Below are 57,249 nucleotides of genomic sequence, written 5' to 3'. Positions count from 1 at the left end.
TCCTCATAGTAGTTCGCCGGAATATGCAGGAACTCCATTCCCTGCGCCACCGCGTTGCCGGCCAGGGTGATGATATCGCCGGTACGCACCGCAATATGTTCGGGGTATTCGTGGTTCCGGTCGATTGCCTCTTCCAGGCCGTGAGGCACGATGTTCAGCGCCAGCCGCACCGCATGATCCTCGGTGGCCAAAACCTGGGAGCGCACCAGCCCCATGGGGCTGGGAACCTCGGTTCCGGGCAACGCCGTCAGGTTCAGCACGCTGGTGTAAAAGAGTACCGATTCGTCGAAAGACTGCCAGGGTTGGGCCAGGTTGAGGTGATCGATTCCCTCGATCAGTGCGGACCGGGCTGCCGACTCCCCCAGGTTCTCCGCCCCGAACTCGGCTTCCCAGTGGCTGGTGTTTTCGGCGGAGCTGAAAAACACCTCGGTGTTATCCGGTGCGTTGAACCCGGGAAGATCCTGCTCGTTGCGCAGGTGCTGGCGCGGTACCGGTCGTGCCAGCAGCTGCACGGCACGCTCGCCGGCCTCGGCCGGGTCGGGAACCTGCACCCCGAAACCGGACACGGCCGCGGTGACACCGCGGCTGCGCTGCGAGTTGATGATGATGCGCGCACAGCCGGCACTGAACAGTTGCACCGGTTTGCGGCGGTGCTGGCCGCAGAATTCAAAACCCAGTTGGGTCAGCAGCCGGGCTACGGGTTCCGGGTCCTCGGTGCGGATTTCGGTGAAGTCGAACCCGGTGGCTTTTTGGCTGCCGGGCAGGGTATGCAGTTCAAGCTCGGAACCGATGCCCTGCGAGGCCAACAAGGTGGCGGTTTGGGACTGCAACAGGTTCAGCGAACGCAGCCCGTCCACGGCGGTGCGTTCAACGTTGGATTGGCGGAACACATCGTTGAAGATTTCCAGGGAGATGATGCCGCTGTATCCCGAGCGGGCAATGGCGCCGAGGAATTGGTCAAGCTTGAAGCCGCCCTGTCCGGGGAACACCCGGTAGTGGCGGGACCAGGAGAGGATATCCATGGAGAGCACCGGGGCGTCGGCAAGCTGGACAAAAAAGATCTTTTCGCCCGGGATCTGCGCAATCGCCGCCGGGTCGTCCCCGCGTGAAAGGATGTGGAAGCTGTCCAGGCAGATCCCCACGTTGTCGCGGTCTACCCGGCGGGCAATCTCCCAGGAGTGCTGGTAGGTGTTCACGTATTTGCCCCAGGCCAGCGCCTCGTAGGCAATCCGCACCCCGTACTTGTCCGCGAGGTCTGCCAGCTGGCGGATCTGGGAGACAAACACGTCGTCGTCGTTGATGGTCGCGGTGCCGACGTTGGAGCACAGCAGCATCACGTCCATTCCCAGGCGCTGCATCAGCTTGAACTTTTCTTCGGCGCGGTGCAGGTTGCCCTGCAGCACCTGATCCTCAACCCCCTCGAAGTCCCGGAAGGGCTGGAACAGGTCCAGGGTCAGCCCGAGCCGGGAGGCCAGTGCGCGCACTTCCTCCGGAGACATGGGGCTGACCAAAAGGTCCTGCTCAAAGATTTCAATGCCGTCGAATCCTGCCTTGGCGCAGGCGAGCATCTTTTCTTCCAGCGTGCCCGAGAGGCACACGGTGGCAATGGAGGTGCGCATTACAGTCCCTTCTCCAGCATTTCCAGCAGGTGCGCGCGCATCCGTGCCGCGTCGGGTTTGATTCCGGTGAAAATTTCAAAGGCGTCCACGGCCTGCCCCACGGCCATGTGGCCGCCGTCCAGCACCTGGCACCCGCGAGCCCGGGCGGCGAGGATCAGTTCGGTATCCACCGGGCGGTAGATGCAGTCAGCCACCCAGTGCCTGGATTCAAGCCCGGTAACATCCAGCGGAAGCCCGGGATGGTGGTGCATGCCAATGGGGGTGGCGTTCAGCAGTCCGTCGACCTGAGGCAAGAGCTCGGGCACCTGTTCCGGGGTGGCCGCGGTGACGGTGGCCTTAGGGAACAGCCGGTTCAGCTCCTCGGCACGCTGGGCCGCCCGCTGCGCGTCGGGGTCAACCAGATACAGCTCTCTGGTTCCCGAATCCAACAGGGCATAGGCCACGGCCGAACCCGCTCCGCCGGCGCCGAGCTGCAGAACTTTGTCCTGGTTGGCGCCCGGCAGCCCTTCGGCGAATCCGCGGCCGAATCCCGAGGCGTCGGTGTTGTAGCCGTGGAACTTCCCGTCGCGAATCACCACGGTGTTCACCGCGCCGATTTGCGCCGCGTTCTCCGAGATCTCATCAAGATGTTCAAGCACCAGCTGTTTGCAGGGATGAGTGATGTTGAAAGCATTGAAACCGAGCTGCGCTCCGGCTTTTAATAGAGCTCCCACGTCGCTGCCCGGACGGCCGAGTACGGCGAGGTCAATTGGACGGTACAGGTAACGCAGGCCCTGTGCGTCGGCCTCGCGCTCATGCATGCCGGGAGTCAAAGACGGTATCACCTCGTCACCGATCAAACCAACCAAATAGGATTCGGCAGTTGTACTCATCGGAGGTCCTCGCATTCAGTCATCGACGCAACAGGTATTGCTTCGTTTGTGATTTACATCTACTCTAAACCAATGAACACATTCCGAACAAGTGGTCGCATAGCGAACATTTGAAGGAATTCGGTCACACATCGCCACACAACAAGGGAGTAACCCGATGACCACGACACCGAAGCCGTCGGCATCTGAAACGGATGGAGCCGGGAAGCGCACACCGGTCAAGGCCGCTCTGGCCAGTTTCATGGGCAGCGCCGTCGAATACTACGACTTTTTCATTTTCGGCTCCGCAGCAGCCCTGATCTTCCCGCACATCTTCTTCCCCGACGCCGGCACCAACGCCGCCGTCATGTCCCTAGCGACCTTTGGTTTTGCCTACATCGCCCGGCCCATCGGCGCGGTCATCCTGGGCCACTTCGGCGACCGCATCGGGCGTCAAAAGGTTTTGATGTTCACACTGGTCCTGATGGGTGCGGCAACCTTCGCCATCGGCTGCCTTCCGACCTTCGACCAAGTCGGCTGGCTTGCCCCGATCCTGCTGGTGGTCGCTCGCCTGATGCAGGGGCTTTCCGCGGCCGGCGAGCAGGCCGGCGCCTCCTCGATGTCCTTGGAGCACGCTCCGGATAACCGCCGCAGCTTCTTCACCTCCTGGACCCTGACCGGCACCCAGGGCGGCCAGATCCTGGCGGCCATGATCTTTATTCCTGTGGTGGCGATGCCCGATGAGTTCAAGTTCAGCATCGGCTGGCGTATCCCGTTCTGGCTTTCGGCCGTGGTGGTTGTGGTGACCTTCTTCATCCGCCGTTCCTTGCATGAGACTCCGGAATTCGAAAAGGCCAAAAAGAACAACGAAATCGCCAAGCTGCCACTTGCAGTCCTGCTGCGGGTTCACTGGCGTGATGTGTTGCGTGTGGTGCTGTGCGCATTCATCGCCGCGGTCTCCACTGTGTACGGAACCCTGGCCATTTCCTATGGCAAAACCATTGGCAACATGGATGAGTCCATCACCCTGTGGCTGGTGGTCGCCGGCAACATCGGTGCACTGATCAGCCAGCCGCTGTTCGGCATGCTGGCGGACAAGATTGGCCGCAAGCCGGTCTTCATCTACGGCGCACTGGCCTCCGCGGTTGTCATGCCGTTCTACCTGCGCTCCATGGAAACCAGCAACACCCTGTTGCAGTTCGGGCTCTCGCTGCTGGTCTTCTCCTGCGCCTACGCCGCGGCCAACGCCGTGTGGCCGAGCTTCTACGCTGAGATGTTCTCCTCCCAGGTGCGCTTCTCGGGCCTGGCCATCGGCACCCAGCTGGGCTTCCTGATGGCAGGTTTCGCCCCGTCCATCGTGGCCGCCCTGGGTGGTCTGGAGCCGGGTGGCTGGGTGCAGATCAGCCTGTTCACTGCGGTGATTGCGGTAATCTCCGCTGGCTCCGCCATGACTGCACGGGAAACCTACCGGGTGCCAACCAGCCAGCTGGGACACACCGTGGAAAAGGTTGCCTAACCCTTAACACCGAACTGCGGCTCAACTTCCGAGATTCTTTCGTGGCGTTGGGCCGCAGTTTTTTGTCGTGTTTTTCTTCGGTGTCGCTCATTGGGTACCTCTCGGTGCCGGGCGAAGGAGCTTTTATGCAAGCTGCTCAGGTTACAAGAAAGCCAACTGCCACGCGCGCTAGTAATCTGGCATATTTGTGCGAAGTCCCGGAGGCATTGGAGGATGAATATCCGGAGGGTACCCCAAAATCGGTCGACCCGCTGCGCGCATGCTTTGAGCAATCGCATTCGCCTGGACCCAGGATATTTTGCCTTTGATCGCAAGGGCGGCAAGCAGGTCTTTCGTACCTGTAGTCGGTATCTTTCGACGTGCACACTCTCCAAGGACATTGCGGTCCTCGGTAACGAAAACTACCTTGGCAGCTCCATACCGACTGAGTATTACCGCCATGGTCTCAGCCTCGCCGAGATGTTTTCTCCGGCCGTCGCCCGGAGCTGTGAACGCAAGACGAATCTGTTCTGCGCTATTCATCTCCAATCCAGACGGCCGATGGGGATCATCTGGCATGAACTCAAATACCTCTGCGAGAATCGGAACCTGCCGAACTAAGTAGCTCGTTTCCGCATATATGGTCTCGGTCCACAGTCCGTTCAAACCGATCGCGAGGCGCAATGTGTCCAGTTGTTCGACCACGGCAAAGTTCATGAACAAATTAGTATCAGGAAAAATGAATATCGGTTCGCCGTGCGTCGGAGTCATAGAAGTTCAGCCAGCTCCTGCGCAGTAAGCGAATGGGTGGCAGGAGCAGAAGTAGACACTTCAGACTCATTCACACCAAGCATCCATGCAAGGCTGGAAGGTGCAAGTTTTCCCTGCGCTACTGCAGCTTGATGAGCGGCAATAAGTCGAGCAGGGAAACGCTGCGCCCGATAGTGACGCTCCAGTTCATGAGACCAGAATGGGCTACGCCCTTCTTTGAGCAACGCAGGCGTAGAACTTGCCAGCACGTTCAATATCTCTTCATTGGGACGTAGATTGAGACTCTGAACTCTCACAGCCAAGGCCTTTGTTGAGACACCTAGATTTCCAACAAAGGAGATAAAATCCGCTCGGCTGGCTTCGCGCCAGTCAAAACTTAGAATTTCATCCTCGGGCATCAGCCACTCCGCGGCAAACGCATTCGCCCAGGCTTCGTCCGCGCGGACTGCACGTGGTTCATCAGGGTAACCAAGATCCCCGTGAAGAATATGCCCCAGCTCGTGGATGATATTGAATCTGGCCCGCCAACCGTTACCGGTCGTAGATTGAACGATGAATTTATTGCCACCACTGTCACCTGAGTAGGCATCAAAAATCTTTGGTGGGTCAATGACTAAAACATCGATTCCGAATGTCATCTCGATTAGTTCGCTGAGCACTTCTCCGTCCGCATCCAATACTCGCTGTTGAGCGGACATCCGACTGCGTGCCCAGCGGGCTGTCTCAACTGGTGAATTCTCTGGAACACTGACTTTCGATTTTTCTGCAGCCTCTATCTCGACTTGGCCATAGAGATTCGCGACGACATTTGTAATGCTACTGGCTGATGACCAGTCGAGAGGCTTGTCCTGCTTTTGCTCCGAGTTCCATTCGTGCCTGGCGGATAGTTTAACTTCGAAACGATCCCGTTCGCCTGTAAGCAGCCATTTGATCGAAACGTGCAAAAATTCACTCAACGCCGAGATTTCCACGAGGGAAAACTGGCGTGACCCACTGAGCGCTCTCGAGAAAGAGTCTTCAGTCATACCGACCTGATGTGCGACGTCCTTCTGAAGTAGGCCCAACAGCTTTACACGTGCCCGAACACGTTGCCCGGTCTCAACTTTCCAGTTTTCGCTCATGGCCCGCCACCTTAACTACTGCCACAGCGCGAGCAAACCACTCTGCGCTTAGCTAGTCAATTGTAGATCAGAATTGGGATTTTCCCAAGTGTTCTAAATGGCTACACACCTGAACATTTACTAACGGTGGCGCCCAACTCACCGCTACAGCGACTTTGCAATCGCTTATCCTTTCCGCAGAATCTACGACAACGACATCCAGGCCGTCGCAACATTAGCCTTTTCTTCCGCACACACATGAACCTGAGATTCCACCGCAGAATACCTAAAGCCCAGACTCGGCCGCGATCTGCAACAACGCCTGCTCCGCGGTCCCCGGGACATGGTCCACCGACCAAATTGCTCGCAGCTCACGGACCAGCGCCGGTCCGTCAAACGGAATTTCCACCAACGTTCCGAGCTTCAGCTGGCTTTCGACTGCCAACTGGCTAAGCACCGCCGGCCCCATTCCCGCGGCCGCGCATTGGCAAATGGTGGCGTTGCTGTTGAATTCTGCCAAGGGTTTTGGACGTTCGGCGTGAGAAATGTAGTCGAGGAAGGCCCGAGTACCGGAGCCCGGCTCTCGTTCAATCAGTGCGGTGCTCTGCAGCTCGTGAAGCGACAGCGCACCGCCGCGCACCGCCCACGGATGATCCGGAGCCGTGACGATCAGCATTTCATCGCTGTACACCTGCTGGCTTTTGAGCCCCAGGGGGATGTGCGGGGTTTCAACAAAACCGAATTCCAGCTCACCGGACCGCACACTGTTGATCACGTCTTGAGAATTCATAATCCGCATGCGGGGTTTCACCAATGGCATCTTGCGGTGCAGCGCACCGATCCAGCCAGGTGCCAAGTACTCAGCCACCGTCATGCTGGCCCCAAATTCCACTTCCGTCTGTCCGGGGTCCGCCAGCGAGCGCGCACCGGCGGCAAACGTTTGCAGGCTTTCAAGCACCTCTCGGGCCCATTGGACCGTCAACACCCCTTCGGCGGTCAGTGTGGATCCCGTGGTTTTGCGATTGACCAGCTGATAACCCAGGCGCCGTTCGAGGGTCTTGAGCGCTCGTGAAGCATTCGGCTGGGCGATGCCCGCGGCCCTGGCTCCTGCACTGAGACTGCCGTGGTCGGCGATGCCCACCAGCAAGGCAAGGGACGAGAACTGGATCCAATGCGCAATGCCATTCAGTGAAGACGAGTCCTGATCCATATCATGAGCATATGCCCAACGGCGCCCGCGACGGAAACCAGCAGCATGCCAACAGACGGGAGCACTCCGGCTCCCGCTTTTGGGGCTGCGGCTACCAACGTATCCCAAGGGCAACGACAAGTCTTATGGCCATTTAACACTTTCCCTCGGGTTAGCCCGGTTCACCGTGCAAAGGACATACTGGAAGCTATGACAACGAAGTCCTCTTTTGATCCAGCCAGCAACGTTCCTATTCGGCGGGCAGCCAGCGTACTGCTGGTACGCGAAGCGGACACCGGCTTTGAGGTGTTCATCCAGCACCGGGTGAGCACCATGGACTTTGCCGCCGGAATGGTGGTTTACCCCGGTGGACGAGTGGATGCCCAAGACGCAGATCTGGTCCGCAGCGGGGCCTTTGACGATCAGCTCCTCGCAGCTCTTGCCCAGCGCTGGAGCCACGCAAGTGTGTGGGATGACGGAGTCGAACAGGCCGCTTTCCACGCTGGAGAAATGCTCGCCGCGGCCCGCCGTGAAGTATTTGAGGAAACAGGCCTGCTACTGGAACCGAACCAGCTGCAGCCCTGGGCCAACTGGGTCACGCCAGCCGGTTACCCCAAACGTTTTGACACCTACTTTTTTGTCGCCGTCCTGGCGCCCGGGCAAGAACCCCGGCACCAGACGACCGAAGCGGCGGTCTCGAACTGGATTCATCCCGAGGCGCTGTTTGCTGCTTTGCACCGCGGAGAAATCAAGATGATGCGCCCTACCCAGCGCACGCTGCTGGATGCCATGGAACTTGGCGGTATTGAGGCACTGAAAAACATCAACCGTGAGATCATCCCGGTGCATCCCACCGGAATGGATGTCGGTTCGGCCTCCCCGGTCTCCAAGGCCGAGTTGCGCCCACGGAACGACTGAACCGCAGGCGCAAAACCGGCTACTTCTCGACCAGTCCGCGCCCCACAATCAAGGACATGATTTCATTGGTGCCTTCCAAGATCTGGTGCACTCGCAAGTCGCGAACGATCTTCTCCAGCCCGTAGTCGCTGAGGTAACCGTAGCCTCCGTGAAGCTGGATGGCGCTGTTGGCCGCTTCAAATCCGGCATCGGTGGCAACCTTTTTCGCCATGGCACACAGTTTGACCATGTCCGGAGCCTTGGCATCCAAGGCTGCGGCGGCCCGACGGAGCAAGGACCTGGCAGCTTCCAAGCCCATGTCCATCTCCGCCAGTTTGAATACCAGTGCTTCCTGGCGGGTCAACGGCCCCCCGAAGGCCTGACGTTCCTTGAGATAGGCGGCTGATTTCTCCAGGGCGAATTGCCCGCCGCCCAATGAGCAGGCCGCGATGTTCAGCCGTCCGCCATTCAGCGCCTGCATGGCCATGGAGAATCCCTGGCCTTCGGATCCCAGCAGGTTTCCGGCGGGGATACGCACCCCGTCCATGATGACCTGCCGGGTGGGCTGCGCCCGCCAACCCATTTTCTTTTCGTTCGGGCCAAAACTCAGCCCGGGACTGTCTCCGGGAACCAGGAATGCGCTGATGCCACGCGACCCGGTGTCCTGGGTGCGAGCCATGACGATGTACAGCGCGGAGGCTCCGGCCCCGGAAATAAATTGTTTAACCCCGCTGAGCACGTATTCATCCCCGTCGCGGCGAGCCCTGGTCGTCAGGGCCGCGGCATCCGATCCAATCCCGGGTTCGGTCAGGCAGTAGGAACCAAGATTTTGCATGGTGGTCATTTCCGGAAGCCATGCGGTGCGCTGCTCGGTGGTGCCAAACCGGTCGATCATCCACACCACCATGTTGTGGATGGAAATATAGGCCGAAATGGTGGGGCAGGCCTTGGCCAACTCCTCGAAAACCAGAATTGCATCACTGCGGGTGAGTGCCGACCCGCCATATTCCTCGCTGACGTAAATGCCACCCATCCCCAGTGCCCCGGCTTCGGCCAGCACGTCAACGGGGAAGTGTTTTTGTTCATCCCAGTCCAGGGCGTTGGGGGCAATACGTGTGGTTGCGAAATCACGAACCATTTCCACAAGTGCCATCTGGTCTTCGGTAAGTTCGAGCATGTTTGGCTCCTGACTCAAACAGGTATCGCTGGTGGGACACCTGACCTCAATACATGTGACCCACGATACACGGAGCCGTGGTGTTTGCATCGCTAGCCAGCTCACGGTCCACCAGCAGCGAAATCGCCGTGGATACGGCAGCGCACAGCATCCCGATAACTTGTCGCAAACATGACCTCGGTAGGCATTTCGACGTAGTCTTGAAGGTATCAGTGAACCGCGCAGCCTCGCTTTGCCGCGGGCCTCACGCCGATGATTTTTTGTACTCGCCTCCGGCATCAGCCGCGGGCGGGCGCACCGTGTGCAAGGACGCCAATGGATCAGAACAACCGCAGCAAACTAGCTAGGACCCTACTGCCCGAGGGCACGGAGCCCGATCCGCGATTCACCCTGGCCAATGAGCGTACGTTCCTCGCCTGGATCCGCACCTCGCTCGCGTTCCTCGCCGGCGGTATCGCACTGGAAGCATTCACCGCCGGGACTTTTACTTCTCCGGTGCGTACCGTGCTGGCATTTTTTGTGATCGGCGTTGGCATGCTGATCGCGTTGGGGGCCGGGGTGCGCTGGATTCGTGTCGAGCGCAGCATGCGCACCGGCAGTCCGCTGCCCTTGCCAGCGATTATCCCGTTGTTGAGCCTCGGCGCAGTGGCCGGTGCGGCGGCGGCCATTGTGATGGTTTTGGTCGGAAAGTAAACACATGAAACAAGAGGTCTCGGTCTCCGATCCAGGGTTGCAACCCGAGAGAACCGTCATGGCGTGGGGACGAACCCTGATCTCATTTCTTGTGGTCGCCGGCGTGTTTTTACGTTGGCAGCCGCACTACGGATCCGGCATCTTGATCATGATAGGTATCGCCCTGTGCACCGCAGCCGGGATCTACCTTTCGCAGCGTCGCCGCTATGCGCGGATGGCCCACGGGGTCAAGAACGAGCGGATTCAGGCTGATGTGGTGGCGGTACTGGTGATGACCTGCGCCATGCTCGCGCTGGGAGCAGGGGCCATCGTGCTCGTGGCGCTGGGCGTCTAGGATGATCAACTACACCTTGCGCCAGCTGCAGTACTTCGTCGCGGTCGCGGAAGCAGGCTCACTGTCTGCGGCCGCCGGTACCTGCCATATCTCCCAGGCGGCGATGTCTCAATCCATGGCAGATTTGGAACGTGCGGTCGGCAGCCAGCTGCTCATCCGCAGCCGGGCCCGGGGTGTGGTGCTCACCGCGATCGGCACCGAATTCCTCCACGATGCCCGGGCCTTGGTCCGGCACGCCGAGGAGATCCAGGGACAGGTTATGGAACGGCAGTCGGCGCTCGCTGGACCGCTGGTGATCGGTTGCTACTCGTCACTGGCGGCCTTTTGGGTTCCGGTGATCTGTGAAAAATTCACTGCCCCCAATCCTGGTTTGCAGGTCAAAATCGTTGAAGGGGATGCCGCCGAGCTTCAACAACGGATGCTGCAAGGCCACCTCGACGTGGTGTTAACCCACACCAGGCACCTCGTTGAACATGTTGAACACCGCATCGTGATGTCGGGACATCCCTATGTACTGGTAGCCGCCTCGCACCGTTTCGCCGGCCGTGGGTCGGTTAAGCTTTCGGAGCTTGCCGAGGACGACTTTGTATCGCTAGACCTTCCCACGGTGCGCGACAATCAGCTGGTAAATCTCAGGCTGTCGGGTTTGGATCCCAAAATTCGTTGGAGTTCACAAAGTTTTGAAGCGGTGCGCGGCATGGTCGCCCGCGGGCTGGGCTACACCGTGCTGGTTCAGCGTCCACCGGTTAACCTCAGTTACGATGGCTTGCCACTGGCAGTACTTGAGATCGACGGGCCAGTGGGTTTCAGCGATATTTGTGTCGCATACACCCCGACCACCCGCCCCAGCCAACGTTTACGGGCATTCCTCGACTTCTGCGAAGAGACTGGCGCCGAACGCGAAAACCGGGCTGCCCAGGAAAAATCCTGAACAACCCGGTCCAATCAGGGAAAAACTACAGGTCCTGCGCTTTCAGGTCTGCGTCTTTGCCTTCCTTCATCCCGCGTAGCGCCAGCGCCGCGATGACAAAGGTTATCGCCCACACCACTCCGACCAGCCACAACCTGCCGCCGGCGGCTAGAACCAGCCCAGCAACAATCATCGGGGTGAACCCGGCGCCTACCGTGGAAGAGAGCTGATACACCAGCGAGGCTCCGGTGTAGCGGATACGAGTGGGGAACAGCTCCGCGGTAAATGCCCCGAACGGACCAAAGATCCCGGCCTGAATGATGCCATTGGCAACAAACAGGGCAATGGCGAACAACCAGAGCTGCCCAAGTTCCAGCAGGAACATGATCGGCAGGGCCAACACCGCTCCAACCAAAATTCCCACCATCATCACCGGACGTCGACCGTACTTATCCGAATACCGGGCAGCACACCAGATGCCCACGACGGTCAATGCAGCGCCAATGGCCTTGATGTTCAGCACTGCGGTGCGATCCATCCCCAGATCGTCAACGACAAAGGAGATCGCCCACACGGTCATCAGGCCCTGCACGGTGTATGAGCTCATGCCCACGAGGGTGCCGCGGATCACCGCTTTCGGGTAACGGGTCAGGACCTCGGAAATAGGGGTTTTTCGCTCTTCGGCCTTCTGCTCCAGGGACAAGAACAGCGGAGATTCGGTGACCTTCAGCCTGATGATCAAACCGATGGCAACCAGCGCAATGCTGAACAAGAAAGGCAGGCGCCAGCCCCAAGCCAAGAACTGTTCATCGGGAAGCAGCGACACGGCGGAGACCGCCAGGGTGGCCAGCACCGCTCCTGCAGGTCCACCCATGTTCGCAAAGCTGGCGGCAAAACCGCGACGTTCCTTGGGAGCATGCTCCAGAGCCATGAGCATCGCCCCGCCCCATTCGCCGCCAACCGCAAGCCCCTGGATCACACGCAGCACAATCAGCGCCAGCGGAGCCAGCATGCCGATCTGTTCAGTCGGAGGCAACAGTCCAATCAGGGTTGAGGCACCACCCATCATTGCCATCGACGTGACCAGCACCCCCTTGCGTCCGAGTTTGTCGCCATAGTGTCCGAAAATGATTCCGCCCAGCGGGCGTGCCAGGTAACCGACAGCCAGGGTCGCGAACGACGCAAAAATCGCTACGCCAGGCGTCAGATTGGTGAAAAAGATCTTGTTGAAGACCAAGGACGCGGCCGTCGCGTAGAGGATGAAATCATAAAATTCGATGGCGCTGCCCAAGAAGCTCGAGGCCAGGATGCGTCGCATCTGAGGCGAGGCAAGGCTGGGCACTGACAGGTTGGGGTCTTGCTCATGCTTCACGGTGTTACTCATGCTACTGCCATTTCAGAGGTGGTGCGGGCGAAGGAGATGACATCCAGATCATTGGGGATCAGGAATCTGCCGGAGAACTGCTCGGCATGCGAATGCCACACAGCATCTGGTGTTGTTCCGGGAACCAAGTGGTGAAGGGCCAAGGTGGCCGCCCCGGCACGTTCGGCGAGTTCGATCGCCTGTAATGCCGAGGTGTGGGAGCGCCGATGGTGATCCATTGAGGCCTGGGCCTCTTCCGTTCCCAATGAGCCATAGGCCTGCTGGACCCAGTCGAAGTCGATCGCTTCATGCAGCAGCAAGTCCGTACCTCGGGCCAGCCGAACCAGGTTTTCGCAGGGTGCGGTGTCCCCGGAAATCGTGACCGACCCTTCGGCCGTGTCGAATCGGAAAGCGAAGGCCGGTGCGATTGGCGGATGCTCAACCAGAGTGGCACTGACGGTCACCAGTTCGTCGCGGTAGATCACAAATGGTTCAAAATTTTCCGGGGTCGGGTTCTGGTTCGGATGGTAGTCCCCGCCAGGTATCTGGATGTCGCTGGCGTGGAAGTACTCAAGCGGCGAGGGCCGCAGCGCATCGATCACACGGTCGTTGAGGTCGGTGGCGTAGGCCTGCATCAGCGAGCTGAACATCGAGGCCGTTCCCGGGGTGGGGTTTGACGGGAACAATGGGCGCGGTGCCACCACGGCGCGTGGTGAGACCGGAGGCAGCTCGCCGCGGTCACCGGGGCCGATAATCTGCACCGGCTCTTTCTCGCGTTTCATGGTGAACAACCCGAAAATTGCCAGCGAAGCCAGATCGATGGTGTGATCCGAATGCAGGTGGGTGAGGAAAATGCCGCGCAGATCCCCCGGGGTGAATCCGGCCTTCATGAGCTGGTTTCCCACCCCGCTACCCGCGTCGACAAGGTAAACCGCGGAGCCTACAACGACCGCGGTGGAGATACCCGAGCGCCGCCCGGCATTCTGGCCGGTCCACCACCGGGGGCCGCCGGCGGTCCCCAGGGTAATGACGTGGGGAGTGAGATTCTGTGGCACGGATTCGCCTTTCACGATGCTGACTGCTGACTCTTCAATCATCGTGAGCATCGTTACATTCGTAAAACTGTTTTTATCTACGATTCAACATAGTTTTACTTATGAAAGGTTTTGCGCCCCGGCTTCTCGCGCCGGCCCCGCCTAGAGCGCGGCTTCTTCCCGGGTGTTGTCGAACTCGGTGCGCGCCCGCAGCACGCTGGGAACGTGTTCCTCCGACCAGAGGCGGATGGTCTCCATGGGACCCAGCAGGCTTCGACCCAGCTCGCTGAGCTCATAGTCCACACGCACCGGAACCTGGGCGGTCACGGTGCGCCGCAACAGTCCGTCGCGCTCCAAGGTCCGCAGGGTGCTGGTGAGCACCTTGGGGGTCACCGATCCGATACTCTGGCGTAACGCGGAGAAACGTTGCGGGCCGTCCGCCAGTGTCAGCAGCACCAACGGAGTCCACTTATCGCCGAGTCGTTGCATGATTTCACGGGAGGGGCAGCCCTGCACCAGCACGTTGAAATCGCCGTCGCTTTCCATGAGGAAACCTAGTTTCGTTGTAGTAGCCAGTATCAAAAGGATACCATTGGGTTGAGTTCACCACTACGAAGGGAAATTTATGAAAATCGCAGTCTACGGAGCCACCGGCATGGTTGGCAGCCAGATCATCGCCGAGGCGGCCGCTCGCGGCCACGAGCTCACCGCAGTCTCCCGCTCGGGCAAAGAGGTTGAAGGCACCACCGCCTTCACCGCCGAGCTGAGCGACACCGCGGCCTACCGCCAGCTGGGCAAGGACAATGACGTCATCGTCATCTCCGTCCCGCCATCACGCACCGGCGGGGATCACCAGGAGTACCTGGACGCATTCGAGGAAATCACCGAAACCCTCACCGACGCCCGCCTGATCGTCATCGGCGGCGCCGGCGCCACCGAGGTCAACGGAGTCCGCCTGCTCGACACCCCGGGGTTCCCCGAGGAGTACAAGGCCGAGGCAACCACCTGCGCCGCGGTGTACGACATGTTCACCTCGGTCTCCGGCATCACCTGGACCGTAGTGGCCCCGGCTCCGGTCATCGCGCCGGGTACCCGCACCGGCAGCTACACCCTGGGAACCGACTCGCCGGCCGGCGATTTTGTCTCCACCCAGGATTTCGCGGTCGCCATCCTGGACGAGATCGAGACTCCCGCCCACGCAAACCGCCGCATGAGCGTGGCCAGCGAAAAGTAGGACACCGCAGTTACCTGCAGCCACCCGGGGTGTGAACTGGATCGCATTAGGCGGTTCTCCCGTCACAATATATGCCATCAACCCGCTCCGGGTGGCTAGGGTGGTAGATGGTCATCTCCCATCCACTCAACGAGGTAAGTTTCAGCTCATGCAAAGAAACCAGCGCGCCCGCCGCCTGCTCTCCAGCGCCGCAGTCCTAGGCTTGGCATCCGCCGTTTTGGCCGGATGCTCCTCCCCGTCGGAAACCGAGTCCGCCACGGACGCAACCCCGGTAGTTGGCGGGACCTTGGTGTACGCCTCCGGCGACGCCGAACCGAGCTGCCTGGATCCGCATGTCGGCGGAAACTACCCGCAGGCACTGGTCTCCAGCCAGTACCTGGAATCCTTGTTCACCAAGGATGCCGAGGGGACGATCATCCCGTGGCTGGCCGAAAAAACCGAGGTCTCCGAGGACGGGCTCACCCGCACCATCACCCTGCGCGATGGCATCACCTTCACGGACGGCAGCAAACTCACCGCAGAGGCCGTCAAGGCAAACATCGAGCACCTGCAGGATCCGAACACCGCCTCCTCCACCGGCTATCTGGCCGTGGGCAAGGTGGACCAGGTGAAGGTCATCGACGAGCTCACCGCCGAACTCAAGCTCTCGGCACCGGATAACGCGCTGCTTGAATCGTTGTCCATGCCGTGGACCGCGATCGAATCCCCCACCGCGCTCAAGCGCGACCAAGCCACCAACTGCGCGGCCCCGGTAGGCACCGGACCGTTCAAAGTCGAGTCCTGGGATCACCAGCAGGCGGTGAACCTGGTCCGCAACGAGGACTACGTCCCGCCGGTGGCCGATGACTCGCGCACGCAGCAAACCGCGTACCTGGACGGCATCACGTGGCGTTTCATCCCCGAGGCCGCCACCCGCTACGCCGCGCTGACCTCCGGCGAGGTCGACGTGATCGACAACGCCCAGCCTGACACCATTGCCTCCGCCATCACGGACGGCACCCTGGGCCACCTGGATGCACCGCGCCCGGGCGCGTCCAACCGCATCGAGCTGAACAGCTCCAAGGCACCGTTCAACGACATCTTGGTGCGCGAGGCATTCATGCGTTCGCTGGATGTCAACGCCGGCATCAGCTCGCTGTATTTTGATACCGCCAGCCGCAGCTACTCCCTGCTCTCCAGCGTCGAGCCGTTGGGCATCTCCCAAGAGTCCACCTTCACCTCGGACCCGGAACGCGCCAATACCCTGCTTGATGAAGCCGGGTGGACCGAACGCGATGAGCAGGGTTACCGCGTGAAGGACGGCAAACGCCTGTCGGTCACCTTCCCTGTCTCCACCAACCAGTCGGTACCCGCCGAGCAGTCGCTGTTTGAGCAGTTCCAGGCCTCGGCCAAGGCCGTCGGTTTTGAGGTCAAGATCGAACTGCTGGATCTGTCCAGCTGGTACGGCGCCCTGGCAAGCCACGAATACAACCTCGTCTCCGCGCCATACACCAAGGTCGGCCCCAGCGTCTTGCGGATCCTGTACCACTCCGACTCCACCGTTCCTGCGCCCTCTGGCTACTTCGCCAATAACGCACAGATCAAGAACGACACCTTGGATCAGCTGCTGACCGACGCCGAGCAGACTTCAGACGAAGCCGAACGCGCAGACCTCTACGCCCAGGCCCAGAAGCTCGTTTTGGATGGCTACTACGTGCTGCCGCTGTACGACCAGCAGAACCACTTCCTCTACGGCACCCAGGTCCAGGGCATGGGAGCTACCACCGCGGTATCTTCCCCGCTCTACACCAGCGTCTTCCTGAACAAATAATTCGTTCATGAATACCCTGCGCTGGGTCGCTCAAAAGATCGGCGGAGCCGTGGTGGTGCTGTGGCTGGTAGCCACCGCCATCTTTGCCGGCATCCGCTTGATTCCGGGCGACCCGGCCGAAGCCATCATGGGCGGCCCCGGCTCGCAGGCTTCAGCCGAAGCCTTGGCCACCGCGCGCGCCGAGTTCGGCCTGGATCAGCCGGTGCTTGTGCAGTACCTGATGTTTCTGGGCAAGTTGCTGCAGCTGGATTTCGGCACCTCCTATTCTCTCAAGCGCCCGGTTTTCGAGGTGATGGCGGAAGTCCTGCCCAAAACCATCACCCTGGCCCTGCTGGCGCTGCTGGTGGCATGGCTGCTGGCGTTGTGTTTCTGCGCCGTGGCCATGCGCGTCAACCGGCTGGGCAGCTGGTTTGGCAGCGTGCTGGAGATTGTGGCGGCCGCGGTTCCCCATTTTTGGCTTGGCGCGGTACTGATCATGCTGTTCTCCTCCGCCCTGGGCTGGCTTCCCGCGGTGGATAACGGCACCGGCGCCGGGCTGGTTTTGCCGGTGCTGACGCTGGCCCTGCCGTTGGCCGGTTTCCTCACCCAGCTCATGCGCGATTCGCTGAGCGCGGCCATGTCCAGCCAATTCGCGCTCGCGGCCCGCGCCCGGGGCGAAAGCCGGCTCACGGTATTCTGGCGTCACGGGCTGCGCCACGCCTGCCTGCCGGCCTTGAACCTGACCGGGTGGGCGTTCTCTTCCCTGCTTTCCGGTGCCGTGGTGGTTGAGGTAATTTTTGCCCGCCCGGGGCTGGGCCGGTCCTTGCTCTCTGCCGTGCTGGCCCGGGATATCCCCATGGTCACCGGCCTGGCGCTGTTTTCCGCGCTGGTCTACATCGTGGTGATGGCGATTACCGAAGGCATTGAACGTGCTATCGACCCGGCGGGAGTCGCCTCATGAGCCGGTTGGCCAAGATCTGCAGTGTGCTGTTTGTTGCCTTCTGGGTGCTCACCGCGTTGGCCCCGCAATGGCTGGCCCCGGGCGACCCATTGGCCATCAATCCCGCGCAGGCTTTCCAAAGCCCCGGTGCCGGACACCTGTTCGGCACCGATGAGTCCGGGCGCGATATTTATACCCGGGTAATCCACGGTGCCAGGGATTCGTTGGTGATCGGCCTGGCCGCGACCGCGGTGGGTATGGGCCTGGCGATCATCCTGGGAACATTCTCCGCCTTGGCCCCGCGCTGGCTTGATGAAATCATCTTGCGCATCCTTGAGGCGCTGTATTCCATCCCTTCCCTGCTGCTGGCCTTGCTGATCATGGCGTTCACCGGTCCCGGGGTAGGGCCGGCCATCATTGCGGTGGGCCTTTCCACCGCGCCGGGGTATGCCAGGCTGGTCCGCGGCCAGATCCGCACCCTGAAGAACTCGGAAATGCTGGAAGCCGCCACCGTGTTGGGCCGCGGCACCTGGCTGAAGGTACGCAACCACCTGATACCCAATGCACTGAAACCGTTGCTCGCACTGGTCACCCTGGGGATCGGCCAGGCTGTCATCTGGGCCGCCGCGCTGTCCTTCCTCGGATTGGGGACTCCCCCGCCGGCCCCGGAGTGGGGTGCCATGCTGTCGGCCGGACGCACCTACCTGCACCTGGCCTGGTGGATGAGCCTGTTCCCGGGAATGGCGATCGTGGTGGTTGCCGCCGGGGCAACACTCATCGGCCGCAGTCTTGGCGGAAAGGTCAAAAGTTTATGAGTTCTCCAGCTGCACCGCAGATCATCGTTTCCGAGCTGTCGGTGCGTTTTGGCCCCGCCACCGCGGTAGATAACGTCTCCTTCACCCTGTCCCCGGGGCGCTGCCTGGCACTGGTGGGTGAATCCGGTTCCGGGAAGTCGGTGACCGCCCGTAGCCTGCTGGGCCTGTCTGGCGGCCAGGTCAGCGCTAAGACTCTGGAGATCTGCGGGCGGGACGCATTGGAGCTTGGCGAGCGCGACTGGCAGGGCATCCGCGGCAGCCAGGTCGCCATGATCCTGCAGGATGCGCTCATGGCGCTGGATCCGTTGCGCCCGGTGGGCCGGGAGATCTCGGATGCGCTCAAGGAACATACCTCGCTGTCCCGCTCCGAGCGCACCGCCGCCGTCATCAACATCCTGGAGCGGGTGCACATGCCCCAGGCGCAGCTGCGTGCCACGCAGCGTTCCACCGAATTATCCGGCGGCATGCGCCAGCGCGCGCTGATTGCCCAGGCATTGATCATTGATCCGCAGGTGGTCATCGCCGATGAGGCGACCACCGCCTTGGACTCGCGGCTGACCGCGCTGGTTCTTGACCAACTGCGCGAGTTGAAGGAACAGGGCCGCGCGGTGCTGATGATCAGCCACGACCTGGCCCAGGTGGCGCATCTGGCCGATGAGATTGCGGTGATGCGACGCGGCAAGATTGTGGAGCAGGGCCCGACGGCCCAGGTGCTGGAAGAACCGCAGCATGACTACACCCGGATGTTGTTGCGCGCGGTGCCCTCCGGGGTTCCGCGCTGCACGCCTCTGGCTGCAGCCACTACCCCGGTTTCCGCCAATGCCGGCCCGCATCCAACGGCGAGCGCAGCCGCCGCTGATGATAGGATTCCGGCGTTGCGGGCCGAAAACCTCTGCAAGTCCTTCGGCAACCACCAGGCGGTGGACTCGGTGTCCTTCGACCTTCCGCGTGGCACCACGTTGGGTATTGTCGGGGAGTCCGGGTCCGGGAAAACCACCACCGCGCGCCTCGTACTGGGCTTGACGGCTCCTGACTCCGGCCGGGTTCAGCTCATGGGACAGGACTTCACCCCCCGCAAGGAATCCCAACGCCGGGAATTGCGCCGCCACATGGGCGCGATTTACCAGAACCCGCTGGGCTCCTTCGACCCCCGGTATACGGCAGGCCAACTGCTGGCCGATGCCCTGAGCCAGGGTAAATCCAAACGCGCCGCCGGGTACCGGGACGAGGTGGCGCAGCTGCTTGGGCAGGTTGAGCTGGATCCCGCACTGGCCGCACGTAATCCTCGCGAGCTTTCCGGGGGCCAGCGTCAACGGTTGGCCATTGCCCGGGCGCTGGCGCCCAAGCCGGCGGTGCTGGTCCTCGACGAGCCGGTGTCGGCATTGGATGTTTCGATTCAGGCGACGGTGTTGGATCTGCTGGACCGGATCCAGCAAGACACCGGGACCAGCTACCTTTTCATCTCCCATGACCTATCGGTCATTGAGCACATGAGTGACCAGGTCGCGGTAATGAGCCAAGGACGGATCGTGGAACAGGATGCCACCGCGCAGATTTTTGGCGATCCGCAGCATGAGTACACCAGGTCCCTGCTCTCTGCCATGCCGCGGCTCCGTTAGAGGCGAAAAAGCTGTCTTTCTGAGCCTAAGAGGCCCGAACCAGGTATTCGTCCAATGCACGTCGGATAATTTCGCTGGGTTTCACGTTGCGCTGTTTAGCAATTTCAATCAGCCGTGCGTCCATCTCTTGCGGCAATCTCACAGAACGAGCCGGTGACTGCCCTCCACCGCTCAACGACGGTTTGCCAACAGCTCGGCGTACCGCACTATCCGATCCCAAGGCAGCAGACAGCAACTTCATACCGGCCTCAGGTTCCGAAGAGCTGGTAATTTGTGCTCCAGGTGAGATTTCAGCGTTCTCAGCCCAATCGGCCAAATGATTCAGCTCCGCGTCCACTTCGGGATCGTTTACTGTATTCGAAAGGTCTTGGCCATTCATTGCGGTTGACGTCTTTCTTGAGCAATTTTTAGTATTTTGGCTCGGACTTCCATGACATGAAATACGAATATTTCATCCGGCGCAGACAAGACGGCGACACTTCAAGGAGCCGAATATTGTCACGGGCCGGCCCGATAAACAGGTCAGGTCTTCCCTTGGAACCCAGACGAGGCTCGTCGAACTTCTGAACGCGATACCGATAGTTCAATATCGCGTTAATTGCATCTTGCCTTGCTATCCCATGCCGATCCGCACTACTCGAAAAGATTAGCGCCATAAAATATGGTCACACAATAATATGGAATCCGCCATAAGGTCGTACGCGATGAGCATGTGCGGCCCGGATCGGCATGGCAACGTTCCCTGAACACCTGCATGAACGATAGCCAGCTCAGGTACTCCAACACAGTTGCACGACCGCGATCGTATTCCGAATCTCGATTCTGCGGGTCGGCGAAAGGCAACCCACTGGCGGAGCTCGAGCCGAGAAGTACGGTGGCGGCATCCCGAATTCCCACCGCGCTCGTAGTTCAAGAGTGTTCGCGGTAGCCGCCGGCCGCAGCCAGCCGCGCAGGTTGTGGCGCCTGCCTAGACCGTGTCGATCAGCTGGTCCTTGACCTGCTTGCGCAGAATTTTCCCGAGCATCGAGCGCGGCATCTCATCAATTGCCACAATACGTTTGGGCACCTTGTAGGCGGCAAGCAGTCCACGGCAATGCTCGCGCAGCGCTTCCTCGTCCAAACTCGCCCCTTCTTCCAGCGCAATGGCCGCGACGACCATCTCCCCGCCACGAGCCAGGGGTTTGCCGAAGACCGCGGCGTCGGCAACATCTGCATGCTGGCGCAGCGCAATTTCCACCTCGGTCGGAGACACGTTAAAGCCGCCGGTGATGATCAATTCCTTGGCACGGTCCACCATCTTTGCGAAGCCTGCCTCATCTACGGCAACCACGTCCCCGGTGTGAAGCCACCCATCGGAGGTCAGGGCCTTGGCGGTTTCTTCAGGGTTGTTCCAGTAGCCGCCGAAGACCTGCGGCCCCTTGATCAGCAGCTCGCCGGCTTCCCCCTGGGTGACCTCCCGGCTCGGGTCATCCACGTCGACAACCTTCATCAAGGTGGAAGGGAAGGGCACACCAATGGTGCCGGTACGCCGGCTTGGATGGAATGGGTTGCCCATGGCCACCGGTGAGGACTCGGTCATCCCGTAGCCTTCAACCAGCAGGCCGCCGGACATGGATTCCCACAACTCGACCACGTGATCCGGCAGGTTCATGGCACCGGAAATGCAGTACTTGGCACTTGCCAGCGATACCCCGCGCTCCTTCGCCGCCAGTGCGGTTCGCTCGTAGATCGGCGGCACCGCGCAGTACACACTGGCCGGGGACTTCTTCCAGGCGTCCAGGATCAGATCTGGATCAAACTTCGGGAAGAGCACCAGCAGGCCTTGCTTTTTCACGCCAAAGGTCAAATACAAGGTCATGCCGAAGGCATGGAACATCGGCAGGATTGCATAGAGGATCTCCTTGCGCTCCTGCGCCCCGTGCATCCAGGCTTCGCCCTGCAACGCGTTGGAATACAAGTTGTAGTGGGTGAGCATTGCGCCCTTGGGGCGTCCGGTGGTGCCCGAGGTGTACTGAATCACCGCGAGGTCATCCACCTGCGGATACTGGTGCGCAGGATCCAGCGGCGAGGCCTTGAGCAGGTCCCTGAACGCCGTGGTGCCGCGGGTGCGGGTGGTCAGCGAACTCTTGGTTTCGCGCAGCTTTTTCACCGGCAAGTTCAGGGCAAGGCGCTTGACGGCCGGGAAGGCATCAAGCAGGTTCACGGCGATGATCGAGTCGATCTGGATGTCCTTGGGGAATTCCTGCACGTTCGCAACCACCTTGTCCCAGGCGATGACCACACGTGCTTGGTGATCCTCGAACTGGTGGCGCAGTTCGCGCGAGGTGTACAGCGGGTTGTGTTCAACCACCACGGCTCCCAGACGCAACACCGCGTAAAAGGCGATGACATGCTGCGGGCAGTTGGGCAGGATCAGCGCGACCCGGTCACCGGCGCGCACCCCTAGGTCGCTTAGCGCTTGGGCAACCCGTTGCACCTGATCGCCCAGTTCCGTGTAGCTCATCCGGCGCCCAAAAAATTCGGTGGCGGGGCTTGATCCGGCTTCGAGGACCGAACGCTCGAACATGTGGCTCAGCGATTCGGTTGGCAGCTTGATCTCGGTGGGAACACCCGGTTGGTAGTTAGCGGTCCAGGCTGGTGCCGATGAATTCTCCATAGTCCCATCATGCCTGCTCGCGCAACAACCTCGTATCGTGAGGGAGAACGATTCACGAACTTTTTGCTGTGCAGTTCGCTTCGGACCCGAATGGGATTCCAGGGCACAGCACCACCGGAGCGTGGAGCCGGTCGGAATCCGCGTTGAAAGTTCGCTCACGCCGGCCTGGGCAGACGGTTTGCTGATCAAATTTTTTGTTCATGAAACCGCCTGCCATCGGCCCCGGCATTATTTCGCCAGATAAACCTTGCGCAGGGGTTCTTCAAGCACCCAGGTGGTGTTCATTCCTTCGCGCAGATGGCAGATGCTCCCCGGCACAAGGTTCACAACTTCTTCCTCGAAGCCATTAACCGCATGGATGGTGACTTTGCCCGAACCGCTGAGCACAATGAATAGCTCTTCGGCTTCGACGTCCCGCATCGTTCCGGCACTCATCTCCCACAGTCCGAACTCGGTGCCGAAAATTTCACCCAGGCTCTGAACCGCCGTGGTGGGGTCCCCGGACACCGATTGCTCGGCCGGCACCGGTTCGTGGGCCAAGTCGGTCGACAACGCGTCAACGCTGCGCGTGTTGTCTCCAGATTCGAAAACAGGTGAGTTCTCGCTCATGAATCAATTCCCATTCCGCTCGTATTCGTGGTTCGCAAAATAGCATACGGTTGATTTCCTCTCCGTTGGTGCACCGTTGCCGGTGTTCTGACCGGCACCTGTTGTCCGGCCGCAACGAGGTTCCCGTGGGCTTTCCAGAACTCGCCAGTCGCGCCGGATGACATCTTGCTGACAAATAAGCACTGATCTGCCTAAACTTCCTCTAGGGACGAGCATTCAGCGCTGAAAAGTCACACGGGGGAATTAATGGCACGGTGTTATCCGCAAGATCCGGAGTTCACGGACAAGGGAGCTGAAAAGGTGGTGTTCGAGGCGCTTGCCGAGAGCCTGCCCGAAGAAGCAATGCTTTTCCATTCGGTCCAGCTGCGCGACCGCAGTGCCGAACACGAAATCGACCTGCTCGTGCTCTGGCCCCAGGTGGGGATCGCCGCGATTGAGGTCAAGGGCGGACTGATTTCCAGCTCGGATGGGTACTGGTACCAATCCGATGCCAAGGGCAAACACCGCCTGAAACTCAGCCCCATGGCTCAGGTGCAAAGTTCAGCGCACGCACTGAAAGAAGTGCTCTACCCGCTGATGGGAACACGCCTGACCAGCCGCATGGCGCATATCGTCGCCCTTCCCTTCACCGCATGGCCCAAAAACTACACCTCGGTGGGAGTCCCCCGCGAGCTGATCATCGACCGGGATCAGCTCCCGCAGATCGCTGATCAGGTGCGCAGCGACATCGAAAACCAAGGTGGAGGCTTGGCAGGACTGAGCCCGGACTTCGCCGAGAGAATGATCAAACACCTGCTCTCCTCCACCGGGGAGCTGGGCGAATCACCCGAAGAAGTGAACTACGCCGGAGCGCTGAGCAACGAACAGGTCCAGGAAACGCTGACCGCACGCCAACAGATCCTGCTCTCGGCCACCCGGTCGCTGCCTCGGGTGCGATTTGTCGGCGGTGCAGGCAGCGGCAAAACCTGGATGGCCTTGCAAAAAGCCCGCGAGCTGTCCAAACAAGGTCTACGTGTTGGCTTGTTCTGTTACAACAAGGGGCTGGGGCACTATCTGAAATCAGAGGTAGGAACCTGGAAACAAAACAAACCCGTGCACACCGGAGAATTCCATGAATACGCTCGCCGGCTGGGAATACCCGACGGCAAGGGGCAGGAGTATTTCGACGTCACCATGCCGCAGCTGCTGCGGCAGCTTGGCCCGCAACTTCCCGCTGAGCAGAAGCTGGATGCGGTGATTGTTGATGAAGCGCAGGACTTCGCCCCGGACTGGTGGGAAGCATTGCTGTCATGCACGGTGGATCCGCTAGCCGGACAGGTGTACGCCTTTATGGACAACCGCCAGGATGTGTACCGCCGTTGGGACGGCCAAGGGGTGGGTGGAAGTTTTGGCGTGGCCACCGCGCTGGTTCCCATCCACGTGGATGACAACCTGCGCAACACCCGCAGCATCGCCACGACCTTCAAGGGTTTCATCGATCAGGCAAGCAAGCTGCGCGGCGGCGAGGGCATCCCGGTGCGTTATGTTTTCAGCACCACCGAAAACAGTATCGACACCGCCTCCGACTGCGTGGATGCGCTGCTGGACGAAGGCTGGGCCACCAACCAGGTCGCTTTGCTCACCACGAACAAACGCCACCCGGTGCACCAAGACCATTTCGAAAACGGAACCGTAGACAGCGACTACTGGCCTGAGTTCCACCGGCGGGACGGAGAATTCTACGGGCATGTGCTGGGCTTCAAGGGCTTGGAACGCAGCGTGGTGATTCTGTGCGTGAATGGGTTTAAGGACATGAGCCGGGCGGCTGAAATGCTGTATGTGGGCTTTTCCCGCGCTCGAAGCCTGCTGGTGGTGGTTGGCGATCCGGACCTGCTGGACCAGGCCTGCGGAAATGAACTGCCCCAGGCCCTGGCCAAGGCGCAGGCCTGGGATCCGCAAGCGGCCCACGAATTGGAACCTATCTAACCTGCAGCTCTAGTAGTTCAGCCCGCGCGCGTTGACGTCCCAGCGTTCCACCGTGTCATCCGGGTAGACCGCCAGCACCGAGTCAACCAAGTTCACGGCAATACACACGTGGTTGGGGATGATCCGCAGCTGCTGCCCGTGGGAGGGAAGCACTAAGTCTTCGGGCCAACTGATGGTTGTGTGGTGTTCGGACAGTGCGGTGATCACCGCTTGCGGGCATTCCAGTACACGCCCGTATCCGCTGGCCCAGCCGGGGCGGTCCGCCCCGAGGACCTTGCTCCCGGCATCCACCACAATGCGGCGCGGGATCTGCGTGCTTCCTTCATGGCGGCTGACCACCGTCGTGGCAACGCTCAGGGCAATGTCTTCCCAGCGTGTGCGTCCCAGTTCGAACTGCTGGGCATCGCCGAAAACGTAAACCCCGGGGCGTACCTCGGTGAGCACCGAATTATCGCTCAACTCTGCGGTGGGGCTTGATCCGCCGCTGATCCGTTTCACCTGATGCCCCGCCTCACGCAACAGGCAGGCGGCTTCAGCGAGCGCCTTATGTTCCTGGTTGACCGCCTCGTCGATGGAATTCGGTGCGTAGCTATGCCCGGGGAAGGTGAATACCCCGTGCACCCGAAGTCCGGCATCACGAGCGGCATCGGCGATTTCCACGGCTTGGGCTGGCGAGACACCGCTGCGGTGGTGACCGCTGTCAATCTCGATCATGAGTTTGACCTTGCGGGCCTTCTCCCCCAGCATCTTGGCCATCTGCTGCACGGCGGCCACCGAGTCCGTGCCAAGGCTGAGCTTGGCCCGTTTCATCAGTTCCAGGATCCGCTCGGCCCCGGACTCATTGATCCACAGTGGGTAGGCGATAAAAATTTTGGGAACCCCGTGAAGGGCGAAGCTCAACGCTTCGCCAACCGTGGCGACAGTCAGCCCGGCGGCTCCGGCGGCCAGCTGGCGTTCGGCAATTTCAACCATATTGTGGGTTTTGGCGTGCGGGCGTAGTTTCAGTCCCTGGCTCGCCACCCGCTGGGCGACGCGGGCTACGTTTCGTTCCAGTTTTTCCACGTCGACCAAGATCTCAGGCGTGTTGATGCCTGCCGGAATATTACCCACAAATGCCTTCCAGTTTTCGTTGCAACGTATCCACTGTAAATACGCCCGGAGCACAGAATACCGCAGGAATGTGTGAGGCTTGTTGCGCAGGACCCGTGGCGGTTGTTGCGGCACGGGACGCCGCTTCGCCAGCAGCCGGGCCAGTCGATATTTACCGGGTGATAGCTCCGGAGCTCAACCGGAGTTTGGTTGAGAGTTCGTGGGCATGGTGCAGCAGCAGTGCACCGATTTCCTTGCGGCGCTCTGGCTCGAATCGACTCTGGATGCCCGTAACGCTCAGTGCCCACGCGGGCTGGCCCGAGGCATCGAAGACCGCCGCTCCCATCCCCCAGCTCCCCTCGACAATCAACCCGGGATTAACCGAGTATCCCAGCTTCCTGGTCTCCGAGACTTTTTGGCGCAGGGCCTTGACCGAATGAGCTTCGCCGTATTCGGATACCAGGTCGTTGGACTGGAGGTATCGCTCAACGCTGGCTTCGGGAAGGAAGGCAAGGATCGCGATGCCGGCCGAGGCAACACCTAGCGGGAACCGGCGCCCCTCATACAGGACGAATGAGCGAATTGGGAACGCCCCGTCGTGACGCAGCAGGCACACGGTCTCATCCCCGCGTCGGGCTGAGAGGAACGCGCTTTCGCCGGTTGCCTCCGCCAGGGCGGCAACGTGCACCCGGGCGAGTTCGCTGATGTCGTAACGTTCGGCGGCCACCGCCCCCATCAGATACAGTTCCGGTCCCAAGAGCCAATGGCCGGTGGTGTTGTCATGGTCGCAGAATCCTTCGGCGACCAAGGCGGTGAGCAACCGGTGAACGGTGGGACGCGGCAGGCCGGCCTGCTTCGCGGCTTGGGTGGTGGTGATGCCTTGGGGCATGGAGGTACTCACGGCACGCAGCACTGCTGCTAGCCGGCCAACCACCTGCGCTCCAGCGGGAGAAGTACTCATGCCCACATTATGAACTATTAGCGTTCATGAAATGTACTTGTGACGGGTCAGCATCATGGCGCTGGATTGGCCAGACGGGCCGAATTTTCTATGACGAGCAGCCCCGCCGTGGAGTCAAAATGTGTCTTGTTGCCCCGATATGAAAGTGGGAAAATCGAGGTGTGTTTCACTGAACACCGGGAATATCGACTGGCATCGCATTTCCCGTCGGGCATCTTGCGAAAGGTGCGGAGCCCAGTGCTGTTACGCTGAACCCCGCTGGTCGAATGGCTAACCAATTTTCAAGAGCTCATCAATGAGCCGCAACAGGGCCACGATACGTCGGGTTGTTTGGAACAGTATTCCGACCTTCGTGGCCTTTGGCTTGCATTCACGCGCCAGTGTCGACCTATGGACCGGAACGACCTGATTTTGCTGTCACCAAACAGGTAAAGCAAAAATGAGTTCACTTCACAGCGTGCATTGCGGTGATGCGCAGCCAGCGAATCTGAATGATTACTGAATCATCGAGGGAATACAAAATTGGCACTCTGCTCTCTGCCATACTGCTGAGATGAAAACGGCGGCAAAGTTCTCGGTGCAACTGACCATCGACTGCACCAACCCACAGCTCATGGTTGAATTCTGGTCGTATGCGCTTGAGTACATCCCAGAGCCGGCCCCGGCTGGGCATACATCGTGGCGCACCTATTGGCAGGCAATGGGTGTTCCCGACAACGAGCTTCCACCCGGCGCCGGGGATATTCCCGAATCGATTATCGATCCCACCGGCCATGGCCCGCGGATCTGGTTCCAGCAGGTTCCCGAGTCCAAGATCCTGAAGAACCGTTGGCATTTTGACCTCAAGGTCTCCGGCGGTCGCGATGCCCCCATGGACACCCGCATCGAACGGGTGAAGGCCGCGGCAGAAGACTTGGAAAACCGCGGTGCGAGCATCATCAACATTCACGACTTGCCGGCTATGGGGCATTTTGCCATCGCGATGCAAGATCCTGAGGGAAACGAATTTGATGTCGTGTAGTTCAAAAACCTTCTGTCCATAATACGGACGCTGTGTTCACAAATCCTCACCATCTGAGCAATCAACGGCCAATCTCAGGCCTGCTATTGATCGAATACCTGCCACTACGTAATTTTGAAGGTAATCGTAAGGGCACTCCACATCGTGGACGCATGGAGGATTTGATGACAACAAAGTATCGTGACGACGCTGCGGCCGCACTGGCCGAGGTCGTCAAAGACGGCATGACCATCGCCGTAGGAGGATTCGGCCTCAGCGGCAACCCGACCCGGCTGATCACCGCGCTGCGCGACTCGGGCGCAAAAAACCTGACCATCGTGTCTAACAACATGGGAGTCGACGGCAAGGGGCTGGGTCTGCTGCTGGAAAACAAGCAGGTCACCAAGGTACTGGCCTCCTACGTGGGCGAAAACAAACTTTTCGCTCAGCAGTTCTTGGCCGGAGACCTCGAAGTTGAATTCTGCCCGCAGGGAACCCTCGCCGAACGCCTGCGCGCCGGCGGGGTGGGAATCCCTGCCTTCTTCACCCCTACCGGTGTGGGAACCCCAATCGCCGAGGGCAAGGAAGTGATGGAGTTCAACGGCAAACCAGCCATCCTTGAACGCGGAATCTTCGCGGATATCGCCCTGGTGAAGGCCTATGAAGCCGATGCCGAAGGAAACCTGCGCTACCGCATGACCTCAAAGAACTTCAACCCGCTGGCCGCGATGTCCGGCCGCTACACCTTCGCTGAAGCCGAACACATCCGGGAGGATTTCCTGGATCCGTCGCTGGTGGAAACCCCGGGCATCTTTGTCCAGTGTGTTGTCCGGGCGGATGGAACCAAAGATATTGAACAGCGCACCGTGCGCACCCGGCAGGAGGCCTAGAGATGTGGACCCGCGATGAAATGGCGGCCATTGCCGCCAGCGAGCTAACCGATGGACAATACGTGAACCTGGGGATCGGCATCCCCACCCTGGTGGCCAATAATCTGCCCGACGGCGTCTCGGTGAAACTCCAAAGCGAAAACGGGCTGCTGGGCATGGGTCCCTTCCCCTATGAAGGAGAAGAAGACGCCGACCTGATCAATGCCGGCAAGCAAACCGTCACGATCCTGCCCGGCGGAAGCTTTTTCGACTCGGCCACCAGCTTCGGAATGATCCGAGGCGGCCATGTGCAGACGGCCATCCTCGGCGCGCTGCAGGTTGCCGCCAACGGGGACCTGGCCAACTGGACCATCCCCGGCAAACTCGTCAAAGGCATGGGCGGGGCGATGGACCTGGTGGCAGGCACCCCGCGTGTCATTGTGCTCACCGATCACGTGTCCAAGGACGGGGTGAGTAAGATCGTTGAAAAATGCGACCTGCCGCTCACCGGGGTCGGGGTGGTTGACCGCATCATCACCGACCGCGCGGTTTTCGACATTGAAAACCACACGCTGACCCTGCGGGCCCTGGCCCCGGGCGAGAGTGTGGCAAGCATTCAAGAAATCACCGCGGCGCCCTTTGCCGTGGACATTCAGGAGGACCTGGAAGTATGACCGTCAAGATCGTAGGCTACGCCCGCACCCCGTTCATGAAGTTCAACGGCGCCCTGGCCTCCGTGCCTGGTACCGCCCTGGGGTCCCACGCCGCCAAGTCTGCCATGGAACGTGCGGGGGTCGACCCTGCCCAGATCCAGCGGGTGATCGCCGGCCAGGTATTGCAAGGCGGGGCGGGCCAGAATCCAGCCCGCCAGTCCGCGGTCGGAGCCGGGGTGCCGCTGTCAGTTCCGGCCATCGCGGTGAACGCGGTGTGCCTGTCCGGTGCCGAGGCGATCGTTGCCGGCGAACGACTCATCGCCAGCGGCGAGGTGGACCTGGTGCTGGCCATCGGCCAGGAATCCATGTCATTGGCCCCGCATGTGCAGCGCGCCCGCGCCGGAACCAAGTACGGGGCCATTGAGCTCATCGACACCCTGGAGTACGACGGCCTGACAGATGCCGCCGAACAGCGCTCCATGGGAGCTTCCACCGAAGAGCACAACGCCACGCTGTCCCTGAGCCGCGAGTCCCAGGATGCGGTGGCCGCCGCGTCGCACCAGCGCGCCGTGGCCTCCCGCGAATTCTTGGCCGGCGAGATCGCCCCGTTCGCCATCTCCACCCGCAAGGGTGAGAGTGTCTTTTCCGAGGACGACGGCATCCGCGCCTCAACCACGGTTGACTCACTCGGCGGCTTGCGCCCGGCCTTCGCCAAGGACGGGACGATCACCGCCGGCAACTCCTCGCAGATTACCGACGGTGCAGCGGCCGTGGTGCTTGCCAGCGATGCGGCCATCGAACGGCTGGGCCTGACGCCGTTGGCGGAGATCCTCTCCCATGCGTTTGTGGCCGGACCGGACCGCACCTTGCACGAGCAGCCTTCCAACGCGATCCTCGCCGCGCTGGCCCGTGCCGGTGCACAGGCCGCGGATTTGAAGGTCGTGGAGATCAATGAAGCCTTTGCCGCTGTTGCGGTGCAGTCAACCACGGCGCTGGGGATCGATCCTGCAATCGTGAACCCGCATGGCGGGGCCATTGCTCTGGGGCACCCGATCGGTGCTTCCGGAGCCCGCATTGTGGGAACACTGGCCCGGCAGCTTCAGGAACTTCCGGCCGGTTCGCTGGGAGCGGTGGGAATCTGCGGTGGCGGCGGTCAGGGCACCGCGCTGGTGCTGCGTTCGCTGTAGTCCTGGGAAAATAGGTGCCGGCGGCGGGAGATGACACCCATCCGCCGGCATTTTATTGTCCTTCGGTCACACAAGTACAGATTTTGTGTTTACCTTCTAGAATTCGGAACGAAGAGCTGGAACGCACCCGCAGAGGCCAGCAAGGATTCACGGAGGCAGCATGGCCGAGCGGCCGCCAGTTCTTAAACCTTGGAATATGTACCTCACCCCAGCATGGTGTGCGCTGCTTGTCTGCCTGCTATCGCTGACTCCTTCCATGCTTCCGCGGACCGCCATGATCCAGGCAGTCCTCACCGGATTGCTGGCAGCTCTTGGCTACGGCCTGGGCTCACTGCTTCACTGGCTCTCTGTGAACACCAAACCTCGCCCCGAGGCCGGGAGTACGCAACCTCGTACCGCGGGAAAGGGAAGCGTCTTGACCGGCGGGGCGCTTCTCATCCTTGGCTTGGTGCTGCACCACATCTGGCAAAATGACCAACGCGAAATGCTGGGAATGCAGTCCCAATCTGGCTGGCACATGATTTACGTGGTGCCATTGAGTGCAGTCATTTTTGCGCTGTTGCTGGTGATCTCTCGTTTTCTTCGCCGGGTGGCCGGCCGGCTCATGGCGGGAGCCGACAAGCTGCTGCCGCGACGTGTCTCAGCTGTCATCGTCATCATTGCCATGAGCATACTTTTGGTCATGTTCGGCAATCGTACAGTGGTTCAACGAGTAGCTGGATCATTGGACAACACCTTTTTGTTGATCAATAACGAATTCCGCACGGAGCTTCAGCCACCGCATGTGCCCCAGCTGTCATCAGGCCCCGGCTCTTCGGTCAGCTGGGACGACCTGGGACGTCAAGGGCGTCTTTTCATTTCCAACACCCCCAGCAGCACCGCAGTAGCCGCGTTCACCTCAGAAGAAGCGAAACAGCCAATCCGTGTTTACGCTGGTGCCGGAACCGATGGAAACGTGGACATCGCAGCGCAAGCGCAGGTGGCGGTTGATGAACTCATCCGCACCGGTGCGTTCAAACGTGCCGTGCTCAACGTCGCGACGGGGACCGGCCGTGGCTGGGTAAATGAAAACCAAATACAGGCACTCGAATACATGTGGGGCGGCGACACCGCAACGGTCAGCCTGCAGTATTCCTACCTGCCGAGCTGGATGTCCTTCCTCATGGATTCGTCCCGGGCGCAAGACGCCGGACGCCTGCTTTTTGACGCGGTCTACCGGCACTGGGTCCAGCTTCCAGCCGGGGAACGGCCAAAACTTGTGGTGAGCGGTGAATCGCTGGGTTCCTTCGGCGCCGAAGCGGCCTTCAGCGGAGCTCAGGACTTCGCCACCCGTACCGATGGGGCTCTTTTCGTCGGCCCGTCCGCGGGAAACCGGCTCTGGCAGCGTTTCACCGAGGAACGTGACCCGGACAGCCCGATATTTCTTCCCGTTGTTGAGGGTGGAGACATCGTGCGGTTCTCAACCGATGGGGAGCAATGGCCAGGAACCGGAACCTGGGGAAGCAGCAAAATCGGCTACCTTCAGCATTCAAATGACCCAATCACCTGGGGTGACGCCGAAGTTTTTATCCACAAACCAGATTGGTTGCGCTCCGGTCAACGCCCGGGGAACATCCCCGGTGCCATGTTTTGGATTCCGGTAGTCACCGGAATGCAACTGCTTTTGGATCAGATTGCTTCCGGTGTCCCGGATGGTCAGGGGCACGAATTCGGCCAAGCACCCGTTAGGGCCTGGGCCCAGATTCTTCCGTCTGCGAATTGGAGCTCGGAAGACACCGAACGACTCGTGACACTCTTGGAGCAAAACCAACCAGCGCGTTAGATGTCCGCAACTCACGTCGCGGGTACTACGGCGCTGCTACGGCTCTGACAAGGCCGCGCCGCAACACTCCAAGATGCGCGTCATCCTGTCCAGCGCCACCATTGCCGGGAGCCAGCGCGCCCGGCAAGCTTTTCGGGCGGCGAACCAATTTTCCGTGGTGCGCCCAGTTCAGGTGAGCCTGCTCAGCCCTGCTGGTTGCTCGCACTCGTAGGTGAGATGCTGCGTCAAATACGGTGGGTTTTCGTCCGGATATGACGTGTATGTTGCTAACCGAATGCTATTTGTCGTTTGACTGTGATACGAATTTCTGAGGAAGAAAACACAAACCGTTCGATTTTAGGCAATTTCGCGGTTACCAGTTTTCTTTCGTTATCACTCATCGCCGACACGAGGATTCGTTTTGGATCAGCACCCACCGCAGGGTCAGCCACCGGTTGCTCCTGCCCCGCTTCCCGCACCGCAGCCACAGTTCACCGGGCTTAACTCCGCGCTGCAAACACTCAAGAGCCCGGAAGGCCTGAAACTTTTGGGTTTCCAGGCCGCGGCCGTTGCAGTCATCGGCGTCATCATGGCCGTGTGTTATTTGGTCGCCCTGAATTCCATGGTTGACGAAGGCATCAATGTCATGGGCAGTTTCGATTTCACGGCTCAGTTGCAGTCGTTCAAGTCGTTTATCCTGCTCGTTGGGGTGGCCTTGGGCGGCGGCCTGCACGTAGCAGGAACCGGCCTGCAAGATGAATCATTCGCGGAATTCAGCATCTCGCTATCCCTGGTTTCACTCAGTGCCATCGTGGCTATCGGTGCGGCGAACTACGCCCTGGTGCGTAAGTTCGGTGGTGCGCTCAAGGCGCAGTCCGCCAAGCTGGTAGCCCTATCCGCGGCGCTGAACTCCCTGGCGATCTCGGTTCTTTTTGTGCTGATCACGCTCATTGGCAAGTTGAATGTAGTGCCCGATGAAGATTTCTCCTTCTCCGTTTCACCGCGGTATTCAGGGGTATTTTTCACCCTGCTTCTAGTAGTTTTCCTCACCCAGTTCCTGGCTTCGACTCCCCGCAAGGCAACAGGTTCCGCTTCCTGGGCCGCCGGAGTACATGAAAGCCTGGTTGCCCTGGTTGTCACCCTGGTAGTTTTCGCCGTGGTGAGTGTGATTGCCGCATTGGTTGCCCTGGGAGGCGACGCACCAGGTGGTGTGCTGTTGCTGCTCATCCCGCTGCTTGGAACCTTGGGAGCCTACTCCAGCGCCTTGGGCTTCTTCGGATCCTTGGCCTCCACGATGACCGGCGCCTCAACGTTCTTCGGCGGTGAGCTGGATGATCTCATTCCAACCAGCACGCTGAAGGCTGCAGATCTGTACGACGGCAAGGGAGCCTGGCTCTTTGTGTTGACGCTGGTAGTTGTTGTGCTGCTGGCACTGTTCATTGGCGTGCGTCGAGCCCGGCTGGCGACGAGTTTCAACGCCAACCGCGTCTGGCAGCTTCCGGTCTACTCGTTGGTTTTGTGGATGCTCTTGGCCTGGCTGAGCAATCTGGGCGCCAAGGGCAGTGTGAGCGCGGTGTTTGTCGGTGACCTGAAGGGCAGCCTGTCCTTCGGTATCTCGTGGTATTCGGTGGTGTTCGTCGTCTTGGGCATGGCGTTGATCTCCGTGCTTGCCGAAATCCTGCCGCTGCAGGTCTACCGTTTCGCTCCGGGACTGCTCGCCTTCATTGGCGGCAAACAGAGCACCGCACGCTGGGTCTCCGGCACCGCACCCTCCGCCCTCCCAGCTCAGGACTCCCCCTCCACCCCGGTCGCCCCGGAAGCAACCGAACCCACCACAATCCAACCTGCCGTGGTTCCTTCCCCGTCCGAGGCACCGACCGAACACCTCGATCCGGTTCGGTCCGCCCCGGGCACACCAGAAGCAACCTTTCCGGCAGTCGCGCCCACCGCTCCAGCTCAGCCGGTGCAGCAGGTGCAGCAGGTGCAGCAGGTCGCGCCAAACCTCGAGCCGGCCTCGGCCGAAGCTAAAAAACGTGCAAAGCTCATCGGTTTCGGGGCCTTGGCCGTCGTGGTTCTGGTGGGGCTGGGTGTCGGTACCGTGGAGTTCCTCAACTCGCAACGCAAACCCGAAGCTCAGGTGGAGCAATACCTTTCGCTGCTTGCCGAGGGCAAGGCCGATGAAGCGACCAAACTGGTGGATCCCGGGGTGGACAACGCCTCCCGTGCACTGCTTAATGACAAAACCCTGGCCAAGGCCACAACCCACCTGGTTGTCAACAGCGTGAGCCTTGAGAACAAATCCGAGAATTCGGCCGTGGTGAATGCCAGCTACTCAATCAATGGCGAACGGCAGGAACGAGTCTTCTCCGTGGACCGCGGCGAGAAGGAATACGGCCTGCTCGACACCTGGGTCCTGAATGATCCGTTGCTGGTCCAGGTAGAACTCTCCGCAGATTCCAGCGCGCAGCTCAAGGTCGGCGATACCGAGGTTCCGCTTAATACTGTGGATGACAGCTACGGCTCCTCAGGATACTCCACCACCCTCTACGCCTACCCCGGCATCTATGAGGTCAGTGCACCGTCCTCCGATTACCTTTCCGCCGAACCGCAGACATTGCGCGTCAACGGAAGCACAGACTTCGAAACACCTTCCGTGTTCTTGCAAACGCAGGCAACCGACGCGCTGGATCAGCTGGTGCTCGACGAGGTCCAGAAGTTCGCCAAGGCCTGTGTGACCCCGCCGACCAACATGAACGAGGCCTGCCCGTACAGCCTGCAGGACAAAGATCTCGCTTCGTTCTCGGTCAAAACTCAGGCCGAGTCGGTTGAACTCAGCGGCCTGAGCACCTTCCAAAGCGACGAGGTCGTTTTCAAGTACAAGCGGAACAACACCGAGTACATGGACTACGACGAGGAAGAAACCTCGAAGTCATTCTCCGGCAAGATCACCTGGGATGGCGATAAACCAACCGTTGAAGTCACCGATAACTACTGGGACTAACAACCGCCGAAAGCATCCCGTGTCTCACCGCCAGGCGAGGCACGGGATGTGCTTTTTAACTTCTTGATCATGCAAAGCGGCTTGGTTGCCGCCCTAGTGCCACAGCGCTTCACGAGCGACAAAATTATTCAGCAACGCAGGTTCCAGCTCGATCATCTGCGCATTGGCCAACCGCGGCTGGTCCTCTCCGCTGAGCGCCGTCAGCACCGAACTGATCAGCGCCGCGTGGCTGACCACCAGCACCCGTTGCTGCGGGTGCTGCACCGAAATCTTGAACAGCGCATTGACCCCGCGTTGCACCAGGTGCTCCTCGGTCTCACCCAGATCCATCATCAACCGGCGCTGCCCGGCATCCAGCCCCTTCACCAACCGCCCTTCGGATTCGCCGAAGTCACGCTCCATCAGCTCAGGATTTTCTTGGACCTTGGCAAGCCCCAACGATGTGGCCAGGATCTGGGCGCTTTGGCACGCACGGAACAGCGGCGAGGAGTAGATCGCGTCCCATGGTCCGTCGGTGAACAGCTCGGCAGCCAGGGAATGCGCCTGGGCGATGCCGGTTGCGTTCAACGGCAGGTCGCTGCGCCCATGCAGGCGACCGGCCTTGTTCCATTCGGTCTGTCCATGACGAATCAGGACAATTTTTGTTGCAGTCATTGTTTTCCTTTAGCTGTACCCCTGCAGGGTGTTGTCATCTCTCAGTGTTTAGCTGCGTCGCAGCGCAAGATAGTTTTCTGTCCGCTGGTGAAGCGGGAGCATCTGCGCGGTGGACGCCGGGACCGAGACCACCGACGCTGCGCTCAAACGCATCACGGAGAACCACGAACAGTTCTCTTGAATCACTTCGGACGGGGCAAACGGGTTCATGTTGTAGGAGGTCGCCGGGGCCATGAACACCGGCACGTTCAGCAGCTGGCTGGCCCCGGTTTGGTGGTAGTGGCCGCACAAGATGGCCCGGACATCGCTTCCCGCGACCAGGGCGGCCAGGGCCTGCGGATTCTGCAGCCCACGGCCCGCGAGCGCCGGCGAAAAGGACTCCAAGGGCGGGTGGTGCAGCAACAGCAGGCTCCCCTTGGGGGCGGAGACCGACAATAGCCGGTCAAGCCAGGCTAGCTGCGCTGGATCGATGTTTCCTTGGCTCAGCTGGAATCCGCCGCTGTCCAACCCGATGATCCGCAATCCGTCGATGTCATGCACGGTGTTCGCTGGATAGGGTCCGGTCGATAGCCGGGTGGTGTTGAATTCCGAGCCAATCGAGCCTGCCGGGTCGTGGTTTCCGGGAATGGTGATGACCGGGCAACCCAGCAGGTATTGGGCTTCGGCCAGGATCTTCGCGGCGTCGGCGTGGATCTCGGCTCCGCGATCTGCCACGTCCCCGGTGAGCACCACAACATCCGGAGCTAGCTGCTCGGCGGCGCTCAGCGCTTGGGCGAGCCTGCGCCATGGATTGATTCGTCCGTACAGCAGCCGCCCGTCATCGGTCAGATGGGTGTCGCTCAAATGCACGATAGTTAGTTGATCCATTTTCTCCCCCTCCCTCCGTACTGCTTTCCCTCCATTTGAACGGGCCTGATTGACAACCAGATGAACAGCAGCTCGACGGCATATGAAGATGCTTGAAAGGCTTGGGATTTCGGATAACGAACACCAAGTGCCGATTTTCCGGTAATTTACCCAAAATGTATGCCATCTTGTGCATATGAACGGCAAGTAACCGACAAAGCGACTAATCTTGGTTGAGGCAGCATTTAATCCACCAAGGAGCAACATCCATGACCGGCAGCAAAGTCGTCGCTTTTGGCCATTTCCAGCCTGAGCGCATCGTGCCAAATACCGAGCTGGAAAAGCTCGTGGAGACCAGCGACGAGTGGATTGTGCGCCGGGTCGGCATCGAAGAACGCCGGTGGGGCACCGGGGTTGAAACCGTTGACTCCATGGCCATCAAGGCGGCCACCATGGCACTTGAGAACGCCAAGGATATCAACGCCGGCGACATCGACATGGTCATCGTCGCCACCTGCACCGCCACCGACCGTTCGCCGAATATGGCGGCTCGCGTGGCCCAGGCCCTGGATATGAATCAGGGGCCGGCCACCATGGACATCAACGCCGCCTGCTCGGGTTTCACCCACGCCGTAGGTTTGGCCCAGGGTGCGATCGCCGCGGGCACCGCAACCAATGCGCTGGTCATCGGCTCGGAAATGCTGACCGACTACACCGACTTCAGCGACCGCACCACCTGCGTACTGACCGCTGATGGCGCCGGCGCGTTTATTGTCAGCGCTTCCGAGGACAACGCGATCTCCCCTGCGGTGTGGGGTTCGGTTCCTTCGCTGTCCGATGCCGTGCGCATCGAGGCAGAAAATGACATGAAGTTCGCCCAGAACGGCCAGAGCGTCTACCGCTGGACCGTCACCCAGCTGCCGAAGATCGCCTCGCAGATCATCGAACGCGCGGGCCTGCAGCCTGAAGACATCGACGGGATCATCCTGCACCAGGCCAACCTGCGGATCATCGAGCCGCTGGCGGAGAAGATCGGCGCCCCGAACGCCCGCGTTGCCACCGACGTGGTGTACTCCGGCAACACTTCGGCCGCCTCCGTGCCGTTGGCACTGTCCAAGCTGATGGCCTCGGATGAGCCATTGCCCTCGGGCTCCAAGGCCCTGCTGTTCGCCTTTGGCGGCGGCCTGGCGTATGCCGGTCAGATCATCACCATTCCGTAGTTTCCACCCACCGGCAAATAACCCGTCGCCACAACTGGCGGCGGGTTTTTTGCCGCCCATTGGCCGGCGCCCCGTCACAAGCCCTCTGCCTGCAGGCAAGTTCGTTTCCGGTGGGTTAGGGTGGGCTCATGTTGCCTTTTCTCGGGGAGATCCTGCCCTACAGCATGGCCGTGGCGCTAAGCCCGCTGCCGATCATTGCCGTGGTGCTGTTGCTGCTTGCTCCCATCGGCGTGCGAGGAGCCGCGGCCTTCGCCGCCGCCAGGATACTGTCCCTCGCCGCGATCGTTGGCGGGGTTGGACTGCTGTCCCACGCGCTTGACGAGGCCACCGGCTCCCAGGGGCCCACCGCCATCACCCGAATCATCCTGGGTTCGGTGTTGATGGCGCTGGCCATCGTGAAATGGCGCAAGCGCCCGGGCGAGGATGCACAACCGGCATTTCCCCGCTGGATGTCCTCCATCGAGTCCAGTTCCGCACCTGCGGCCTTCCGGCTGGGCCTGCTGCTGACCGTGGTGAACCTCAAGGAACTCGCGTTCGCCTCCGGCGCCGGGCTGGCGCTGGGTGCCGCCCAGCTTTCCGCAGCTGAATCGGTGGCCGGCGCGGCGATTTTTGTGCTCCTGTGTTGCAGCACCGTAATCCTTCCGGTGCTGGTAGTGGCGATGTCCGGCGAGAAATCCGCACAACCCCTGGCGGCCACCCGGACCTGGTTGATGCGCAACAACTCGGTCATCATTGCCGTGATCCTGCTGCTCATCGGCGCTTCCATGCTTGGCGGCGGGCTCTCCGAACTTGGCTAGCCCAACCCGCCTGACCTGTGGCTTCCTAAAATCTCTGAGAACTTTCGACACCAGCAATTGGCATCGGTAAACGGAAGGGGCCGGAACGAGATTTCCCGCATTGCCCAAGCTCAGGTGCGGGGTCTTTGTGTGTCTACGGCCAAACCCGCTGGTTGCCTCGTTGCACCACGGGCAGCCTTCCCGATGACTCAGGCTCCGGTGATGATGGTGAGCAATCCAGGGGCACCAGCACCGATTTGCAGTCCATATTCGAATTCATCGAGCGTTCCTTGACGCCCAATGAGTTTTGGAGGCGTGGCGCCAGCGGTAGGGCGGAATGGGTTCAACATCAAAATCTGTGAGTCTTGTGAGTCCTTGTGAGTCTACCTCCAAAGGTCGTTTCGCATAAAGGTGTTCGCCTTTGGAGTCCATAGCAGGAAAGATGCAAAATGCTGTGCTGCCAAAAAGCCGATAACCAATGAACTTAATTCATGACTCTAGTTAATGACATTCATCGCTTGACCAGTGAAAACATAGAAAAATCGGCTTCAACGATTAATAATGGAAGTGATCAAACAACACAAAAACCGAAGAAGCCGATGAGTTACAAGTATAGTACAGGTCTGCCCCTGACCAAGTTCATGGAACTACAGAACAGGATCCAACAGATCCTCGACTCACGTCCCAACCCCCACAAAGGCCCCGGTGGCAGACCCAGAGTTCTGAACCTGCACCAGCAACTACGGATCATGCTGCACCTGCTGTGCCATAACGTCCGTCAAGCGTTCATCGCCGACCAGTACGACATCCGCCAGAAACATTCCAAAGGACTCTCAGTGCGCCACCAAGGTAAGTTGCCACTCTCCTCATTCTTCAGTGGATGAAGCAGTGGTATGCTCACCAACTGATGGAGTCACACCGGCCTGCACAGCATCCTTCATCCGGGACCCGAAATTGCCAACTTGCCGTGCACGCACTCAAGTACTGGAGCCAAACTACCGTTCGCGCAGGAGAACAGGTCAAAGCGGCGGGCTCTCCGAACTCGGCTAATCCCACCCGCCTGACCTGTGGCTTTTTAAAAACGTTGGGGCGCACTTGACGTAGGGCAGGTCACACTGCCACACTTACAGGCGTGAACCTGTCAGACAGCTGGACACCCGGACAGCAACCAATAGAACGCCGATCCGCCGCGGAAGCAGTTTTCCTTTCCCTGCGCTCGGCCATCGAAGCCAAAGACATCCCGCTGGGCGCCAAGCTGGGCTCCGAGGCGAGCCTCGCCGCGGACTACGGGGTAAGCCGCTCGGTCATCCGTGAGGCGCTGCGCTCCTGCGCCACCCTGGGACTGACCCGGACGGAAACCGGGCGCGGGACCTTTGTCATCTCCCACCGCCCCACCCGTGAGCTCAAGCTCGGCACCTTCTCCTCGGATGACCTGCACGAGGCCCGCCCGCATATCGAGATTCCGGCCGCCACCCTGGCCGCCACCCGGCGCACCAACGACGACCTCGAGCGGTTGCACGGTCTGCTGGATCAGATGGAGCAGGAAGACGACCCGGCCGCCTGGGTTGAACTCGATGCGGCGTTCCACGCGGCCATCGCACTGGCCAGCGACAATTCGGTATTCAGCAAGATTGTCAGCGACATCCGTGAGGCCATGTCCCGGCAGTCCGAAACGGTCAACCTGGTGGCCGGGCGCACCGGCCCGTCCAATCACGAACACCGGCTCATCGTCCAGGCCATCGCAGAGAACAACCCGCAGGCCGCCGGGCAGGCAATGAGCGAACATCTCAGCGCCGTGCACCAGGCCATCACCACCATCGTCAGGAGCAGCAAGTGACCAGCACCCACACACCCCTCCCAGCCCCGCAGACCCTGGTCGGCGCTTCACTTGCGCAGCATGAGCCGCTGGTGGCGGCCACCCGCGGGCAGGCCATCGAATCCATCCACTACGGCTCGGCGGTGGTGCTCGACCCCCAGGGAAACGTGCTGCGCCACCGCGGAGACCGACAGGCGAAGTTCTACCCCCGCTCCGCGCTGAAACCGTTGTTTGCCGTGGGGCTGCTGCGCGCAGAGCTTGAGCTCACCGATGAACAGCTCGCCCTGGCCTCCGCCAGCCACTCGGGTTCCCAGCGCCACCAGGACGTGGCCCGCTCCACGCTGAGCGATGCCGGACTGCGTGTTGAAGACCTGGGCAACTCCACCGATCTGCCCTACGGCACCGCCGAACGCGAAGCCTGGCTGGCCGCCGGCGGCACCGCCACCCAGCTGGCGCAGAACTGCTCGGGCAAACACGCCGCCCTGCTGGCGCTGTGCAAACTCAAGGGCTGGGACCTGCCCGGCTACCTGACCGACGGCCACCCGTTGCTGGAACTGCTGCGAGACACCGTACAAGAGCTGACCGGTGAAAAAATCACCCAGCAAAGCACCGACGGCTGCGGCACCCCGGTCTACCTGCTCTCCCTGGCCGGCCTGGCCCGCGGCTTCGCCCGGTTGGCCCTGGCCGCACCGGGCAGCGAAGAGGCCCGCGTCGCGGCCGCCATGCGCAGCTACCCGGAGCTGGTTGCCGGGGAAGGCCGCGACGTGACCGCCCTGATGCGCTCAATTCCAGGGGCCATCGCCAAGGACGGATTTGAAGGCATCCAGGCCGTCGCCCTGACAGACGGCACCGCGCTGGCAGTCAAGATTGCCGACGGCGGGGACCGTGCCCGCATGCCGATCACCGCAGCACTGCTCGCCGAGCACACCACCGTGCCCGGCGAACTGCTTTCAAGCCCCGCCCTGGGCGGCGGACAGCCCGTTGGCCTGCTGGCCGCCCTGTAGCAACAACCCACCATTTCAGGAGAAATATCCTCATGATCCAGCCTCAGCTTTCCGCCACCCGCGTAGAGCATGACCTGATCGGCGACCTCGACATTCCAGTTGAGGCCTACTGGGGTGTGCACACCCTGCGCGCCAAACACAATTTTGATATCACCGGAACCCAGCTGTCCGGCAACCCGCACCTGATCCGCGCACTGGCGCGCGTGAAGCAGGCCGCGGCCCGCGCCAACCAGGAGTTGGGGTTGCTGAACGCCGAACGCGCCGCGGCCATCGACACCGCCTGCGAGCGTATTGCCGCCGGCGAACTGCATGAGCAGTTCATTATCGACCCGATCCAGGGCGGGGCCGGCACCAGCACCAACATGAACGCCAACGAGGTCATCGCCAACCTGGCGTTGGAAATCCTGGGCCATGCCAAGGGCGAGTACCAGTACCTGCATCCGAACGACCATGTGAACCTCTCCCAATCAACCAACGACGCCTACCCGACCGCGGTGAACATCGCCACCCACTTCGCCAGCCAGCCGCTGCTTGAGGCGTTGAGTGTGCTGCAGGATTCCTGCCTGGCCAAGGCCGAGGAATTCCGCACCGTGGTCAAGATGGGCCGCACCCAGCTGCAGGACGCGGTGCCGATGACCGTGGGCCAGGAGTTCGGCGGCTGGGCCGTCACTCTGGGAGAAGACCGCGCCCGCTTGGAAGAGTCGTTGTCCCTGGTCACCGAAATCAACCTGGGAGCCACCGCGATCGGCACCGGCCTGAACGCCCCGGCCGGTTACGCCGAGGCCGCCTGCCGTCACCTGCGCGAGCTGACCGGGTTGCCGCTGACCACCAGCCCCAACCTCATCGAGGCAACCAGCGACGTGGGTGCCTTTGTGCACCTCTCCGGGGTGCTCAAGCGGGTGGCCCTGAAGATCTCCAAGATCTGCAACGACCTGCGTCTGCTCTCCTCCGGCCCGCGGGCCGGGCTGAACGACATGCACCTGCCGGCCGTGCAGTCGGGGTCTTCGATCATGCCGGGCAAGGTCAACCCGGTGATCCCGGAAGTGGTCAACCAGATCGCTTACCAGGTGGTGGGCCACGATTTGACCGTGACCATGGCCGCCGAGGGCGGCCAGCTGCAGCTGAACGCCTTTGAACCGGTCATTGCCCACTCGATTGGCCTGTCGCTCAAGCACCTGACCAACGGCTGCCTGACCCTGGCAACCCGCTGCATCGACGGGATCACCGTGGATGAGGATGCGCTGCGCCGCGAAGTGGAGAACTCCATTGGCCTGGTCACCGCGCTGAACCCCCGTTTGGGTTACTCCGCCTCCACGTCCATCGCCATGGAAGCGCTGCACACCGGACGCGGGGTAGCCGAGCTGGTACTCGAACGCGGCCTGCTCTCCGCTGAAGACCTCAACGAGCTGCTCTCCCCCGAGCGCCTCGCCAACCTCTCCGACTAACCTCAAGGAACCTTATGGAGAACTCCACCACAAACGCCACCGCGGCGCATGTCCCGGATGCCGCGCTGACTGCTGGCGATGCGGACTACCACAAGGGACTCTCATCCCGGCAAATGCAGATGATCGCCATTGGCGGCGCCATCGGCACGGGCCTGTTCATGGGTGCCGGCGGACGTCTGGCGCAGGCCGGCCCCGGCATTGTGATCAGCTATGCTGTCTGCGGCTTTTTCGCCTTCTTGATCTTGCGCGCCCTGGGCGAGCTGGTCATGCACCGCCCGTCCACCGGATCTTTTGTGTCCTACGCCCGCGAGTTCTACGGTGAGAAGGCGGCCTTCGCCACCGGTTGGCTGTACTGGCTGAACTGGGTCATGACCTCCATTGTGGACATCACCGCGGTGGCGCTGTACATGGCGTTCTTCGGCAAGTACGTGAGCTGGATCGGTGCGGTCCCGCAGTGGGTCTGGGCCCTGGCGGCCCTGGCCATTGTGCTGACCATGAACCTGATTTCCGTGAAGGCCTTCGGCGAGATGGAATTCTGGTTTGCGCTGATCAAGGTGGTCGCGCTGGTGGCCTTTTTGATCGTCGGCTGCTACTTCGTCATCTTCGGAACCCCGCTGGACGGACATGAGGTGGGTTTCTCCATCCTGTCCGATAACGGCGGACTGCTGCCCAATGGGCTGCTTCCGGTACTGGTATTGATGCAGGGTGTGGTGTTCTCCTACGCATCCATCGAGCTGATCGGCACCGCCGCGGGCGAAACCGCCAACCCTGAAAAGGTGATGCCCAAGGCGATCAACACCGTGATCATCCGCATCGCCGTGTTCTACGTCGGCTCGCTGGTGCTGCTCTCCTTGTTGCTGCCCTACACCGCCTATTCGGCCGGGGAATCCCCGTTTGTCACCTTCTTCGGCTCCATCGGGGTCAAGGGCATGGATGTGGTGATGAACCTGGTGGTGCTCACCGCGGCGCTCTCCTCCCTGAATGCGGGCCTCTACTCGACCGGGCGCATCATGCGCTCCATGTCGCTGAACGGTTCGGCACCGCGCTTCGCCGGACGCATGAACCGTTCGGGAGTTCCCTACGGCGGCATTGTGATCACCGCCGCGGTGGCCGTGCTCGGTGTGGTGCTCAACGCGGTGGTCCCGGCCGCCGCGTTTGAGATCGTGCTGAACTTTGCCGCGGTGGGCATCATCGCTTCCTGGGGAATGATCGTGTTGTGCCAGATGGCGCTGGTCAAGAAGTCCCGCCGCGGGGAAATGGAACGCCCCGGATTCCGCATGCCGCTGGCTCCGATTTCCGGCTGGGTCACCCTGGCGTTCCTCGCCGCGGTGCTGGTCATGATGGCCTTTGACAACCCGGTGGGCACCTGGACCATTGCCGCCTTGGTCATCATCATCCCGATGCTCATTGGCGGTTGGTACCTGTGCCGCGGGCGGATCAATGAGCTGGCCGCGGCCCGCATTGCCGCTGAAAAGCCGCAGCAGAAGTAATAAGCCACCGGCATATTGACGGTGTTCAAACAGGTTTGGTGCCCTCGCATGATGCGAGGGCACCGAACCTGTTTTGTTAGTCTCGCCGGATACCGGACTAAACCGGAGACACAACCCTGTACCCATGGGTCAGGTTCTGCGTATCGACGTGCTCGTTACCCGTTAGACCGTATCGCTCAGGCGGGACTTGTAGCGCTCGGGCAGGGTGAGGGTCGCGATCATGGACAAGGCCACAATGGAGATCGCAATAATGGTCAGCACCGCCGAGCCATTTGAACTGTGCTGGAATACCCACGCCGCGATAAATGGAATGGGCGCCCCGAAGATCAACCCACCAAGCGTCATACCCAGCGCCGAGCCCGTGTAGCGCATCGAAGTCGGCAAGGATTCAGCGAAGAATGCCGCTTGGGTCCCGGCATTGATCTGTATCCCGCATAGGGCCAGGGAAATAATCGCCGTGGTTGCAACGATATTCATGCTGTTCATGATCGGGAACATGGTGCCCGCGGCGATTCCCTGCAGCACCAGGCCCAACAAGAACGCCTTCTTGCGGCCAATCTTGTCGCTGACCCAACCGCCAAAGATTGCTGCTGGGATCGAAACCGCGTTGGCGACAAGAATCACCGCAAACGTCACCGACTTGTCATAACCCAAGACGCTGGTCAGGTAGTTCACAGCATAGGTGACACAAATCCAGAAGAGTGCCGCCATCGCGGCGCACGCGCCAATCAGACGCAGAATCGTCAGTGGATGCTTGGTGACAACCGCGAGGGCACGTTCCTGCGGGATGGCCTGCTCGGCGGCCAGCTTCTTGCTTTCCTGGAACGCCGGAGTCTCTTCCAACTTACGTCGAATGTAAACACCGACAACCAGCAACCCGACACCCATCAAGAACGGCAGGCGCCAACCCCATGAATTAAACGCTTCCTCGGAAAGGAAAAACGCCAGCCCGGTCAGGGTCAGAGCGGCAAAAGACTGGGCAAGCGGGGAACCGGTGGCCAGCAATCCGCCGAACAACCCGCGCCGGCCATCCGGCGCATGCTCCACCACCAGTACCTGGGCACCGGTGGACTCGCCGCCCAGGGCAAATCCCTGAAGGAATCTGAGCAATACCAGCAGGGTCGGCGCGAAGATCCCAATCGTCGCGTAGGTTGGCAATAATCCAATCAGCACCGAGGAAACACCCATCAAAACAAGGGTGATCATCAGGACGTCACGGCGCCCGATCTTGTCACCCAAAGCGCCGAAAATGATTCCACCCAGCGGGCGTGCCATCATTCCAGCACCAAAAGTCGCGAAAGAGGCCAGGATCGCGGTGTTCGAGTCGAAACCCGGGAAAAACAGCAGCGGGAACACAGTTGCCGAAAGCGTTCCGTACACTGCAAAGTCGAACCATTCCAGGGCTGTGCCGAAGGTTCCGCTCACCACAGCTCGGCGAGCGCCGGAGGCCGTCACCAGCGCCGCGTCGGGCGATTGCCCATCAGCACCACCGCAAGGTCCATCGGATTGTGTTTGGTTCGCCAAATGTGACATCGGAATGCGCTCCTCGATGATTGGTATTTCCGGTTCTAAGGGTAAGTCGACCTACCGGTTACAGTCCCTGGCACGTCGCGGAAATTTTCGAAATTTTAACGAACGGTCGTTCGTTCGTTACTTATTTATTGTGACACACATCTCAGGATTTTCAATAGCAAAACCCCAACCTTCTGAAACATTAAATATGCAGGTCAAACACGTTTTATTTGGTATTTTTTGGGCGCAGCAAGGCACGCCTCCACCCGGTAGAGACGTGCCTTCCTACAACAGTGTGTTGCCGCGTTGCCTAGCTGACAGTTGCCGCGTCGACCGCTTCAATCCGCCGCTTCATCAATGCGCTGCGCCGCACCACACACACCAGTTCACCGCGCTGGTTGTAACCGCGATGCTCAATCCCCACGATGCCGGTGTCCGGTCGGGACTTGGACTCTCGTTTATCCAGGGCTTCGGTTTCAACACGCAGGGTGTCACCAAAAAAGACCGGCTTGGGGAATTCAATATCTCGGAAACCCAGATTTCCCAAGGTCGTGCCAAGGGTCGTGTCCTGCACCGGGACCCCGGTCACCACACCCAGGGTAAAAATGCTGTTGACAATCTGGCGCCCGAAAATCGATTCCTTGGCGAACTCGGCGTCCAGGTGCAGCGGTTGGACGTTCATTGTCAGCGTTGTGATCAGCAGGTTATCGGTTTCTGTCACGGTACGTGTCACCTCGTGGCGAATTACCGCACCAATTTCGAAATCCTCAAAGTACATTCCAGCCATGATGTTCTCCTTTCTAAAATCAGACCAAGCGGTCTGCGAATTCAAGTGCCTGGCGAGCATGGTTTGCATGGGCTAGGTCAATGTGGTCGCCGCGGAACATGACCGCCCCATGCCCGTTCGCCTGCCCAGCTTCAAAGGCAGCAACCAAACCTGCGTAGTATTCGGCCGTTGTTTCATCCAGGCCGTACTCTTCATTGGCAATGGGCGCGTGCGAGGGATGGATGAGCACTTGCCCGCTGTAGCCAAGCCCCGAATTGTCCTGCGCAAAGGTGCGCATACCGTCAAGGTTGTGCACCTGTTGCCAGAGGCCCAGGACAATCGTTCGAATCCCCACTGCCCTGGCGGCAAGAACCACTTTGCTACGCAGATACAAGGTTTCCAGGCCCTGAGTGGTCCAGGAGAATCCAACCTCGCGGGATACGTCGGCGTCCTTGGCCGCTGCGGCCATCACACCACCAACCCGTGGGCCGGTGAGAATCTGATCAACCTGGGAAATCGAAGCCGCTGTTTCCAGCGACGGGATCAACTCCACGGAGCCACGCTGCACCTGATGGGCAATTTCCGCGGCACTCACCAAGGCATCAAAACGCACTACGTCGTCTCGGGAGTACAACTTGGGCAGCAGGAAACCGGTCAGTTTCGAATGGGTCACCATTGCAATATCCGCACCAAAATGATCGGTGTCCAAGGCGTTGGGGCGGATCAAAATTCCCTTGCGCCCGTCGTGGGCTTCAAGTGCCGACAGCGCGTTGTTGCGTGCAAGCGCCTTGTCCGCCGTGGGAACCGAATCTTCCAGATCGATGATGATCGCATCCGCCGCGGAAGCTAACGCCTTATCAATCCAGTCACGTTTATGCCCCGGAACAAACAGCAGGGATCGATAGGGCCTCATGCCGTCACCAACTCTTCAACTGTTGTCAGGATGGTGCCGGCGGCCAGCGATTGCCCAATTTCTGCAGTTACCTCGCCAATGACTCCGTCAAATGGCGCGGTCAGCGGGTTCTCCATTTTCATGGCCTCCAAGACGAACAACACGTCACCCTTGGCAACTTGGTCTCCGGAAGCGACGTTGATCTTCACGATGGTTCCCTGCATCGGCGCCTTGATGCTGCCGTCGCTGACGGCAACCGCGCGACGAGATGAGCTCTTTCTCCCGCTCAGCACTGTGGCCGCTCCGGGGGCCTGAACTTCGCCAACCCCGTAGCCCCCATGAACTCCAAAATCGCTGAAGGTGGGGATGAGATAGTACCGTCCGCCGACTTCGACTTGCTGACGGTCTTCCTCCGATTCGCTGAAGTCCACGGTGCTCTCAAGCCACAGGGTATTGAACCTGGTCTGGCGGAAGTCATCATGTTTCAGGACCGCGAGTGCCGCCGGGATTGTGGTTTCAACCCCCTCGATCTTGAGTTCTTGCAAGGCAACGGTCAAGCGTTCAATGGCCTGTTCTCTGTCGCTGCCGAACGCGATCAGCTTGCCGATCAACGAATCGTAGTACGGAAGCACTTCGTCGCCCTGTTCGTAACCCGCATCGAATCGGATGCCTTCCCCGGAGGGAACCGTCAATCCGGCGATAGGCCCGGGTGCGGGTAAAAAGAGCCCGCCAGCTACATCTTCGGCATTAATGCGGGCCTCTACGGCTGCGCCTGCTGGTTCCAAACGATCTTGGATCGACAGTTCGGCACCGGAAGCTACCTTGATCTGCTCGGCAATCAGGTCAACCCCGTGCACCATTTCGGTGACCGGGTGCTCCACCTGGATGCGGGTGTTCATTTCCAGGAAATAGAACTTGTCTTCTTCTACGAGGAATTCCACGGTTCCAGCACCGACGTAGTCCACCGCTTTGGCCAGTCGAATCGCGGATTCGCCCATGTCTCGGCGCATCTGCGCGCTCAGGCCTGGAGCCGGTGATTCCTCAATGAGCTTCTGGTGACGGCGCTGGACCGAGCAGTCTCGGTCGCCGACGTAAACAACTTGCCCATGCCGGTCTGCAAGGATCTGGACTTCAACGTGACGGGAGTTGGTGAGGTAGCGCTCTAGGTAAACTTCGCCGTTGCCAAAGGCCGCGGTGGCCTCGCGGACTGCGGCGTCGAAGGCCTCTTGGGCTTCTGCTTGGGTGTTGATTCGCCGCATTCCGCGTCCGCCGCCTCCAGCCGAGGCCTTCACCAGAACGGGATACCCATGCTCAGCGCCGAACGCTTCTACGGCATCGGCAGAACTCACCGGACCATCCGAACCAGGTGCTAGCGGAACCTGCGCTTGTACCGCTACCTTTCGAGCTTCAACCTTGCCACCCATGACACGGATCGCTTGGGCCGACGGGCCAATGAAGGTGAGCCCAGCACCCTCAACAGCCGCAGCGAACTCGGGGTTTTCCGACAGGAATCCATATCCGGGGTGAATTGCTTGGGCCCCGGAATTGACCGCTGCGGCGATCACTGCCGGGATATTCAGGTAATTCTCCGCGGCCGGACCCGCGCCAAGATTCACTGCGTGATCCGCAGTCCGAACGGCTAACGACCCGGAGTCGGCATCAGAATGGATCACTACCGATTCGATTCCCAGTTCTCGGCAGCTACGCACAATACGAGCAGCAATTTCGCCGCGGTTGGCGATCAGGATCTTGCTGAACATGATTCTCCTTGAAAGTTCTTGCTGGATTAGAGGGAAACGCAGGTGTTTTGACAGCTGCCAATGGAAACTAGAGACGTCTGAACGACGCTTCCCGCAGTCAAAAATTCTTTGGGTGAGCGGCCGTCGCCGACCCCGCCGGGAGTACCGGTCAGGATCACGTCCCCTGCGCGCAGGGTCGTTATTGAGGAAATGTACTGAACCAAATCAACGGGTTTAAACACCAGGTCTCCAGTTCCGGATGACTGCTTGACTACTCCGTCAACCGTGCAGCTCAACGCCAGGTCTGGATCCACTCCCGTTTCATCCACGGTGACCAGGTAAGGGCCAAGAGGGGTGGTGCTGTCGAAGGTTTTGCCCTGCAACCACTGCGGGGTGAATCGCTGGAAATCCCGAGCGGAAATATCATTTGAGACGGTAAACCCGGCAATTGCCGAAGCTGCTTCTTCGGCGGTTCCACGGGTTACGTCGCGGCCAACCACAATCGCGAGTTCAGCCTCCCAATCCACGGCTTCGGACCCCAACGGCAGGATGATCGGATCAAATGCCCCAATGAGTGAATCGGCAAACTTCGCAAACAACGTGGGGCGTTGCGGCAGTTCCCTACCCATCTCCTCGATATGTTCGCGATAGTTCAGACCGACACAAACGATCTTTCCTGGCATTGGAACAACCGGAGCAAAGTTAGCCTCTGCCTCGTCGATTACTTCAACGCTTGTGCCCGACAGGTCCGGAGAACCGGCTTTGAGCCACGCGCCAACATCGGTAAACGGGTACAGGTGCAACGAGTCATCTATCAGTTGCGCTAACGCTGTGCGCCCTGCTGTGCGTACGGTGGCCAGTTTCATCTCTTGCGTCATTCCTTCAGGTTCATTCGCCGGCACCATTCTCGATGGTGTTCAGGCAGTGAAATCGTCTTGAAAAGACAGTAACACGAACGAGCGTTCGTACGTAAGTAGGTTGGGTAAATTTTCTTCCTTGCGGGTTGGATCAGCCTGGAAACTGATCAAAAATTTTGCTCAGAATCCAAGAGGACCATGCAGGCCGGCAGATCTGCGGCGATGACGGTGCGGATTTAGACAATCTTGCTCAGAATCTTCAAGGGCTTCACAGCGCCTCACCCCTTGGTGCGCACGGCGAGATCACACAAGTGACCTGAACAGAAATTTTGTTCAAAACCAGCCGGGCGAACCGGAGATCCACGTTTCGTACCATGCGAACTTGATCAAATTTTTCGCTCAGAACCCCAACCGCCGAGCACTTCAGCACCTGGCGCGCGGCCGGCCTAGACGAGAAATCTGAACAAGAATTTTGTTCAAAATCGAGGACAAGCTGAAACGCGCCACCTATCTCACAGGCCGAGAAGCTGGAATGCGTGTTAACGAAAAAGCGTCAAGAAACCAGCAAAGGTCTCTTGACGCTTGGTGCAACGAGGCGCACCCAGGGACACCTCTAAAGGTTCACCGACAATGCACGTTCTACGCGCTGATCCGCATCCACAACATTCAGTTCACGCAAGGCCAACTGAGTGTAGATTCGAACGATCTCCGAGAGTTCCAACCGACCACCGGGTTGGTACCACCCAGCGACATGTGTAGCTTGGGCGACAAAGCTGTATACGTGGATCTTGGCATCAATCACGTTTGCCAACCCAGCCTCGCCCGCCGCCTCAACCAATTCGGCCAAAAACGCTTCATACTCGCCGCGTTTGTCAATCACCTGAGAGCGGGCCGCTTCGGGTAATGATCGCAGTTCCGCGTTTCCGATAAAGACCTGCTGAGCTCGTTCAGCGTGGAACATGATGTGAGCCGACAACGCAGCTTGCAGCAGCTGAACCGCGTCCCCCGCAGGCACGGCAGAGACTGCTCCACGCACCTGCTCCATCAGGTCATCGATGATTCCACCCATGATCTGCTGCAACAGGTCTTCCTTGCTGCTGATGTGGTTATATAAACTTCCCACCTTCAGCCCGGCAGCCGCAGCGACCTGGCGAAGTGTTGTTGCATCATACCCGCGCTCAAAAAACAGCTTCGCCGCTTCATCCCGGATCATCTGGGCACTATTGCGTTCTCCACGTACGGCCACGATTCCCACCTCCACTTACTTCTGCATATAGCCTACCGAAATAGGCCACCAACGGCTCACCTTGCACCCACGGCATTGACAACCAGGGATTCATCAATAAACTCAGACTAACGTACAAACGTTCGTAAGGTAAGGGGCGTCCAAAATGGCTGAACGTGAAATTCTCTTCAAAAGCGCACAATTGGGTGGCCAATCTTTGGCAAACCGCATCGTGCACCCTCCACTGACCCGCAGCCGGGCAACCGCGCTAGGGGTACCTACCGATCTCATGGCCGAATACTACAGACAACGAGCAAGCGCTGGCCTGGTCATTGTGGAAGGCACCGTGGTTTTACCTCAAGCCACGGCGTACGCCTGTGTGCCAGGACTTTACTCTGAGGAACAAGTTGACGCGTGGCGCCCCGTGGTTCAAGCCGCGGGCAGCGAGGGCAATCCCGTGTACTGCCAGTTGTGGCACGTTGGCCGACAGTCGCATTCAAGCGTTCAACCTCTAGGACAGTTGCCGAAGGCACCTTCCCCGGTTCCAATCACCGGCTACACCTATCGAGGCGCCAACGGACGCATCCCCTACGAAACTCCCGAGGAACTCTCACGGCTGGAAATCTCCGAAATCATCCAAGCCTTCGCAGATGCGGCGAAGAATGCGGTGCGTGCAGGGTTTGATGGAATTGAGCTGCACGGTGCCAATGGTTACCTCATCGAGCAATTCCTGGACGACGGAATCAACCATCGAACCGATGAGTACGGCGGCAGCATCGAAAACCGTATGCGCTTCATGCTTGAGGTTATCGAGGCGGTCTGCCAGCATCTGCCCTCGCATCGTGTTGGAATCCGGTTCTCGCCTTCATCCACCTGGATGGATGCCATCGACTCAGACAAGCTCTCGCTCTTCAGCTGCGTCATTTCCAAGCTCAATACCCTGGACCTGGCGTATCTACACCTCATCGAGCCGGGTATCGCTGGATCGACAACTCAGCTCACCACCGATGATCCCATTCCCACCTCAGACTTGGCTGCCCTGTTCGACGGCACGGTGATCGTCACCGGGGGTCTGAACGCCGAATCGGCGGCACGCCTCATCCACGACGGCGTAGCAGACCTCGTCGGTTTCGGCCGAGACTTCATCGCCAACCCAGATCTTCCGTCCCGCCTAGCTGCAGGCTCAGCCCTCCAGCAGGTCTCACCTCAGGGTTTATACGGCGGCTCGGCAGCGGGCTATACAGATTACCCTTCCCTGGCAAACCTCGCACCAGAAAACCTCTTGGCATCAGCAAACGGAGCAACAGATGACTGCTAATTCACTGAACATCCTGATCACCGGCGCTGCCGGCGGCATGTGCGAGGGAATTAATTCCCGACTCGCGCAGGCCGGACACCACATCATCTGCCTGGACCTAGACCTGGACCGCAGTGAAGCCGCCGCCCTCAAGATCCGAGAACAAGGTGGAAAGGCTACAGCATTCGCGGCCGACGTCTGCGATGAACAGGCGGTTGCAACCCTGCACCAGCAGATCCGTGATCATATCGGGGCAGTTCAGGTTCTCGTTAATGCCGCCGGCATTCTTGACCGCAAGTATCTCAAGGACTCCGATGCCCAATCTTTCCGGCGTGCCATCGACATCAATCTAGTGGGACCGTTCGTGATGATCAAGGAATTCTCTGAGGACATGCTCCAGGCCGGCTGGGGGCGAATCGTCAATATCGCGTCAATCGCCGGAACGACCGGCTACCCGTATCCCAGCTACGCCGCGTCAAAAGCAGGACTGGCAAACCTGACCCGGTCACTCCTTGAAGACTTCTGGGGCACCGGCCTGACCGTTAACAATATTTGCCCTGGTGTAGTTGATACCCCCATGGTGATAGATTCAGTCAGGCAGCAGGTCCGGCGTCGTGTGCCTACAGGCAACATCATTGACCCGGCGGAAATCGGAGGGCTGGTCAATTTTTTGATCTCTGACGATGCCAAAAACATCAACGGCACCAACATGCTCATCGATGGTGGCGCGACCCAGCTGTTCTCACTGTTCAATAATCACGAGGACTAAACAGCATGCAAACCCCTGCCATTACGGTGACCGGGCATTCTCAACTCGACGCGTGGCGAAACAAGGTTCTGCCACCGGTCGAATTGATTCGACCCGGACTCCTGAGCATTCCCGTGACCTTCCCCGGTAATCCCATGCGCTATACACTGTGTTATGCGCTGTTTGATCAGGCGCAATGCCTCATCATTGACCCCGGTTTCAATAGCGATGAAGGCCTGACACAGATCCAAGCCGGCTTATCCACTGTCGGACTGGGATTCAGCGATGTCACCGGCGTCATCTCCACCCATTTCCACATTGATCATCTAGGCCTTGCCCGCCGGGTTGCCGATTTGTCCAAGGCCTGGGTTGCGCTGGGTGAAAACGAACTGCGTCATTTGAGCTCCTATGAAAATGCGCACGACGAGGTGCGGCTGGATCAGGCACGCATGGCCAGCTGGGGTGTCCCAGCTGAGCGTGTACCCGAAGCAGCCATGAGCGTAAGATCCCTGGAAGATTTAAAGGCCTTGGCGGACCCAGACCTTCGTTTGGCACACGATGAGACCCTGACGATCGCCGGGCGCACCCTACGGGTTGCAGCGACTCCCGGGCATACCCCCGGGCACATCTGTTTATGGGATGAGTCCGGAGCCTTGTTGTTTGCCGGAGATCATCTGCTGCCTCGAATTTCTCCCAACGTATCGCTGGAAATTCGCGGAGATGCCGATCCCCTGCGGAACAACATCCATTCGTTGCGGCTCATTGCGCAGAACAATGACTTCGAAGTTTTGCCGGCACACGAATACCGGTTCAGCGGTGTGGCAGATCGAGCCGAGGTTCTGCTGCAGCACATCGATGAGCGCTCAGCGGAAGTACAGCAGGTTTTATCCTCCGGGGCTTCAACGGTCTATGACGTGGCGCGGCAGTTGAGCTGGTCCCGCGGCTGGGATTCCCTGGGTGGCGTCCAGTTCCGCCTCGCCTTGAGCGAAACCGCCGCTCACCTCCAGTATTTGGCCACCGAAGGTATTCATCCGGCAGTTCCAGGGCTTCCGGAGAGTGTGTCCTCCTGAGCCAACAAAAAACACGACAAAATAAAAGTGTGTGAGACTCCCCCGTGGTGGGCGATTCTCACACACTTTTTGTTTTGCATCCCTAAGACCAGTCGCCGCCCGAATACCGGGCGGCTGCCCACCGCGCCACTTGGGCGCGGTGGGCTAGGATTCGGCTCCTACTTGGGCATCAACAATTACGCGTTCGCGCGCAAGATACACATGCACGTTTCGCAGTAGCCCCAGCAGTTTGTGCTGGTCGGCAGCGATCACATCCAGCGCGTTCTCAGCCGAGTGCTGGTCTTCAAATCCCAAGGCCACCGCGACGTGCGGGATCTGTGTTTCATGGCGAAGGCCTTCACGCAGCAAGAGCACGGGATTGTCTTTGAGCAGATTGATTTCGCTGCCCAGGACCCCCGGCAGCGAGCCGCAGAGTTTCTGCTCCCACTGCCCGAGGGCATCGGAGGTTGTTTCCGGTTTCCGGAGGCCTAGTACCCAGATTTTGTACGGCCATGGTTCGTGGGGCAGGTGCGCGATAACCGGACCACCGGTCAGTCCCGATAGGAACTTCAGTTCGTCCTCGACCAAACGATCAGCCACCAGGCTGTCGCTCGCCGCCGAGACTACTTCATCAGACTGAAACCATAGTTCCACGATTCCATCAACCCGGTAGGCGGGCTCATCGCTCAGCGAGATTCGGTGCTGCACGTGGTTTTGAAGGTAGCAGGCTACACCCGGCAAATCACGGGCAATCTCGGCGTGGGGTCCGACCCAATGCTGACCGAAGTCTGTCTGGCTCAGATCCTCTCGTTTTTCAAGATAGGTGATCCGTTTGAGAACTGTGTTCGATTCAAGATCCCCCATGGATTTACGACCATCCTAAGTTTGACTTCAGTTGAGCCTTGACAAGTTTTCCTGCGGCCGAACGAGGCAGCTCCCCCGCGCCGACGAAGGCGATCTTTTTGGGGATCTTGTAGCCGGCGAGTTGGGTTCGCAGATGGTTTGAGAGCTCGTCGAACCCGGCTTGAGCGCCGTCTCGGAGTACCACCACCGCGCGTACTTCCTCGTCCCACACCGGGTCTGGGACGCCGACAACCACTGCTTCCAGCACCGCTGGATGCAGGTAAAGAACTTGCTCGATCTCCGCCGAGTAGACGTTTTCTCCCCCGGTTTTGATCATTTCTTTCAGTCGGTCCCGGAAGTAGTAATAGCCGCGCTCGTCCTGGACGGCGAGATCCCCGGTGTGCAGCCACCCGCCGCGCATCGCTTCAGCGGTCGCCTCCGGACGGCCATAGTACCCGGTCATGAGCGAGGGGCCTTTAACGCAGATCTCCCCCAGTTCCCCGGGCGCAACCTGGTTTCCGTCCAGGTCTTGCAGCTGGACTTCCGCCAACAGGTATTCGGTACCGATCGACCCGTCGACCTGCGTATCAAGCATGTCCATGGGCTTGAGCCGGGTCACCATCGGTCCGCCTTCGGTGAGCCCGTACCTGAAGTAAAGTTCGGATTCCGGTAACTGCGCCGCGAACATCTCCTTATCCGGCATCCGCAACAGGCCGGCACCGGTATGCACCGCACGCAACGTTTTGCGTGTCTGCGGATTGTGAAAAACACCGTTTTGCATCAAACGGCGGAGCATGTTTGGAATCAAGAAGGTGTTGGTGATTTTCTCGCGTTCCATCAGATCAACAACGATCTCGTCATTAAACTTTTCGGCAATCACACTCGTTGAGCCCGAAATGAAGTGCGGGACCAGCCAACAGAGCAGGGCCGCCGAGTGGAAAAACGGCGTCAGGATTAGTCCGCGTTCCTTCGGACGTGAGCCCATGGAGCAGTCGTACATTTCATTGATCGCGTTGGCGGCAGCGGCCCGGTGCGAAATCACCACACCCTTGGGAGTTCCCGTGCTGCCTCCGGTATAGATAATGCACAGCGGGTCCTCCAAAGTGGACTCGCACTCAAAAACTCCGGTACCCACCCGCAAGGCATCCGCCTGGGAGCCCTCAACGATCATGGTCGGGACACGGTCTTCGCTCTGCCCCAAAATTTCCAAGGCCTCTCGAGTTTTTTCTTCGTACTGCGCTTCGACAAGGATGACCTCAGCACCGGTCTCCTTGATACCCACGGCCAACTCCGAGGCCGCCCAACGCCAGTTGTAGGCGACATAACAGCCACCGGAAGCGGCGACAGAGAAAAACATTTCGGCGTTAAACAGGGAATTTCCGCCCATCACACCGACGTTGCTCCCCGACCGCACCCCGAGGTCTCGTAGCCCACGTGCCGTTTGCCAGC

51 protein-coding genes (2 of these 51 cut by a window edge) are annotated in these 57,249 nt (G+C 60.0%); 27 read left to right on the top strand and 24 right to left on the bottom strand.

What is annotated here, in order from left to right:
• Together ACIOWL_RS05100 and ACIOWL_RS05095 are read right to left on the bottom strand one after the other, a co-directional pair.
• Positions 1–1,619 carry the 5' portion of a bifunctional sugar phosphate isomerase/epimerase/4-hydroxyphenylpyruvate dioxygenase family protein gene (locus ACIOWL_RS05100; RefSeq protein WP_400382331.1) on the bottom strand. Its footprint begins 232 nt before the window's first position, so the window shows 1,619 of its 1,851 coding nt (coding positions 1–1,619); its start codon is at positions 1,617–1,619; its stop codon lies beyond the left edge, outside the window.
• Positions 1,619–2,491 (bottom strand): shikimate dehydrogenase, encoded by an 873-nt coding sequence (locus ACIOWL_RS05095; RefSeq protein WP_400382329.1) that lies wholly within the window; start codon positions 2,489–2,491, stop codon positions 1,619–1,621. Before ACIOWL_RS05095 ends, ACIOWL_RS05100 begins: the two co-directional genes overlap by 1 nt.
• Positions 2,492–2,648: 157 nt before the next feature.
• Here ACIOWL_RS05095 and ACIOWL_RS05090 point away from each other — a divergent pair, with 157 nt between their 5' ends.
• Positions 2,649–3,986 (top strand): MFS transporter, encoded by a 1,338-nt coding sequence (locus tag ACIOWL_RS05090; protein WP_400382327.1) that lies wholly within the window; start codon positions 2,649–2,651, stop codon positions 3,984–3,986.
• Positions 3,987–4,154: 168 nt separating this feature from the next.
• Here ACIOWL_RS05090 and ACIOWL_RS05085 read toward each other — a convergent pair whose 3' ends face one another.
• From ACIOWL_RS05085 to ACIOWL_RS05075, 3 genes are all read right to left on the bottom strand, one after another.
• On the bottom strand, positions 4,155–4,736 hold the full coding sequence (locus tag ACIOWL_RS05085; protein WP_400382325.1) for a hypothetical protein: 582 nt from the start codon (positions 4,734–4,736) through the stop codon (positions 4,155–4,157).
• Positions 4,733–5,857 carry a helix-turn-helix domain-containing protein gene (locus ACIOWL_RS05080; RefSeq protein WP_400382323.1) on the bottom strand — a complete coding sequence of 375 codons (1,125 nt, stop codon included), beginning with the start codon at positions 5,855–5,857 and terminating at the stop codon, positions 4,733–4,735. The genes ACIOWL_RS05085 and ACIOWL_RS05080 overlap by 4 nt, the downstream gene beginning before the upstream one ends.
• A gap of 265 nt (positions 5,858–6,122) precedes the next feature.
• Positions 6,123–7,046, bottom strand: a complete 924-nt coding sequence (locus tag ACIOWL_RS05075; RefSeq protein ID WP_400382321.1) for a LysR substrate-binding domain-containing protein — start codon at positions 7,044–7,046, stop codon at positions 6,123–6,125.
• 189 nt (positions 7,047–7,235) lie between these two features.
• Here ACIOWL_RS05075 and ACIOWL_RS05070 point away from each other — a divergent pair, with 189 nt between their 5' ends.
• A complete protein-coding gene (locus tag ACIOWL_RS05070) occupies positions 7,236–7,943 on the top strand; it encodes an NUDIX hydrolase (RefSeq protein WP_400382319.1) in 708 nt (235 codons plus the stop codon).
• Positions 7,944–7,962: 19 nt separating this feature from the next.
• Here the strand turns inward: ACIOWL_RS05070 and ACIOWL_RS05065 are convergent, their stop codons facing one another.
• Complete coding sequence (locus ACIOWL_RS05065; RefSeq protein ID WP_400382317.1) at positions 7,963–9,099, bottom strand: acyl-CoA dehydrogenase family protein; 1,137 nt, start codon at positions 9,097–9,099, stop codon at positions 7,963–7,965.
• A 315-nt stretch (positions 9,100–9,414) separates the two neighbouring features.
• Here ACIOWL_RS05065 and ACIOWL_RS05060 point away from each other — a divergent pair, with 315 nt between their 5' ends.
• The 3 genes from ACIOWL_RS05060 to ACIOWL_RS05050 are packed head-to-tail and all read left to right on the top strand — an operon-like array spanning position 9,415 to position 11,057.
• A complete protein-coding gene (locus ACIOWL_RS05060) occupies positions 9,415–9,792 on the top strand; it encodes a YidH family protein (protein ID WP_400382315.1) in 378 nt (125 codons plus the stop codon).
• 4 nt (positions 9,793–9,796) lie between these two features.
• Positions 9,797–10,126 carry a DUF202 domain-containing protein gene (locus ACIOWL_RS05055; protein WP_400382313.1) on the top strand — a complete coding sequence of 110 codons (330 nt, stop codon included), beginning with the start codon at positions 9,797–9,799 and terminating at the stop codon, positions 10,124–10,126.
• 1 nt (position 10,127) lies between these two features.
• On the top strand, positions 10,128–11,057 hold the full coding sequence (locus ACIOWL_RS05050) for a LysR substrate-binding domain-containing protein (protein WP_400382311.1): 930 nt from the start codon (positions 10,128–10,130) through the stop codon (positions 11,055–11,057).
• 25 nt (positions 11,058–11,082) lie between these two features.
• Here ACIOWL_RS05050 and ACIOWL_RS05045 read toward each other — a convergent pair whose 3' ends face one another.
• The 3 genes from ACIOWL_RS05045 to ACIOWL_RS05035 form a co-directional block, all read right to left on the bottom strand.
• Positions 11,083–12,420 carry an MFS transporter gene (locus ACIOWL_RS05045; RefSeq protein ID WP_400382310.1) on the bottom strand — a complete coding sequence of 446 codons (1,338 nt, stop codon included), beginning with the start codon at positions 12,418–12,420 and terminating at the stop codon, positions 11,083–11,085.
• Positions 12,417–13,454 (bottom strand): MBL fold metallo-hydrolase, encoded by a 1,038-nt coding sequence (locus ACIOWL_RS05040; RefSeq protein WP_400382308.1) that lies wholly within the window; start codon positions 13,452–13,454, stop codon positions 12,417–12,419. Before ACIOWL_RS05040 ends, ACIOWL_RS05045 begins: the two co-directional genes overlap by 4 nt.
• Before the next feature lie 141 nt (positions 13,455–13,595).
• Positions 13,596–13,979 carry a winged helix-turn-helix transcriptional regulator gene (locus ACIOWL_RS05035; protein WP_400382306.1) on the bottom strand — a complete coding sequence of 128 codons (384 nt, stop codon included), beginning with the start codon at positions 13,977–13,979 and terminating at the stop codon, positions 13,596–13,598.
• Between the two features lie 79 nt (positions 13,980–14,058).
• Here ACIOWL_RS05035 and ACIOWL_RS05030 point away from each other — a divergent pair, with 79 nt between their 5' ends.
• From ACIOWL_RS05030 to ACIOWL_RS05010, 5 genes are all read left to right on the top strand, one after another.
• On the top strand, positions 14,059–14,667 hold the full coding sequence (locus ACIOWL_RS05030; protein WP_400382304.1) for an NAD(P)-dependent oxidoreductase: 609 nt from the start codon (positions 14,059–14,061) through the stop codon (positions 14,665–14,667).
• Positions 14,668–14,815: 148 nt separating this feature from the next.
• Positions 14,816–16,477, top strand: a complete 1,662-nt coding sequence (locus ACIOWL_RS05025) for an ABC transporter substrate-binding protein (RefSeq protein WP_400382302.1) — start codon at positions 14,816–14,818, stop codon at positions 16,475–16,477.
• A gap of 7 nt (positions 16,478–16,484) precedes the next feature.
• Entirely contained in the window at positions 16,485–17,417 is a 933-nt protein-coding gene (locus ACIOWL_RS05020; RefSeq protein ID WP_400382300.1) for an ABC transporter permease, read from the top strand.
• Complete coding sequence (locus ACIOWL_RS05015) at positions 17,414–18,211, top strand: ABC transporter permease (protein ID WP_400382298.1); 798 nt, start codon at positions 17,414–17,416, stop codon at positions 18,209–18,211. The genes ACIOWL_RS05020 and ACIOWL_RS05015 overlap by 4 nt, the downstream gene beginning before the upstream one ends.
• Complete coding sequence (locus tag ACIOWL_RS05010) at positions 18,208–19,830, top strand: dipeptide ABC transporter ATP-binding protein (protein ID WP_400382297.1); 1,623 nt, start codon at positions 18,208–18,210, stop codon at positions 19,828–19,830. Before ACIOWL_RS05015 ends, ACIOWL_RS05010 begins: the two co-directional genes overlap by 4 nt.
• A 25-nt stretch (positions 19,831–19,855) precedes the next feature.
• Here ACIOWL_RS05010 and ACIOWL_RS05005 read toward each other — a convergent pair whose 3' ends face one another.
• The 3 genes from ACIOWL_RS05005 to ACIOWL_RS04995 form a co-directional block, all read right to left on the bottom strand.
• Positions 19,856–20,209 (bottom strand): CopG family transcriptional regulator, encoded by a 354-nt coding sequence (locus tag ACIOWL_RS05005; RefSeq protein WP_400382295.1) that lies wholly within the window; start codon positions 20,207–20,209, stop codon positions 19,856–19,858.
• 588 nt (positions 20,210–20,797) lie between these two features.
• Positions 20,798–22,486 carry a long-chain-fatty-acid--CoA ligase gene (locus tag ACIOWL_RS05000; protein ID WP_400382293.1) on the bottom strand — a complete coding sequence of 563 codons (1,689 nt, stop codon included), beginning with the start codon at positions 22,484–22,486 and terminating at the stop codon, positions 20,798–20,800.
• 228 nt (positions 22,487–22,714) lie between these two features.
• Positions 22,715–23,095 (bottom strand): cupin domain-containing protein, encoded by a 381-nt coding sequence (locus ACIOWL_RS04995; protein ID WP_400382291.1) that lies wholly within the window; start codon positions 23,093–23,095, stop codon positions 22,715–22,717.
• Positions 23,096–23,341: 246 nt separating this feature from the next.
• Between ACIOWL_RS04995 and ACIOWL_RS04990 the strand changes: the two genes are divergently transcribed.
• The gene (locus ACIOWL_RS04990; protein ID WP_400382289.1) at positions 23,342–25,060 is read left to right on the top strand and encodes an NERD domain-containing protein; all 1,719 of its coding nucleotides are present in this window, start codon (positions 23,342–23,344) and stop codon (positions 25,058–25,060) included.
• A 9-nt stretch (positions 25,061–25,069) separates the two neighbouring features.
• On the opposite strand, the gene ACIOWL_RS04985 is transcribed toward ACIOWL_RS04990, so the two are convergent.
• Positions 25,070–26,170 (bottom strand): alanine racemase, encoded by a 1,101-nt coding sequence (locus tag ACIOWL_RS04985; RefSeq protein WP_400382287.1) that lies wholly within the window; start codon positions 26,168–26,170, stop codon positions 25,070–25,072.
• Positions 26,171–26,321: 151 nt separating this feature from the next.
• Positions 26,322–27,110 (bottom strand): IclR family transcriptional regulator, encoded by a 789-nt coding sequence (locus ACIOWL_RS04980; protein ID WP_400382285.1) that lies wholly within the window; start codon positions 27,108–27,110, stop codon positions 26,322–26,324.
• 553 nt (positions 27,111–27,663) lie between these two features.
• Here ACIOWL_RS04980 and ACIOWL_RS04975 point away from each other — a divergent pair.
• The 6 genes from ACIOWL_RS04975 to ACIOWL_RS04950 all read left to right on the top strand — a co-directional run bounded on the left by ACIOWL_RS04975 (position 27,664) and on the right by ACIOWL_RS04950 (position 35,621).
• Positions 27,664–28,131 carry a VOC family protein gene (locus ACIOWL_RS04975; protein WP_400382283.1) on the top strand — a complete coding sequence of 156 codons (468 nt, stop codon included), beginning with the start codon at positions 27,664–27,666 and terminating at the stop codon, positions 28,129–28,131.
• 164 nt (positions 28,132–28,295) lie between these two features.
• Positions 28,296–29,000 carry a CoA transferase subunit A gene (locus ACIOWL_RS04970; protein ID WP_400382281.1) on the top strand — a complete coding sequence of 235 codons (705 nt, stop codon included), beginning with the start codon at positions 28,296–28,298 and terminating at the stop codon, positions 28,998–29,000.
• 2 nt (positions 29,001–29,002) lie between these two features.
• A complete protein-coding gene (locus tag ACIOWL_RS04965; protein WP_400382279.1) occupies positions 29,003–29,653 on the top strand; it encodes a 3-oxoacid CoA-transferase subunit B in 651 nt (216 codons plus the stop codon).
• Positions 29,650–30,819: an acetyl-CoA C-acyltransferase gene (locus ACIOWL_RS04960; RefSeq protein ID WP_400382277.1), complete on the top strand. Its 1,170-nt coding sequence runs from the start codon at positions 29,650–29,652 to the stop codon at positions 30,817–30,819. The genes ACIOWL_RS04965 and ACIOWL_RS04960 overlap by 4 nt, the downstream gene beginning before the upstream one ends.
• A 160-nt stretch (positions 30,820–30,979) precedes the next feature.
• Positions 30,980–32,641: an alpha/beta hydrolase gene (locus tag ACIOWL_RS04955; protein WP_400382275.1), complete on the top strand. Its 1,662-nt coding sequence runs from the start codon at positions 30,980–30,982 to the stop codon at positions 32,639–32,641.
• A 400-nt stretch (positions 32,642–33,041) separates the two neighbouring features.
• Entirely contained in the window at positions 33,042–35,621 is a 2,580-nt protein-coding gene (locus tag ACIOWL_RS04950; RefSeq protein WP_400382273.1) for a hypothetical protein, read from the top strand.
• A gap of 93 nt (positions 35,622–35,714) precedes the next feature.
• Here ACIOWL_RS04950 and ACIOWL_RS04945 read toward each other — a convergent pair whose 3' ends face one another.
• Together ACIOWL_RS04945 and ACIOWL_RS04940 are read right to left on the bottom strand one after the other, a co-directional pair.
• Entirely contained in the window at positions 35,715–36,275 is a 561-nt protein-coding gene (locus tag ACIOWL_RS04945; RefSeq protein ID WP_400382271.1) for a histidine phosphatase family protein, read from the bottom strand.
• A 48-nt stretch (positions 36,276–36,323) separates the two neighbouring features.
• Positions 36,324–37,142, bottom strand: coding sequence for a metallophosphoesterase family protein (locus tag ACIOWL_RS04940; RefSeq protein ID WP_400382269.1), 819 nt, complete (start codon positions 37,140–37,142; stop codon positions 36,324–36,326).
• Positions 37,143–37,390: 248 nt separating this feature from the next.
• On the opposite strand from ACIOWL_RS04940, the gene ACIOWL_RS04935 reads away from it, so the two are divergent.
• The 7 genes from ACIOWL_RS04935 to ACIOWL_RS04905 all read left to right on the top strand — a co-directional run bounded on the left by ACIOWL_RS04935 (position 37,391) and on the right by ACIOWL_RS04905 (position 44,872).
• Entirely contained in the window at positions 37,391–38,341 is a 951-nt protein-coding gene (locus ACIOWL_RS04935) for a beta-ketoacyl-ACP synthase III (protein ID WP_400382267.1), read from the top strand.
• Between the two features lie 128 nt (positions 38,342–38,469).
• Entirely contained in the window at positions 38,470–39,138 is a 669-nt protein-coding gene (locus tag ACIOWL_RS04930) for a GAP family protein (protein ID WP_400382266.1), read from the top strand.
• 470 nt (positions 39,139–39,608) lie between these two features.
• Positions 39,609–40,001 (top strand): hypothetical protein, encoded by a 393-nt coding sequence (locus ACIOWL_RS04925; RefSeq protein WP_400382264.1) that lies wholly within the window; start codon positions 39,609–39,611, stop codon positions 39,999–40,001.
• 248 nt (positions 40,002–40,249) lie between these two features.
• Positions 40,250–40,954, top strand: coding sequence for a FadR/GntR family transcriptional regulator (locus ACIOWL_RS04920; protein ID WP_400382263.1), 705 nt, complete (start codon positions 40,250–40,252; stop codon positions 40,952–40,954).
• A complete protein-coding gene (locus ACIOWL_RS04915) occupies positions 40,951–41,937 on the top strand; it encodes an asparaginase (protein ID WP_400382261.1) in 987 nt (328 codons plus the stop codon). The genes ACIOWL_RS04920 and ACIOWL_RS04915 overlap by 4 nt, the downstream gene beginning before the upstream one ends.
• 32 nt (positions 41,938–41,969) lie before the next feature.
• Positions 41,970–43,382, top strand: coding sequence for an aspartate ammonia-lyase (locus ACIOWL_RS04910; RefSeq protein WP_400382259.1), 1,413 nt, complete (start codon positions 41,970–41,972; stop codon positions 43,380–43,382).
• A gap of 14 nt (positions 43,383–43,396) precedes the next feature.
• The gene (locus ACIOWL_RS04905) at positions 43,397–44,872 is read left to right on the top strand and encodes an amino acid permease (protein ID WP_400382257.1); all 1,476 of its coding nucleotides are present in this window, start codon (positions 43,397–43,399) and stop codon (positions 44,870–44,872) included.
• Between the two features lie 162 nt (positions 44,873–45,034).
• On the opposite strand, the gene ACIOWL_RS04900 is transcribed toward ACIOWL_RS04905, so the two are convergent.
• From ACIOWL_RS04900 to ACIOWL_RS04875, 6 genes are all read right to left on the bottom strand, one after another.
• The gene (locus ACIOWL_RS04900; RefSeq protein ID WP_400382255.1) at positions 45,035–46,405 is read right to left on the bottom strand and encodes an MFS transporter; all 1,371 of its coding nucleotides are present in this window, start codon (positions 46,403–46,405) and stop codon (positions 45,035–45,037) included.
• Between the two features lie 289 nt (positions 46,406–46,694).
• Positions 46,695–47,171: a MaoC family dehydratase gene (locus tag ACIOWL_RS04895; protein WP_400382254.1), complete on the bottom strand. Its 477-nt coding sequence runs from the start codon at positions 47,169–47,171 to the stop codon at positions 46,695–46,697.
• 19 nt (positions 47,172–47,190) lie between these two features.
• Entirely contained in the window at positions 47,191–48,063 is an 873-nt protein-coding gene (locus ACIOWL_RS04890; RefSeq protein WP_400382252.1) for an HpcH/HpaI aldolase/citrate lyase family protein, read from the bottom strand.
• Positions 48,060–49,802, bottom strand: a complete 1,743-nt coding sequence (locus ACIOWL_RS04885; protein WP_400382251.1) for an acetyl-CoA carboxylase biotin carboxylase subunit — start codon at positions 49,800–49,802, stop codon at positions 48,060–48,062. Before ACIOWL_RS04885 ends, ACIOWL_RS04890 begins: the two co-directional genes overlap by 4 nt.
• Positions 49,803–49,828: 26 nt before the next feature.
• Positions 49,829–50,647: a fumarylacetoacetate hydrolase family protein gene (locus tag ACIOWL_RS04880; RefSeq protein ID WP_400382249.1), complete on the bottom strand. Its 819-nt coding sequence runs from the start codon at positions 50,645–50,647 to the stop codon at positions 49,829–49,831.
• Positions 50,648–51,251: 604 nt separating this feature from the next.
• Positions 51,252–51,884, bottom strand: coding sequence for a TetR/AcrR family transcriptional regulator (locus ACIOWL_RS04875; RefSeq protein ID WP_400382247.1), 633 nt, complete (start codon positions 51,882–51,884; stop codon positions 51,252–51,254).
• A gap of 145 nt (positions 51,885–52,029) precedes the next feature.
• Between ACIOWL_RS04875 and ACIOWL_RS04870 the strand changes: the two genes are divergently transcribed.
• The 3 genes from ACIOWL_RS04870 to ACIOWL_RS04860 are packed head-to-tail and all read left to right on the top strand — an operon-like array spanning position 52,030 to position 54,978.
• A complete protein-coding gene (locus tag ACIOWL_RS04870) occupies positions 52,030–53,181 on the top strand; it encodes an alkene reductase (protein ID WP_400382245.1) in 1,152 nt (383 codons plus the stop codon).
• Positions 53,171–53,929: an SDR family NAD(P)-dependent oxidoreductase gene (locus ACIOWL_RS04865; RefSeq protein WP_400382244.1), complete on the top strand. Its 759-nt coding sequence runs from the start codon at positions 53,171–53,173 to the stop codon at positions 53,927–53,929. Before ACIOWL_RS04870 ends, ACIOWL_RS04865 begins: the two co-directional genes overlap by 11 nt.
• A 5-nt stretch (positions 53,930–53,934) precedes the next feature.
• Positions 53,935–54,978, top strand: a complete 1,044-nt coding sequence (locus tag ACIOWL_RS04860) for an MBL fold metallo-hydrolase (protein ID WP_400382242.1) — start codon at positions 53,935–53,937, stop codon at positions 54,976–54,978.
• A 144-nt stretch (positions 54,979–55,122) separates the two neighbouring features.
• Here ACIOWL_RS04860 and ACIOWL_RS04855 read toward each other — a convergent pair whose 3' ends face one another.
• Complete coding sequence (locus ACIOWL_RS04855) at positions 55,123–55,821, bottom strand: EthD domain-containing protein (protein WP_400382241.1); 699 nt, start codon at positions 55,819–55,821, stop codon at positions 55,123–55,125.
• 4 nt (positions 55,822–55,825) lie between these two features.
• A protein-coding gene (locus tag ACIOWL_RS04850; protein ID WP_400382239.1) for a class I adenylate-forming enzyme family protein crosses the window boundary here: on the bottom strand, positions 55,826–57,249 show its 3' portion. Its footprint extends 109 nt past the window's final position; 1,424 of the gene's 1,533 nt are visible here — the last part of the coding sequence; its start codon lies beyond the right edge, outside the window; its stop codon occupies positions 55,826–55,828.

The sequence above is a fragment of the Glutamicibacter sp. NPDC087344 genome (genome assembly GCF_044744225.1).
Taxonomy (GTDB): domain Bacteria; phylum Actinomycetota; class Actinomycetes; order Actinomycetales; family Micrococcaceae; genus Glutamicibacter.
The sequence above is the reverse complement of the archived record's forward strand: the minus strand, read 5'-3'. Positions and strand labels throughout refer to the sequence as shown.

Coding starts and splice junctions, on each gene's coding strand:
- ACIOWL_RS04955 (WP_400382275.1), top strand. CDS start 30,980: ATGGCCGAGCGGCCGCCAGTTCTTAAACCTTGGAATATGTACCTCACC.
- ACIOWL_RS05015 (WP_400382298.1), top strand. CDS start 17,414: ATGAGCCGGTTGGCCAAGATCTGCAGTGTGCTGTTTGTTGCCTTCTGG.
- ACIOWL_RS04905 (WP_400382257.1), top strand. CDS start 43,397: ATGGAGAACTCCACCACAAACGCCACCGCGGCGCATGTCCCGGATGCC.
- ACIOWL_RS05020 (WP_400382300.1), top strand. CDS start 16,485: ATGAATACCCTGCGCTGGGTCGCTCAAAAGATCGGCGGAGCCGTGGTG.
- ACIOWL_RS04910 (WP_400382259.1), top strand. CDS start 41,970: ATGATCCAGCCTCAGCTTTCCGCCACCCGCGTAGAGCATGACCTGATC.
- ACIOWL_RS05010 (WP_400382297.1), top strand. CDS start 18,208: ATGAGTTCTCCAGCTGCACCGCAGATCATCGTTTCCGAGCTGTCGGTG.
- ACIOWL_RS04925 (WP_400382264.1), top strand. CDS start 39,609: ATGACTCTAGTTAATGACATTCATCGCTTGACCAGTGAAAACATAGAA.
- ACIOWL_RS05060 (WP_400382315.1), top strand. CDS start 9,415: ATGGATCAGAACAACCGCAGCAAACTAGCTAGGACCCTACTGCCCGAG.
- ACIOWL_RS04860 (WP_400382242.1), top strand. CDS start 53,935: ATGCAAACCCCTGCCATTACGGTGACCGGGCATTCTCAACTCGACGCG.
- ACIOWL_RS05055 (WP_400382313.1), top strand. CDS start 9,797: ATGAAACAAGAGGTCTCGGTCTCCGATCCAGGGTTGCAACCCGAGAGA.
- ACIOWL_RS04900 (WP_400382255.1), bottom strand. CDS start 46,405: ATGTCACATTTGGCGAACCAAACACAATCCGATGGACCTTGCGGTGGT.
- ACIOWL_RS04940 (WP_400382269.1), bottom strand. CDS start 37,142: ATGGATCAACTAACTATCGTGCATTTGAGCGACACCCATCTGACCGAT.
- ACIOWL_RS04885 (WP_400382251.1), bottom strand. CDS start 49,802: ATGTTCAGCAAGATCCTGATCGCCAACCGCGGCGAAATTGCTGCTCGT.
- ACIOWL_RS04960 (WP_400382277.1), top strand. CDS start 29,650: ATGACCGTCAAGATCGTAGGCTACGCCCGCACCCCGTTCATGAAGTTC.
- ACIOWL_RS05090 (WP_400382327.1), top strand. CDS start 2,649: ATGACCACGACACCGAAGCCGTCGGCATCTGAAACGGATGGAGCCGGG.
- ACIOWL_RS05030 (WP_400382304.1), top strand. CDS start 14,059: ATGAAAATCGCAGTCTACGGAGCCACCGGCATGGTTGGCAGCCAGATC.
- ACIOWL_RS04870 (WP_400382245.1), top strand. CDS start 52,030: ATGGCTGAACGTGAAATTCTCTTCAAAAGCGCACAATTGGGTGGCCAA.
- ACIOWL_RS04975 (WP_400382283.1), top strand. CDS start 27,664: ATGAAAACGGCGGCAAAGTTCTCGGTGCAACTGACCATCGACTGCACC.
- ACIOWL_RS04945 (WP_400382271.1), bottom strand. CDS start 36,275: ATGACTGCAACAAAAATTGTCCTGATTCGTCATGGACAGACCGAATGG.
- ACIOWL_RS05095 (WP_400382329.1), bottom strand. CDS start 2,491: ATGAGTACAACTGCCGAATCCTATTTGGTTGGTTTGATCGGTGACGAG.
- ACIOWL_RS04880 (WP_400382249.1), bottom strand. CDS start 50,647: ATGAAACTGGCCACCGTACGCACAGCAGGGCGCACAGCGTTAGCGCAA.
- ACIOWL_RS04980 (WP_400382285.1), bottom strand. CDS start 27,110: ATGAGTACTTCTCCCGCTGGAGCGCAGGTGGTTGGCCGGCTAGCAGCA.
- ACIOWL_RS04930 (WP_400382266.1), top strand. CDS start 38,470: ATGTTGCCTTTTCTCGGGGAGATCCTGCCCTACAGCATGGCCGTGGCG.
- ACIOWL_RS05075 (WP_400382321.1), bottom strand. CDS start 7,046: ATGGATCAGGACTCGTCTTCACTGAATGGCATTGCGCATTGGATCCAG.
- ACIOWL_RS04855 (WP_400382241.1), bottom strand. CDS start 55,821: ATGGGGGATCTTGAATCGAACACAGTTCTCAAACGGATCACCTATCTT.
- ACIOWL_RS05000 (WP_400382293.1), bottom strand. CDS start 22,486: ATGGAGAATTCATCGGCACCAGCCTGGACCGCTAACTACCAACCGGGT.
- ACIOWL_RS05080 (WP_400382323.1), bottom strand. CDS start 5,857: ATGAGCGAAAACTGGAAAGTTGAGACCGGGCAACGTGTTCGGGCACGT.
- ACIOWL_RS05065 (WP_400382317.1), bottom strand. CDS start 9,099: ATGCTCGAACTTACCGAAGACCAGATGGCACTTGTGGAAATGGTTCGT.
- ACIOWL_RS05025 (WP_400382302.1), top strand. CDS start 14,816: ATGCAAAGAAACCAGCGCGCCCGCCGCCTGCTCTCCAGCGCCGCAGTC.
- ACIOWL_RS04865 (WP_400382244.1), top strand. CDS start 53,171: ATGACTGCTAATTCACTGAACATCCTGATCACCGGCGCTGCCGGCGGC.
- ACIOWL_RS05035 (WP_400382306.1), bottom strand. CDS start 13,979: ATGGAAAGCGACGGCGATTTCAACGTGCTGGTGCAGGGCTGCCCCTCC.
- ACIOWL_RS04935 (WP_400382267.1), top strand. CDS start 37,391: ATGACCGGCAGCAAAGTCGTCGCTTTTGGCCATTTCCAGCCTGAGCGC.
- ACIOWL_RS04965 (WP_400382279.1), top strand. CDS start 29,003: ATGTGGACCCGCGATGAAATGGCGGCCATTGCCGCCAGCGAGCTAACC.
- ACIOWL_RS05045 (WP_400382310.1), bottom strand. CDS start 12,420: ATGAGTAACACCGTGAAGCATGAGCAAGACCCCAACCTGTCAGTGCCC.
- ACIOWL_RS04895 (WP_400382254.1), bottom strand. CDS start 47,171: ATGGCTGGAATGTACTTTGAGGATTTCGAAATTGGTGCGGTAATTCGC.
- ACIOWL_RS05005 (WP_400382295.1), bottom strand. CDS start 20,209: ATGAATGGCCAAGACCTTTCGAATACAGTAAACGATCCCGAAGTGGAC.
- ACIOWL_RS04890 (WP_400382252.1), bottom strand. CDS start 48,063: ATGAGGCCCTATCGATCCCTGCTGTTTGTTCCGGGGCATAAACGTGAC.
- ACIOWL_RS05085 (WP_400382325.1), bottom strand. CDS start 4,736: ATGACTCCGACGCACGGCGAACCGATATTCATTTTTCCTGATACTAAT.
- ACIOWL_RS04990 (WP_400382289.1), top strand. CDS start 23,342: ATGGCACGGTGTTATCCGCAAGATCCGGAGTTCACGGACAAGGGAGCT.
- ACIOWL_RS05050 (WP_400382311.1), top strand. CDS start 10,128: ATGATCAACTACACCTTGCGCCAGCTGCAGTACTTCGTCGCGGTCGCG.
- ACIOWL_RS04995 (WP_400382291.1), bottom strand. CDS start 23,095: ATGAGCGAGAACTCACCTGTTTTCGAATCTGGAGACAACACGCGCAGC.
- ACIOWL_RS05070 (WP_400382319.1), top strand. CDS start 7,236: ATGACAACGAAGTCCTCTTTTGATCCAGCCAGCAACGTTCCTATTCGG.
- ACIOWL_RS04970 (WP_400382281.1), top strand. CDS start 28,296: ATGACAACAAAGTATCGTGACGACGCTGCGGCCGCACTGGCCGAGGTC.